This is a genomic window from Amycolatopsis sp. NPDC004368 (assembly GCF_053602515.1).
Genome location: NZ_JBSGDT010000003.1, coordinates 414,922 through 464,076, shown reverse-complemented (window position 1 = coordinate 464,076; position 49,155 = coordinate 414,922). Strand labels below are relative to the sequence as shown.

The 49,155-nt window shown below is 71.1% G+C and carries 46 protein-coding genes and 1 pseudogene; 23 read left to right on the top strand and 24 right to left on the bottom strand.

Annotation, left to right across the window (positions count from 1 at the left end):
• From ACWEOE_RS08250 to ACWEOE_RS08235, 4 genes are all read right to left on the bottom strand, one after another.
• Window positions 1-1,447 (bottom strand): N-acetylmuramoyl-L-alanine amidase (locus ACWEOE_RS08250; RefSeq protein ID WP_452005626.1); only part of this gene is annotated, 1,447 nt, incomplete at its 3' end.
• A 279-nt stretch (window positions 1,448-1,726) separates the two neighbouring features.
• On the bottom strand, window positions 1,727-2,122 hold the full coding sequence (locus tag ACWEOE_RS08245; protein WP_452005623.1) for an arsenate reductase ArsC: 396 nt from the start codon (window positions 2,120-2,122) through the stop codon (window positions 1,727-1,729).
• The gene (locus tag ACWEOE_RS08240; protein WP_452005620.1) at window positions 2,119-2,808 is read right to left on the bottom strand and encodes an aquaporin; all 690 of its coding nucleotides are present in this window, start codon (window positions 2,806-2,808) and stop codon (window positions 2,119-2,121) included. Before ACWEOE_RS08240 ends, ACWEOE_RS08245 begins: the two co-directional genes overlap by 4 nt.
• A complete protein-coding gene (locus ACWEOE_RS08235) occupies window positions 2,805-3,158 on the bottom strand; it encodes an ArsR/SmtB family transcription factor (protein WP_452005617.1) in 354 nt (117 codons plus the stop codon). Before ACWEOE_RS08235 ends, ACWEOE_RS08240 begins: the two co-directional genes overlap by 4 nt.
• A gap of 80 nt (window positions 3,159-3,238) precedes the next feature.
• Between ACWEOE_RS08235 and arsM the strand changes: the two genes are divergently transcribed.
• From arsM to groL, 3 genes are all read left to right on the top strand, one after another.
• On the top strand, window positions 3,239-4,015 hold the full coding sequence (arsM, locus tag ACWEOE_RS08230; RefSeq protein ID WP_452005615.1) for an arsenite methyltransferase: 777 nt from the start codon (window positions 3,239-3,241) through the stop codon (window positions 4,013-4,015).
• A 202-nt stretch (window positions 4,016-4,217) separates the two neighbouring features.
• Entirely contained in the window at window positions 4,218-4,511 is a 294-nt protein-coding gene (groES, locus tag ACWEOE_RS08225; protein WP_009072407.1) for a co-chaperone GroES, read from the top strand.
• Window positions 4,512-4,608: 97 nt separating this feature from the next.
• Window positions 4,609-6,228 (top strand): chaperonin GroEL, encoded by a 1,620-nt coding sequence (groL, locus tag ACWEOE_RS08220; RefSeq protein ID WP_452005612.1) that lies wholly within the window; start codon window positions 4,609-4,611, stop codon window positions 6,226-6,228.
• A gap of 159 nt (window positions 6,229-6,387) precedes the next feature.
• On the opposite strand, the pseudogene ACWEOE_RS08215 reads toward groL, so the two are convergent.
• Both ACWEOE_RS08215 and ACWEOE_RS08210 read right to left on the bottom strand, forming a co-directional pair.
• A pseudogene (locus ACWEOE_RS08215) lies at window positions 6,388-7,005 on the bottom strand (SDR family NAD(P)-dependent oxidoreductase); the annotation flags it as partial.
• 166 nt (window positions 7,006-7,171) lie between these two features.
• Window positions 7,172-7,912, bottom strand: coding sequence for an SDR family NAD(P)-dependent oxidoreductase (locus tag ACWEOE_RS08210; RefSeq protein WP_452005609.1), 741 nt, complete (start codon window positions 7,910-7,912; stop codon window positions 7,172-7,174).
• A gap of 92 nt (window positions 7,913-8,004) precedes the next feature.
• Between ACWEOE_RS08210 and ACWEOE_RS08205 the strand changes: the two genes are divergently transcribed.
• On the top strand, window positions 8,005-8,691 hold the full coding sequence (locus ACWEOE_RS08205; RefSeq protein ID WP_452005606.1) for a TetR/AcrR family transcriptional regulator: 687 nt from the start codon (window positions 8,005-8,007) through the stop codon (window positions 8,689-8,691).
• Window positions 8,692-8,697: 6 nt separating this feature from the next.
• Here ACWEOE_RS08205 and ACWEOE_RS08200 read toward each other — a convergent pair whose 3' ends face one another.
• Window positions 8,698-9,018, bottom strand: coding sequence for a WhiB family transcriptional regulator (locus ACWEOE_RS08200; protein WP_452005603.1), 321 nt, complete (start codon window positions 9,016-9,018; stop codon window positions 8,698-8,700).
• 190 nt (window positions 9,019-9,208) lie between these two features.
• On the opposite strand from ACWEOE_RS08200, the gene ACWEOE_RS08195 reads away from it, so the two are divergent.
• The 5 genes from ACWEOE_RS08195 (at window position 9,209) to ACWEOE_RS08175 (ending at window position 13,734) form a co-directional block, all read left to right on the top strand.
• Complete coding sequence (locus ACWEOE_RS08195; protein WP_452005600.1) at window positions 9,209-10,150, top strand: MerR family transcriptional regulator; 942 nt, start codon at window positions 9,209-9,211, stop codon at window positions 10,148-10,150.
• 9 nt (window positions 10,151-10,159) lie between these two features.
• The gene (locus tag ACWEOE_RS08190; protein WP_452005597.1) at window positions 10,160-11,017 is read left to right on the top strand and encodes a hypothetical protein; all 858 of its coding nucleotides are present in this window, start codon (window positions 10,160-10,162) and stop codon (window positions 11,015-11,017) included.
• Window positions 11,018-11,148: 131 nt separating this feature from the next.
• Window positions 11,149-11,745 carry a response regulator transcription factor gene (locus ACWEOE_RS08185; RefSeq protein WP_020662719.1) on the top strand — a complete coding sequence of 199 codons (597 nt, stop codon included), beginning with the start codon at window positions 11,149-11,151 and terminating at the stop codon, window positions 11,743-11,745.
• Between the two features lie 438 nt (window positions 11,746-12,183).
• On the top strand, window positions 12,184-12,756 hold the full coding sequence (locus ACWEOE_RS08180) for a sigma-70 family RNA polymerase sigma factor (protein ID WP_452005703.1): 573 nt from the start codon (window positions 12,184-12,186) through the stop codon (window positions 12,754-12,756).
• Window positions 12,757-13,734, top strand: coding sequence for an anti-sigma-D factor RsdA (locus tag ACWEOE_RS08175; RefSeq protein WP_452005594.1), 978 nt, complete (start codon window positions 12,757-12,759; stop codon window positions 13,732-13,734).
• 193 nt (window positions 13,735-13,927) lie between these two features.
• On the opposite strand, the gene ACWEOE_RS08170 is transcribed toward ACWEOE_RS08175, so the two are convergent.
• Window positions 13,928-14,323 (bottom strand): DUF5319 domain-containing protein, encoded by a 396-nt coding sequence (locus ACWEOE_RS08170; RefSeq protein WP_452005700.1) that lies wholly within the window; start codon window positions 14,321-14,323, stop codon window positions 13,928-13,930.
• A gap of 129 nt (window positions 14,324-14,452) precedes the next feature.
• Between ACWEOE_RS08170 and guaB the strand changes: the two genes are divergently transcribed.
• Both guaB and ACWEOE_RS08160 read left to right on the top strand, forming a co-directional pair.
• Window positions 14,453-15,964 (top strand): IMP dehydrogenase, encoded by a 1,512-nt coding sequence (gene guaB, locus ACWEOE_RS08165; RefSeq protein WP_452005591.1) that lies wholly within the window; start codon window positions 14,453-14,455, stop codon window positions 15,962-15,964.
• A 102-nt stretch (window positions 15,965-16,066) separates the two neighbouring features.
• Complete coding sequence (locus ACWEOE_RS08160) at window positions 16,067-16,564, top strand: hypothetical protein (RefSeq protein WP_452005588.1); 498 nt, start codon at window positions 16,067-16,069, stop codon at window positions 16,562-16,564.
• On the opposite strand, the gene ACWEOE_RS08155 is transcribed toward ACWEOE_RS08160, so the two are convergent.
• On the bottom strand, window positions 16,467-17,699 hold the full coding sequence (locus ACWEOE_RS08155; protein ID WP_452005697.1) for an MFS transporter: 1,233 nt from the start codon (window positions 17,697-17,699) through the stop codon (window positions 16,467-16,469). The genes ACWEOE_RS08160 and ACWEOE_RS08155 overlap by 98 nt on opposite strands.
• A gap of 225 nt (window positions 17,700-17,924) precedes the next feature.
• Here ACWEOE_RS08155 and ACWEOE_RS08150 point away from each other — a divergent pair, with 225 nt between their 5' ends.
• Window positions 17,925-19,064 (top strand): GuaB3 family IMP dehydrogenase-related protein, encoded by a 1,140-nt coding sequence (locus tag ACWEOE_RS08150; RefSeq protein WP_452005585.1) that lies wholly within the window; start codon window positions 17,925-17,927, stop codon window positions 19,062-19,064.
• Between the two features lie 70 nt (window positions 19,065-19,134).
• Here ACWEOE_RS08150 and ACWEOE_RS08145 read toward each other — a convergent pair whose 3' ends face one another.
• Window positions 19,135-19,776, bottom strand: coding sequence for a GNAT family N-acetyltransferase (locus ACWEOE_RS08145; protein WP_452005582.1), 642 nt, complete (start codon window positions 19,774-19,776; stop codon window positions 19,135-19,137).
• 90 nt (window positions 19,777-19,866) lie between these two features.
• On the opposite strand from ACWEOE_RS08145, the gene ACWEOE_RS08140 reads away from it, so the two are divergent.
• Genes ACWEOE_RS08140 through ACWEOE_RS08130 form a run of 3 tightly spaced genes read left to right on the top strand, consistent with a single transcriptional unit; the run spans window position 19,867 to window position 23,797 of the window.
• A complete protein-coding gene (locus tag ACWEOE_RS08140) occupies window positions 19,867-21,573 on the top strand; it encodes a GMC family oxidoreductase N-terminal domain-containing protein (protein ID WP_452005579.1) in 1,707 nt (568 codons plus the stop codon).
• Window positions 21,574-21,605: 32 nt separating this feature from the next.
• Window positions 21,606-22,298 (top strand): maleylpyruvate isomerase N-terminal domain-containing protein, encoded by a 693-nt coding sequence (locus ACWEOE_RS08135; RefSeq protein ID WP_452005576.1) that lies wholly within the window; start codon window positions 21,606-21,608, stop codon window positions 22,296-22,298.
• Window positions 22,299-22,342: 44 nt separating this feature from the next.
• Window positions 22,343-23,797 (top strand): FAD-dependent oxidoreductase, encoded by a 1,455-nt coding sequence (locus ACWEOE_RS08130; protein ID WP_452005573.1) that lies wholly within the window; start codon window positions 22,343-22,345, stop codon window positions 23,795-23,797.
• Window positions 23,798-23,801: 4 nt separating this feature from the next.
• On the opposite strand, the gene ACWEOE_RS08125 is transcribed toward ACWEOE_RS08130, so the two are convergent.
• Window positions 23,802-25,247: an aldehyde dehydrogenase family protein gene (locus ACWEOE_RS08125; protein ID WP_452005570.1), complete on the bottom strand. Its 1,446-nt coding sequence runs from the start codon at window positions 25,245-25,247 to the stop codon at window positions 23,802-23,804.
• Window positions 25,248-25,329: 82 nt separating this feature from the next.
• Window positions 25,330-26,364 carry a zinc-dependent alcohol dehydrogenase family protein gene (locus tag ACWEOE_RS08120; RefSeq protein WP_452005567.1) on the bottom strand — a complete coding sequence of 345 codons (1,035 nt, stop codon included), beginning with the start codon at window positions 26,362-26,364 and terminating at the stop codon, window positions 25,330-25,332.
• A 136-nt stretch (window positions 26,365-26,500) separates the two neighbouring features.
• Between ACWEOE_RS08120 and ACWEOE_RS08115 the strand changes: the two genes are divergently transcribed.
• A complete protein-coding gene (locus tag ACWEOE_RS08115) occupies window positions 26,501-27,112 on the top strand; it encodes a rhomboid family intramembrane serine protease (protein ID WP_452005564.1) in 612 nt (203 codons plus the stop codon).
• A gap of 72 nt (window positions 27,113-27,184) precedes the next feature.
• Here ACWEOE_RS08115 and ACWEOE_RS08110 read toward each other — a convergent pair whose 3' ends face one another.
• A complete protein-coding gene (locus ACWEOE_RS08110; RefSeq protein WP_452005561.1) occupies window positions 27,185-27,733 on the bottom strand; it encodes a DinB family protein in 549 nt (182 codons plus the stop codon).
• 119 nt (window positions 27,734-27,852) lie between these two features.
• On the opposite strand from ACWEOE_RS08110, the gene guaA reads away from it, so the two are divergent.
• Entirely contained in the window at window positions 27,853-29,409 is a 1,557-nt protein-coding gene (guaA, locus tag ACWEOE_RS08105; RefSeq protein ID WP_452005558.1) for a glutamine-hydrolyzing GMP synthase, read from the top strand.
• Window positions 29,410-29,476: 67 nt separating this feature from the next.
• On the opposite strand, the gene ACWEOE_RS08100 is transcribed toward guaA, so the two are convergent.
• On the bottom strand, window positions 29,477-30,673 hold the full coding sequence (locus ACWEOE_RS08100) for a helix-turn-helix domain-containing protein (protein WP_452005555.1): 1,197 nt from the start codon (window positions 30,671-30,673) through the stop codon (window positions 29,477-29,479).
• A gap of 117 nt (window positions 30,674-30,790) precedes the next feature.
• Here ACWEOE_RS08100 and ACWEOE_RS08095 point away from each other — a divergent pair, with 117 nt between their 5' ends.
• The gene (locus ACWEOE_RS08095) at window positions 30,791-31,063 is read left to right on the top strand and encodes a hypothetical protein (protein ID WP_452005552.1); all 273 of its coding nucleotides are present in this window, start codon (window positions 30,791-30,793) and stop codon (window positions 31,061-31,063) included.
• A 2-nt stretch (window positions 31,064-31,065) separates the two neighbouring features.
• Complete coding sequence (locus ACWEOE_RS08090; RefSeq protein ID WP_452005549.1) at window positions 31,066-31,299, top strand: hypothetical protein; 234 nt, start codon at window positions 31,066-31,068, stop codon at window positions 31,297-31,299.
• A 132-nt stretch (window positions 31,300-31,431) separates the two neighbouring features.
• Here the strand turns inward: ACWEOE_RS08090 and ACWEOE_RS08085 are convergent, their stop codons facing one another.
• Both ACWEOE_RS08085 and ACWEOE_RS08080 read right to left on the bottom strand, forming a co-directional pair.
• Window positions 31,432-31,626, bottom strand: a complete 195-nt coding sequence (locus ACWEOE_RS08085) for a hypothetical protein (RefSeq protein ID WP_452005694.1) — start codon at window positions 31,624-31,626, stop codon at window positions 31,432-31,434.
• Window positions 31,627-31,630: 4 nt separating this feature from the next.
• On the bottom strand, window positions 31,631-32,938 hold the full coding sequence (locus tag ACWEOE_RS08080; protein WP_452005547.1) for a PspC domain-containing protein: 1,308 nt from the start codon (window positions 32,936-32,938) through the stop codon (window positions 31,631-31,633).
• Between the two features lie 125 nt (window positions 32,939-33,063).
• On the opposite strand from ACWEOE_RS08080, the gene ACWEOE_RS08075 reads away from it, so the two are divergent.
• Both ACWEOE_RS08075 and ACWEOE_RS08070 read left to right on the top strand, forming a co-directional pair.
• Window positions 33,064-34,452, top strand: a complete 1,389-nt coding sequence (locus ACWEOE_RS08075; protein WP_452005544.1) for a PspC domain-containing protein — start codon at window positions 33,064-33,066, stop codon at window positions 34,450-34,452.
• Between the two features lie 7 nt (window positions 34,453-34,459).
• Entirely contained in the window at window positions 34,460-35,167 is a 708-nt protein-coding gene (locus ACWEOE_RS08070; protein ID WP_452005541.1) for a response regulator, read from the top strand.
• On the opposite strand, the gene ACWEOE_RS08065 is transcribed toward ACWEOE_RS08070, so the two are convergent.
• The gene (locus tag ACWEOE_RS08065) at window positions 35,164-36,084 is read right to left on the bottom strand and encodes a DMT family transporter (protein WP_452005538.1); all 921 of its coding nucleotides are present in this window, start codon (window positions 36,082-36,084) and stop codon (window positions 35,164-35,166) included. The genes ACWEOE_RS08070 and ACWEOE_RS08065 overlap by 4 nt on opposite strands.
• Window positions 36,085-36,189: 105 nt before the next feature.
• On the opposite strand from ACWEOE_RS08065, the gene ACWEOE_RS08060 reads away from it, so the two are divergent.
• Window positions 36,190-37,092 carry a LysR family transcriptional regulator gene (locus tag ACWEOE_RS08060; protein ID WP_452005535.1) on the top strand — a complete coding sequence of 301 codons (903 nt, stop codon included), beginning with the start codon at window positions 36,190-36,192 and terminating at the stop codon, window positions 37,090-37,092.
• 7 nt (window positions 37,093-37,099) lie between these two features.
• On the opposite strand, the gene ACWEOE_RS08055 is transcribed toward ACWEOE_RS08060, so the two are convergent.
• From ACWEOE_RS08055 to ACWEOE_RS08025, 7 genes are all read right to left on the bottom strand, one after another.
• A complete protein-coding gene (locus ACWEOE_RS08055) occupies window positions 37,100-38,269 on the bottom strand; it encodes a protein kinase domain-containing protein (protein ID WP_452005532.1) in 1,170 nt (389 codons plus the stop codon).
• Between the two features lie 17 nt (window positions 38,270-38,286).
• Window positions 38,287-39,927, bottom strand: a complete 1,641-nt coding sequence (locus ACWEOE_RS08050) for a serine/threonine-protein kinase (protein ID WP_452005529.1) — start codon at window positions 39,925-39,927, stop codon at window positions 38,287-38,289.
• A 314-nt stretch (window positions 39,928-40,241) separates the two neighbouring features.
• A complete protein-coding gene (locus ACWEOE_RS08045) occupies window positions 40,242-41,153 on the bottom strand; it encodes a hypothetical protein (protein ID WP_452005526.1) in 912 nt (303 codons plus the stop codon).
• Between the two features lie 290 nt (window positions 41,154-41,443).
• The gene (locus ACWEOE_RS08040; protein WP_452005524.1) at window positions 41,444-43,270 is read right to left on the bottom strand and encodes a hypothetical protein; all 1,827 of its coding nucleotides are present in this window, start codon (window positions 43,268-43,270) and stop codon (window positions 41,444-41,446) included.
• 605 nt (window positions 43,271-43,875) lie between these two features.
• Window positions 43,876-44,181, bottom strand: coding sequence for a hypothetical protein (locus ACWEOE_RS08035; protein ID WP_452005521.1), 306 nt, complete (start codon window positions 44,179-44,181; stop codon window positions 43,876-43,878).
• Window positions 44,182-44,244: 63 nt separating this feature from the next.
• On the bottom strand, window positions 44,245-44,541 hold the full coding sequence (locus tag ACWEOE_RS08030) for a chorismate mutase (RefSeq protein WP_452005518.1): 297 nt from the start codon (window positions 44,539-44,541) through the stop codon (window positions 44,245-44,247).
• A 155-nt stretch (window positions 44,542-44,696) separates the two neighbouring features.
• Window positions 44,697-45,131 (bottom strand): DUF1707 SHOCT-like domain-containing protein, encoded by a 435-nt coding sequence (locus ACWEOE_RS08025; RefSeq protein ID WP_452005515.1) that lies wholly within the window; start codon window positions 45,129-45,131, stop codon window positions 44,697-44,699.
• A gap of 126 nt (window positions 45,132-45,257) precedes the next feature.
• Here ACWEOE_RS08025 and pcrA point away from each other — a divergent pair, with 126 nt between their 5' ends.
• Window positions 45,258-47,669 (top strand): DNA helicase PcrA, encoded by a 2,412-nt coding sequence (gene pcrA, locus ACWEOE_RS08020; protein WP_452005512.1) that lies wholly within the window; start codon window positions 45,258-45,260, stop codon window positions 47,667-47,669.
• The last annotated feature ends 1,486 nt before the right edge of the window (window positions 47,670-49,155 follow it).

The following is a 49,155-nucleotide window of genomic DNA, read 5'->3' as shown; positions in this document are numbered from 1 at the left end:
GTCCCTCCTGTGGGGTCGCGGGGGGTTCGGTTGGGGTGTGCTCCGCGCCTCCCGGGGCGCCGCGCGCGGCGCACGGGTCGCCGGAGCCGATCTTGTCGCAGCCGGTGATGGCGGGCTTGTTGGTGGGGAAGCTCGGGGCCACCGTCACCATCGACGAGCCCGGCCGGCCCGTGGCCTTGATCGGCGCGCCCAGCAGGTCGAAGTAGTGCGACCAGTCCCAGTACGGCCCGGGGTCCCAGTGCATGCCCGCGATCGTGGCGGGAGTGGTGCCCGGCACGTTGTCGTGGCCGATGATGTGCGCGCGGTCGAGCGGCACGCCGTAGCGCTTCGCCAGGTAGCCCACGAGCTTCGCCGACGAGCGGTACATCGCTTCGGTGTACCAGGTGCCCTGCGCGGCGAATCCCTCGTGCTCGACACCGATGGACTTCGTGTTGACGTACCAGTTGCCCGCGTGCCAGCCGACGTCCTTCGTCGCCACGTGCTGGGCGATCAGGCCGTCCTGCGAGCGCACGGTGTAGTGCCACGCGAGGTACGTCGGGTCCTGCGCGAGCGTGAGCGCGTCGTCCCAGTAGCCCTCGGTGTCGTGGATGACGATCGTGTCGATCTTCTGGCTCTGCGGCCGGTCGGCGAGGTCGTGGTTGCCGTAGTCGCCGCCGGGCAGCTCCTGGTACGGTGCCGGCACCGACTCGCACGCCACCGTCTTCGGACACTCCGTGGCGGCGGGCGCGGCGGTTTTCAGGCCCAGGCGGTCAGCCTGCTTCGTGTCGGGCGTGACGTCGGAGTCCGGGGCGAGCGTCACGGCCTGACCGTCGTCGGTCGTGCGCGTGACGCCGGTTTTGATCGTGCTGTACACCTCGTCGGCGAACGTCCGGGCCGCGTTCGCGTCGTCCGACCCGCTGTACGCCGCGACGGCGCCGTACCAGTCCTTCGGGTCTTCGCTGCTGACGCCCAGCTTGCGCTGGTACTCGGCCAGCAGCGCCGCGCCACCCCGGATGTTCTGCCGGGGGTCGGTGCGCAGCGTCGCCGCGTCGGTGCGCAGCAGCGCCGCGGCCTGATCCACGGTCTGCAGACTCGGCGGCGCCTGCGTGGTCTTCCTCGCGGTCGCGGGCCTCAACGCCGGTCGGGCGTCATCGCCCCGCGGATCTTCACCGGTGTCGTATTCGCTGGTCATGACCCCGGCCGTCCGCAGGTCCGTGAGGTGCATCGGCCCGTACCCGGCCGCCGTACTGGGCGTCCCGGCGTGATAATCCCAGCGCGACTCGAGGTAGGACACCCCGAGCACCACGTCGAGCGGCACGCCGAACTCGCGCGCCGCACTCACGAAGTCCTGCTGACGCTGCTGGTTCTGCTCTTGGGCAAGGGCCGGGCTCCCGGCAGCCGCCAACGCGACCACCAGCACCCCCGCCCCACCCGCGACGGCCAACCGCCGCGAAACGGAGTTCGACATTCGGTGAGGACCCCCAGGTGTAGGTACCTTTCCGGCGAAACTTAACCAGAAACCCGCGCGCCCGGTAAGCCTTCAAGCAGGTGGTTTGCCCGCTTGTCCCCGGCTGACGACCACGACCAACGAGCCGTCGAACGTCGGCTGATTCGAGAGCGCACCGTACTTCGCGGCCCAGGTCCCGTCTGCGAGGTTGGTTGTGGATCGCTTCCGTGTCACTTCGTCGACACGCGTTTCCTCAACGCCTCACATGAAGAACTCAGTGATCCCCAGGACCCCGACTACTCAGGTGAGCTCGGCCAGGAGCGCCCGTACCCGGGCAAGGATCTCGTCGCGGATCGGGCGGACCTCGGCGAGTGGTTTGCCGGCCGGGTCGTCGAGTTGCCAGTCGAGGTAGGTCTTACCGGGGAAGACGGGGCAGGTGTCGCCGCAGCCCATGGTGATGACGACGTCGGAGGACTGGACCGCTTCGGTGGTCAGGACCTTCGGGGTTTCGGCCGAGAGGTCGATGCCGGCTTCGGCCATCGCCGCCACGACGGCCGGGTTGAGCGCGTCGGCGGGTTCGGACCCGGCGGAGCGGACCTCGACGCGGTCGCCGGCGAGGTGGCTCAGAAAGGCGGCGGCCATCTGGGAACGGCCGGCGTTGTGCACGCAGACGAACAGCGCAGTCGGGCGAGTCATGGGCGAGCCTCTTGAAGTGCGACAACATCCCTACGTCCGAACAACACCGCGACAAGACCCAGACCGACCACCGCACCCACGAACTGCGCGACGACAAACGGTGCGACCGACCCGGGAGCGATCCCGGCGAACGTGTCGGTGAACGCGCGGCCGATGGTCACCGCCGGGTTCGCGAACGCGGTGGACGACGTGAACCAATACGCGGCACCGATGAACGACGCGACCGCCACCGGCGCGTGGTGGGCGCGGCCCGCGCGGCCGAGCCCGAAGATCAGCAGGAGCAGCCCCGCCGTCGCCACGACCTCGCCGAGCCACAGCTGCGCGCCGGAGCGGTCGTGCCCGGACCACTGCACGAGAGGCTGCCCGAACATCGCGTTCGCCAGCACCGCGCCACCGACGCCCCCGGCGATCTGCGCCGGCACGTACGCGGCGACCTCTCGCAGGGCCAGGCCGCGCCCGAAGAACGCGAGTGAGACCACCGGGTTGAAGTGCGCCCCGGAGACCGGGCCGAGCAGGGTGATGAGCACGCCGAGGCCGAACACGGTGGCCAGGGAGTTCGCCAGCAGCTGCACGCCGACGTCGGGCGACAACCGCGCCGCCTGGGTTCCGGAGCCGACCACCACGGCCACCAGCGCCGCCGTGCCCACCGCCTCGGCGGCGGCCCGGCGCCGGAGCGAGGCGGTCACGCCTCGACCCGCAGCACGCCGGCCAGACGCTCCATTGTGGACGGAACAACCCAATAGTAGACCCACGTCCCCCGTCGCTCGCAGTCGATCAAACCCGCCTGCCGCAACAGCTTCAGGTGGTGCGAGATCGTCGGCTGGGCCAGGTCGAACGCCGGGGTCAGCTCGCACACGCACGTCTCGCCGCCCTTGCGCGACGCGATCATCGACAGCAGCCGCAGTCGCACCGGGTCACCGAGGGCCTTGAACACCTTCGCCAGCTCGGTCGCGCCGGCCGGGTCCAGCGGCGTGGACGACAGGGTGGCGCAGCAGGCAGCGGACTGGTCGGCCAGCTCCAGCTCTTGCATCGACATCCGTCTATCTTGACGTTTGTCGATCCAAGGCGCAAGGTTGCATCCACAATCATCGATACAGGCAGTTGGGGTGATGCGTGATGACCGATTCAGACTTGCGCGAGACGGTGCGGCAGCGCTACGCCGCGGCGGCGTTGAAGGCCTCGAACGGCGGCGCCGCGTGTTGCGGGCCGGAATCCGTCGAAGTGGGCGAGAAATTCGGCGAGACCCTCTATCCCGCCACCGACCGCGATGCGCTGCCCGCCGAAGCCCTCGCCGCCTCGCTCGGTTGCGGCAACCCCACCGCCGTCGCCGACCTGAACCCGGGGGAGCACGTCCTCGACCTCGGCTCGGGCGGAGGCATCGACGTCCTGCTGTCCGCCCGCCGCGTCGGTCCGGGCGGCAAGGCGTACGGGCTCGACATGACCGACGAGATGCTGGCTCTGGCCAAGGAAAACGCGGCCAAGGCGGGCGCCGGCAACGTCGAGTTCCTCAAAGGCACCATCGAAGCCATCCCGCTGCCCGCCGACACGATCGACGTCGTGATCTCCAACTGCGTGATCAACCTGTCCACCGACAAGGGCGCCGTCTTCGCCGAGACCTTTCGCGTCCTCAGGCCGGGCGGCCGGCTCGGCGTGTCCGACGTCGTCGCCGACGACACGTTGTCGCCCGCGCAGCGAGCCGAGCGCGGGGACTACGTCGGCTGTATCGCGGGCGCCCTGTCCTTCGCCGAGTACCGCGACGGCCTGGAAGCAGCGGGCTTCACCGACGTCGACATCACCCCGACCCACCCCGTCGCCGACGGCATGCACTCGGCGATCGTCCGCGCCGTCAAGCCCGCTGCCGGGCACCCCGACCACCGCGGAGAGGCCCGCTGAACCACCGCGGAACAAAACCGCCGGTCAGGCCCGGCGGAGCGAAGTTCCCCCACGTCGGATGGACCCTCCTTGCAAACCTGGCACTCCCGTGGCTAGAGTGCTAATCGAACGGCCCGAACACGCCCGGCACCCGCGACGGCGGGGGTGGTAGGAGCCGTAAGTCATCCTGCCGACGCTTTCGACGACCGTGGAGGTCAACCCGGTGAGCGTGAACATCAAGCCGCTCGAGGACAAGATCGTTGTCCAGACGAGTGAGGCCGAGGAGACGACCGCTTCCGGCCTCGTCATCCCCGACACCGCCAAGGAAAAGCCCCAGGAGGGCAAGGTTCTGGCCGTGGGCCCGGGCCGCATCGACGACAAGGGCAACCGTGTGCCGCTCGACGTGGCCGTGGGCGACGTCGTGATCTACTCCAAGTACGGCGGCACCGAGGTCAAGTACAACGGCGAGGACTACCTGATCCTCTCCGCCCGCGACGTGCTGGCCGTCATCAACTGACGTCCGCTCGCAGCGCATGACGCCCCGGGCCCCGCAGCAGCCGGGGGACGGGGCGTTCTTGCGTCTTAACCCACCTGAAAGGTAAGCGGAACACGCTATGCCCAAGCAGATCAGTTTCGACGAGGACGCTCGTCGCGCGCTCGAGCGCGGGGTGAACAAGCTCGCCGACGCCGTCAAGGTGACCCTCGGCCCGCGCGGTCGCCACGTCGTTCTGGACAAGAAGTTCGGCGGCCCGACCATCACCCTCGACGGTGTCACCGTCGCGCGTGAGGTCGAGCTCGACGACCCGTTCGAGAACCTCGGCGCGCAGCTGGCCAAGAACGTGGCCACCAAGACCAACGACGTCGCGGGTGACGGCACCACCACCGCCACCGTGCTGGCCCAGTCGCTGGTCCGCGTCGGCCTCCGCAACGTCGCCGCCGGTGCCAACCCGACCTCGGTCGGCAAGGGCATCGAGGCCGCGGCCGAGAAGGTCGTCGAGGTCCTCAAGTCCAAGGCCACCCCGGTCAAGGGCCGCGAGAACATCGCGCAGGTCGGCACCGTTACCTCCCGCGACGCCACGATCGGCCAGCTGCTCGGCGAGGCCGTCGAGCGCGTGGGCGAGGACGGCGTCATCACGATCGAGGAGTCGTCGACCCTGGCGACCGAGCTCGTGATCACCGAGGGCGTGCAGTTCGACAAGGGCTTCCTGTCGGCGCACTTCGCCACCAACCCCGAGGACCAGAAGGCGATCCTCGAGGACGCCTACATCCTCCTGTCCCGCGAGAAGATCTCGGCGCTGACCGACCTGCTCCCGGTGCTGGAGAAGGTCGTCGAGGCCAAGAAGCCGCTGCTGATCATCGCCGAGGACGTCGACGGCGAAGCGCTGTCCACGCTCGTGGTGAACTCGCTGCGCAAGACGATCACCGCCGTCGCGGTCAAGGCGCCGTTCTTCGGCGACCGCCGCAAGGCGTTCCTGGACGACCTCGCGTTCGTCACCGGCGGCGAGGTCGTGTCCGCTGAGATCGGCGTGAAGCTGTCGGAGATCGACCTCAGCTCGCTGGGTCGCGCCCGCCGCATCGTCGTCACCAAGGACGACACCACGATCGTCGATGGCGCGGGCTCCAAGGACGCCATCGCCGGCCGGATCGCGCAGATCCGCAAGGAGATCGAGACCACCGACTCCGACTGGGACCGCGAAAAGCTGCAGGAGCGGCTCGCGAAGCTCGGCGGCGGCGTGGCCGTGATCAAGGTCGGCGCGGCCACCGAGACCGAGCTCAACGAGCGCAAGCACCGCATCGAAGACGCCGTGGCGTCCACGAAGGCGGCCGTCGAAGAGGGCATCCTCCCCGGCGGCGGCTCGGCGCTCGTCCACGCGGTCAAGGAGCTCGAGGGCGACCTCGGCCTGACCGGCGACGAGGCCACGGGCGTCCGCATCGTCCGCGACGCGCTCACCGCGCCGCTCTTCTGGATCGCGACCAACGCGGGCCACGAAGGCGCGGTCATCGTGAACAAGGTGCAGGAGCAGAGCTGGGGTCAGGGCTTCAACGCCGCCACCGGCGAGCTCACCGACCTGATCGCGGCCGGCATCGTCGACCCGGTCAAGGTCACCCGCTCCGCGGTCGCCAACGCGGCCTCCATCGCCCGGCTCGTGCTCACCACGGAAAGCTCCGTGGTCGAGAAGCCGGTCGAGGAGGAGCCCGCCGCCGGTGGCCACGGCCACGGGCACGCGCACTGATCTCGACCAGCAACGCGAAGCGGGGCGGCACTCCTCTCGGGAGTACCGCCCCGCTTTTGTTTTCGGCCCGGTCAGGCCGCCCAGCCTCCGTCCACAGTGGTCGCCGTGCACTAACTCACCGTCGGGCCCCACGAGGTAGGCCACCGTGCCCGCGATCTCCGACGGCCGCGCGTACGACCCACGCGCGATGTGCGGCTTCTGCGCGGACGAGAACGGCGAGTCCTCGGGGTTCATGTCCGTGTCGGTCGAACCCACGTTGACCACGGTGACGTTGATCCCGCGCTCGGCCAGGTCCCGCGCAAGCCCTCGCGTGAGGCCGATCAGCGCGCTCTTCGACGCGGCGTAGAGGCTCATCCCCGGGAACGGCACGCGGTCGGCCAGCGCGCTGCCCATCGACACCACCCGGCCGCCGCGCGGCATGTGCCGGATCGCCGCCTGGGTCGTTACGATCACCGATCACAGGTTCACGTTCAGCAGGTAGTCGATGTCGTCGAGCACCAGCTGGTCGATCGGCGCGGTGACCAGCACGCCGGCGTTGTTGACCAGGATGTCCAGCCCGCCGAGCTCCGCCGCCACCCGGTCGACGGCGGCCGTCACGGCGGCGGCGTCCACAGCGTCGGCCTGCACGGCGAGGGCGCGCCGGCCCTGCTCCTGGATGGCGGCGACGAGCTTCTCTGCCCTCTCGCGCGACTGTTCATACGTGATCGCGATGTCGGCCCCTTCGGCCGCCAGCCGTGAGGCGATCGCTTCACCGATGCCGCGGCTGCCGCCCGTCACGAGCGCGACTTTGCCGTCCAGCGTTTCTCCGGGGCAAGGAACGCAGGGGCGAGCGGAGGCGAGGATCCTCCTGCGCGTGCCCAATACTCCCGGGATGTGGGAAAGTTTCCTTCACCATGGGCAACGTGAAGCTTGATCGCTTCCGGTTACCGCAAGGGGGTGGGGTTCACGCCGTGAACCCGCCGTCCACCGTGATCGAGCCGCCGGTCAGGTACCGGCCGTCCGGTCCGGCCACGTGTGCGACCGTCGCCGCGACGTCGGCGGCTTCCGCGTAGTGGCCCAGCGCGATGTGCGGCAGCTGCCCGGCCGCGCCGGGGCCGTCGGCGGGGTTCATGTCGGTGTCCGTCGAGCCCGGGTGGACGACGGTGGCGGTGACTCCGCGCGGCCCGAGGTCACGAGCGAGCCCGCGGGTCAGGCCGACCAAGGCGCTCTTGGTTGCCGAGTACAGGCTCACGCCCGGAAACGGCACGCGCTCGGCCAGGTCGCTGCCGATCGAGATCACGCGGCCACCGCGCGGGAGGTGGCGCAGTGCGGCCTGGGTGGCGACCACGACGGCCCGCACGTTGACCGCCAGCATGCGGTCCACCTCGTCCACCGAGAGCTCCTCGAAGGGCGTGCCCGTCATCACGCCGGCGTTGTTGACGAGGATGTCGAGCCCGCCGAGCTCATCTGCCGTGCGGTCGACGGCCGACTTCACGGCGTCGACGTCAGCTGCGTCGGCCTGCAGCGCGAGGCCGCGCCGGCCGAGGGACTCGACCTCCTTGACCACGGTCTCCGCCCGGTCCACGGCGCGTTCGTAGGTGATGGCGACGTCGGCGCCATCCTCGGCCAGTCGCTTCGCGATCGCGGCGCCGATGCCTCGGCTACCGCCCGTGACGAGTGCGACCTTGCCGTCGAGCTTGCCCATGAGGGTTCCTTTCTGTATCGATGACTACATAAAAGACGACGTACGATGGCGTCGTCAAGTTTTTCTGTATCGCTCACTAAAGAAGGTGGTCCATGTCACCGCGCGGCCGACCTCGCGCGTTCGATCGCGAACGCGCGCTCACCGAGGCCATGTTCGTGTTCTGGGAGCGCGGCTACGAAGGCGCTTCGCTGGCCGATCTGACCGGGGCGATGGGCATCAACCCGCCGAGCCTGTACGCGGCCTTCGGGGGGAAGGAGGCGCTGTTCCGCGAAGCGGTGGAGCGCTACGGCCAGACGTACGGCAGCCACACGCGGCGCGCGTTGAGCGAATCGCCGACCGCGCACGCGGCCATTGAAGCGATGCTTCGCGACAACGCCCGCACGTACGTGGACACGGACCACCCGACCGGCTGCATGGTCGTGCTCGCCGCCACGAACTGTTCACCCGCGAACGGGGCCGTGTGCGCGCACCTCAAGGCGCAGCGCGAGGAAGTCCGTGACCTGGTGCGCGAGCGGCTGCGCCGGGCGGTCGACGAGGGTGAGCTGGCCGAGACCGTCGACGTCGGAGCCCTCGGCACCTACTACACGACGGTCCTGTTCGGCCTGTCGACGCAGGCCCGCGACGGCGTCGGCCTGCCCGCGCTCACCGCGGTCATCGACGCGGCGATGCGGTCGTGGCCGGGCACTCCGGACACCGTGCCGGACGCAGTGCCGGACAACCCCGCCCAAGACAAAACAGGGGCGGCGTCCGAAAAGGACACCGCCCCGGTGAAGTCGTGATCGTGCTCAGCCGCCGGACATGCTCAGCACTCGCTTGTCCTGTTTGATCAGGTTCTCCCGCTCGGATTCCGAGAGCCCACCCCAGATCCCGTAGGGCTCGTGCACGGCGAGTGCGTGCCGCCGGCACATCTCCAGTACCGGGCAGGCCAGGCAGACCGCTTTCGCCCTGGCCTCACGGCGTGCCCTAGCCGGCCCCCGCTCGCCGTCCGGGTGAAAGAACGCCGCGCTGTCCATCCCCCGACACGACCCCTCCAGCTGCCAGTCCCACATGTCCGCGTTGGGACCGGGAAGCCTGCGCGTGTCTGCCATCCTGACCGCCTCCGTCATCCGGTCGATGCCATTAGCTGCTCTGCTGTGGTGCCGATACTCCATTCGGTGCAACGGCGGTAACGTTAGAAGCGCGCCAATAGTTGTTCAAGGGCTTCCGGATGATTCAGCCGTTAGGCATCCCCCGGAATGGTGAGCAGGGGTTTTGGCTCCGGTTGCCGTGACTCCCCCGGGCCCGCATATTGGCCGGGTGGGATCCGGAGCGCGTGAAGGAGAACCCACCCTGCCGGTGGCCTCGGTCGCACGCCGGCTCGGGGTCGCCCCGTCGACCCTCCGGACCTGGGACCGGCGCTACGGCCTGGGCCCCAGCCGCCACACCGACGGCCGCCACCGTCGCTACGGCAGCTCCGACATCGACCGCCTCGAGCTGATGCAGCGCGCCCTGCTCCGCGGCGCCTCGACCGCCGAGGCCGCCCGCTTCGCGCTGCAGCAGATGCCCCGCACCGAGCTCACCCCGCTCGTCGACGAACCCGCCACGCCCACGCAGCCCGCCCCCGCGGACGGCGAGGTGTCATCGCGGCTGGCCCGGCGCCTGAGCACGGCCGCGCTGGCCATGGACGTCGGCGCCGTGCAGCGCATGCTCGCCGAGGCCCTCGACGAGCTCGGCGTGCTGGCCGCGTGGTCCGGCGTGGTGGAACCGGTGCTCACGGCGCTGGGCGCGCGCTGGCGCGGAGTGAGCGCGGGCGCCGAGGTCGAGTACCTGCTGGCCGAATGCGTGTACGCGGCGCTCGTGCGCGCGACTCCCGTGCTCGACGCGCCGCGCAACCTGCGCCCGGTGCTGCTCGCCTGCGTGCCGGAAGAACGCGACACCATGCCCGTCTACGCGCTCGCGGCCGCGCTGGCCGGGCGGCGGATCGGCGCGCAGCTGTTCGGCGTGCCGCTGCCCGCCGAGGTCCTGGCGGTGGCCGTGCGGCGCAGCGCGCCGGCGGCCGTGGTGCTGTGGGCGCACCGGCGTGACGCGGCGGATCCGCGGCTGTTCGCGCGCGTGTCCCGCGGCCGGCAGCGCAGCCGCCTGTTCGCGTGCGGACCCGGCTGGGACGCCGGCGCGCTGCCGGACAAGGTCGAGCTGCTCGCCGACCTGCCCGCCGCCGCGGGCCGCGTCGAGCACGTTCTTGTCGGGGCCGGGCGCTAGAAAGGTCACGTGCAGCAAGACTCCCTCGCCGAGCTCGCGTTCGGTGATCTCCTGCCGCCGCCGGTGCCGGTCGCCGCGCCGCGCTCCGCCGCGCCCCGGCAGCGGCTGCTGGCCGCCGTCGTGCTCGGCGCGCAGGGCCGGTACGCCGCCGCGGCCACGGTGCTGGCCGACCTGCGCCGGGCCACCGACCCCGTGGTCGCGTCGCTGGCCGCGACCACGCTGGCGTCGCACCGCCGTCAGCTCGGAGGCCACGTCGCCGCGCGAGCGCTCGACGGACGGGCCCTGGCGGTCCTCGACGGCCGGGTGGGCACCACCGACCCGAACGGCCTCGACGCCACCGGCGCGCGGGCCGACGCCCTGCTCGGCCTGGCCGCCGACAACCTCGCCCTGGGCCGGCTCACCGCCGCCCGGCGCCTCGCGGCCCGCGCCGCCGCCACGGACGACCGCTGGCGCGCCACCGTGCGCGGCGGCTGGGTCGGCGCCGAGATCGAGCTCGCCGCCGGCCGTCCGCGGGAAGCGATCGCGCCCGCGCGCCGAGCGGCCGAAACGGCGCGGGTGCACGGCTCGCGCCGGCACATCGTCAAATCCGACATCGTGCTCGCGGTGGCACTCGCGACCGCGGGGGAAGTGGACGAACGCACTACTGCACTCGACGTCGTCACAAATGCCGCCAACGCCGCCGAGAAATACGAACTCTATTCACTTATTTGGGTGGCGGCGCGCGTGGCGGCGGATCTGGACCCCGGACACGCCGAGAAGTATCGATTCAGAAGCCGAGAAGTGTTGCACGCAGTGTTACGACGCGCCGATCCTTGCGTGATGCGGATCGCAGAGGATTCACCTTGGGTGCCCGAGGGGCCCGGTTGAGCCCTCTGGAAACGCCGTTCCGGCATCCGGGCTAAGAAACTTCAAAAAAAGCCACCGGATCGTGTCAAGGTTCGGGCTAAAGCGTCCGATAGGGGAAGTGGAATGTCACCCGGCTGCAGGAAGGAAACCCCGTGACGACGGTCTTGATCTGCGACGACCGACGCAGTGTCCGCGAAGGGCTCACCCGCGTGATGTCCGCGGTCCCAGGGGTCAGTCGCATCGACTGCGTAGCGCACGGTGACGAGCTGCTGGCCCGGTACACCCGTCAGCCGGTCGACGTCGTGCTGGTCGGGACGCAGCGCGCGGTCCCGACGGGCGTCGAAGCCACGCGGCGGCTCGTCTCCGCGAACCCCCAGGCGAACGTCATCGTCTTCGGTGCCCCCGACGACGCCGGCAGCATCGCCGCCGCCATCGCCGGCGGTGCCCGCGGCTACCTCCGCTGGGACGCCTCGCGCCCCGAGCTGGTCGCCGCGCTGGCCCACACGCTCGCCAGCACCTCGGTGCCGGCGCCGCGGCAGCCGTCGGACCCCGGCGTGCAGCTCACCGAGCGCGAGCTGCAGGTGCTGCGCGGCATGAGCCAGGGCAAGAGCAACGGCCAGATCGGCCGCGAGCTGTACCTGTCCGAGGACACGGTGAAGACGCACGCGCGGCGGCTGTTCCGCAAGCTCGGCGTCCGCGACCGCGCCCAGGCCGTGGCCCACGGCTTCCGCCGCGGCCTCGTTTCCTGACACTGCTGTACCACGCTCCGCGCGTGACAGGTTGAGTCCGTTCTGACGCCACGGTGACGACGGGCCAGGGTTAACGCCCTGGCCCGTACCTGTGTCTCCGTGCGTTGTCCTTTACGGACGCGGTGGATTTCCGCCCGGCAGATGTGGTCTGTGTCACCTGTCACGTTCGTCGCCTTCGTCCCCACCGCTCGGGCAGGCTGCCTTCCGGCAGCGCCCTCCCGGGCACTAAGCCGTACCCCGCTGGTCAGCCGCTCGTTGGACCTCTGGTCGACGAGTGCGGCACAGCCGCGGCCGCGCTCGCGGCGCGCCGGTGGGCACCTCTGGCGGTTGTCGGAGAGGTTGCCGACGGTACGGTAACTGTCACCGGCGGGCGGGGCACGATGACCACGCGCCGGATTCTTAGCACGCCTACACGTAACACTGGGACTGTTGTCTGCGATGGCCAATGTGGGGGATGGACTGGATGAGCCGGTCGCCGCTGCCGTAGAGGGAGATCCTCAGGCGGTGGACCGGCTGCTGGCTGCCATCCGCCCCCTGGTAGTGCGGTATTGCCGTGCTCGGGTTGGCAGGCAGGAGCGTTCGTTCGCTTCGGCAGACGATGTTGCGCAGGAGGTGTGTCTCGCGGTGCTCACGGCATTGCCTTCGTACCGTGAACAGGGCCGCCCGTTTCTGGCTTTCGTCTACGGGATCGCCCAGCACAAAGTGGCCGACGCGCACCGCGCGGCGGCCCGCAACCGGGCCGAACCGGTCGCCGAGGTCCCCGATGAGATCGAGGTCGGCGTCGGCCCGGAGCAGCGCGCGCTGCAGGGCGAGCTGAACGAACGGATGGCACAGCTGCTGCAGGTGCTGCCCGACAAACAGCGCGAGATCGTCGTGCTGCGGGTTGTGGTGGGTCTGTCGGCGGAAGAGACCGCGGAGGCCGTCGGGTCGACCCCGGGTGCCGTTCGAGTGGCCCAGCACCGAGCGCTTGCTCGCCTGCGTAAGGTGCTCGCCGCCGAGGAGGTGATCTGAGTGACCGATCACGACGACGATCGTGACCTGTCGCCGTCCGCGCATCTGAACGGCATGACGGCCTACGACCCGGAAGCCGACGGTGACCTCACGGCCATCCAGGCCGACGACGCGCTGCTCGACGCGCTCGGCGGCACGGACCCGGCCATCGCCGACGGACTCGGAGACCAGGAGCTCAACGCCCTGCTGCTCGCGTGGCGCCGCGACATCGACAGCGAGCCGCTGGCCGAGCTCGTCGACGTCGACACCGCCGTCACCACCGTGAAGACGGCTTCTCTGGCGCGCAAGCACTCCGGTCGTGGCCGTCGGCGCCGCTACCTGGTGCCGGTCGCCGCCGCGTGCGCCGCCGTCGCGATCGCGTTCGCCGGCACCGGCCTCGCGGCTCGTGATGCCCAGCCGGGCGACACGCTGTGGGGCCTGACCAAGGTCCTCTACACCGACCACGCCCACTCGGTCGAGGCCGCGGCCGCCGCGAAGCTCGACCTCGAGAAGGCCAACCTCGCCCTGGCCGACAACCGCCTCGCCGACGCCCGCAAGGCGCTCGACGACGCGCAGGCCGCGCTGAACCAGGTCACCGACGACGAGAACCGCGACCAGCTGATCGAGCAGCACCGGCAGCTCGCCGCCCAGCTCGGTGACCCCACGGCACCGCCCAGTGGCCAGAACCCGCCGAACAACCCGGCCACCACGCCGCCGGCGAACAACCCGGCCAACACGGCGTCGCAGCAGTCCAGCGGCCAGCCGACGTCCCTGCCCGGCACCGGGTCCGGCTCCACCAACCCGCCGGCCACCAGCAGCGTCACGCAGCCGCCGCCCCCGCCGCCGCCGGACACGACCACCAGCTCTCCGCCGCCCCCGACTACGCCCACCGACGCGACCGGCAACGGCACCGACCCGGGCAGCGGCGGCGGCAGCCCCCGCAACGAGTCCTCGGACAGCGGCGTCGGCGGGCAGAGCATCTCGACCGACAACCCGTAGGTCCCGCTTTTCGACGAACGCCCTGGCACCCGCCGGGGCGTTCGTCGTCTGCGCCCGAGTACACAGCGCCCGAGTACACAGCGCCCGAGTACACAGCGCCCGAGAACACAGCGTCCGAGTACACAGCGCCCGAGAACACAGCAGAACGGCCCCGGCGATCCGAAGATCACCGGGGCCGTTCGACTACCGAACCTCAGTACGCGCTCTCGTTCGCCGTGACACCGTCGGCGAAGCCGCGGCAGTAGTCCCAGCTCACGTAGTCGCCGGGGTTCGGGTCGAACGCGGGCTCGTGCGGGCGCATGCGGCCGTCCGCCAGGAGCTGTTCGAGGCTGGCGCGCAGGAGGTGCCAGTCGTGGTAGTGGGGTTCGTCGCATTCGCCGCAGTCGACGACGATGCCGCGGACACCGCGGGGCTCAAGAAGGGCCTGGTACACCGCCAGGTCGGAGAGGTCGGCCAGGAGCTCGGTGCGTTCGTCCGGGCTGATGGGCTCGTCCAGCTGGTCTTCGGAGTCGAGGAAGGCCCGGGCCGGATCGTCCGGGTCGTCCGCGAAGGGGTCGGGGGGCAACACGTCGTGCGGCACGGCGTGCACGGTACCCGCCGTGTGGCGCCCGTCCCCACCCACCCGGGTCAGGCGCAGCGCCCGGATATCATGAGGGGAAGGCTCAGCCAGCCCCTCGGCCAGATCGCTCACCCCCGCCAGGAAGGCCCTTCGCCCGCTATGACCAGCGAAAGCATCACCGCCCCCGTGCCCAGCAAGTTCGCGATGCTGGGTCTGACCTTCGACGACGTGCTGCTGCTGCCGGCCGAATCCGACGTGGTGCCCAGCGGGGTCGACACCAGTACCCGCCTCACGCGCAACATCACCCTCAACGTTCCCCTGGTCTCCGCCGCCATGGACACCGTCACCGAGGCCCGCATGGCGATCGCCATGGCGCGCCAGGGCGGCATCGGCGTGCTGCAGCGCAACCTGCCGATCGACGAGCAGGCCGCCGCCGTCGAGGTCGTGAAGCGGTCGGAGGCCGGCATGGTCACCGACCCGGTCACCTGCTCGCCCGACGACACGCTCGCGGAGGTCGACGCCCTCTGCGCCCGCTTCCGCATCTCCGGCGTCCCGGTCACCGACGCGTCCGGAGCGCTCGTGGGCATCATCACCAACCGCGACATGCGGTTCGAGGTCGACTTCACGCGCCTGGTGAGCGAAGTCATGACGAAGGCGCCGCTGATCACCGCACAGGTCGGTGTCACGGCCGACGCCGCGCTGGGCCTCCTGCGCCGGCACAAGATCGAGAAGCTGCCGATCGTCGACGGCGCGGGCAAGCTGCGCGGCCTGATCACGGTCAAGGACTTCGTGAAGACCGAGCAGTACCCCAACGCCACCAAGGACACCGACGGCCGCCTCATCGTGGGCGCCGCCGTGGGTGTCGGTGCCGACGGGCACAAGCGCGCCATGACGCTGGCCGAGGCCGGCGTCGACGTGCTGATGGTCGACACCGCCCACGGGCACTCACGCGCCGTCGTCGACACGGTGAAGCTGCTGAAGAAGGAGCTCGGTGACACCGTTGACATCGTCGGCGGCAACGTCGCCACGCGCGCGGGCGCGCAGGCCCTCGTCGACGCCGGTGTCGACGGCGTGAAGGTCGGCGTCGGCCCGGGCTCGATCTGCACGACCCGCATCGTCGCGGGCGTCGGTGTGCCGCAGATCTCCGCGATCTACGAGGCCGACCAGGCCTGCCGCCCGGCCGGCATCCCGGTGATCGGCGACGGCGGCATCCAGTACTCCGGCGACATCGCCAAGGCCATCGCGGCCGGCGCGTCCACCGTGATGCTCGGCAGCCTGCTCGCCGGCACCGCCGAGTCGCCCGGTGACCTGATCCTCGTGGGCGGCAAGCAGTTCAAGGTCTACCGCGGCATGGGCTCGCTGGGCGCCATGCAGTCGCGCGGCCAGGGCAAGTCGTACTCTAAGGACCGCTACGCGCAGGACGACGTGCTCAACGAGGACAAGCTCGTCCCCGAAGGCATCGAAGGCCGCATCCCGTTCCGCGGGCCGCTGGCCAACGTCGTGCACCAGCTCGTCGGCGGCCTGCGTGCGGGCATGGGCTACGCGGGCGCCGAGACGATCGCGCAGATGCAGGAGGCGCAGCTCGTCCGCATCACCGCGGCCGGCCTGAAGGAAAGCCACCCGCACGACATCACGATGACCGTCGAGGCCCCGAACTACTCGGCGCGGTAACTCTCCGAGCCGCACCCCTTCGAGGCGTTGATCTTCCCCGAACGGGGTGCGGCGGGCATTTGTCCCGTCGCGGGAAACCCCGGCGTACGGCTGAGTGGTGCGGTGAAAGCGGATCGTCTCGCCGAGTTGTTCGTGGTCGTCGTCGGCTTCGCCCTGCCGCCGGCGATCGGGGCCGGCGTTGTGGTGCAGTTCGCCGGGCCTTCGCACGTGGAGGCGGCCCGCGTCGTGCGCTGTGACGAGGTGCGCGACCCCGCGAACCCGCCGACCCGCTACGCCCTGCGGTTCACGACCGCCGCGGGCGAGGCCGTGGACGTGCTGAGCACGGATCCCGAGCTCGACACCGAGGTGGGCACGGCCGTGGAACTCACGCGTTCGGACCGGTCCGGCGCGGTGCGCGCGGTGCGCCACGCCGGCGAGACGACGATCGTGCGCACGTCGGCGTTGATCGGGCCCGTGTGGGGTGGCGTGGTCGGGGTGGTGGTGCTCGCCTACGCCGTGTGGCTCATGGTGCGGGGCGGGAAGCGGGCGCTGCCGCTGTCGCTCGGTGTGGGCCTGGTTTCCGCGGTCGCGGGGGGCGCGGCGGGCGCGACGTGGTTCTGACCCGCCACAGCAGCACGGGTGTGGCCAGCATCAGCAGCCCCGCCAAGCCGATCGCCTCGCGGGTGCCGAGCCACGCGCCGAGCGCGCCCCACACCAGCGTGAGCGCGGCCCGCGTCGCACCACCGGTGATGCTCCACGCGGACAGCACCCTGGCCGCGCGCGAGGTTTCCGTCTCCTGCAACCGGTAGGTGGCCGACACCGGGTTGAAGACGCCGATCGTCAGGATCAGCCCGAACTCCACGAGCATCACGAACCCCAACCCGGCGAGCCCGCGCGGGGTGAACGCGAGCGCCACCGGCCAGATCACGCGCAGCGTGCCGGTGACCAGCAGCACGCGGTCGGGGCCGAAGCGCGCGGTGATGCGCCGCGACAGCCGCGAACCGAGCAGTCCGCCCAGGCACGGCACGCCGAACGCCAGCCCGTACTGCCAAGCCGCGAACCCGAGCTCCCGCAAGAGCAGGATCGCGAGCAGCGGCGCGGTCGCCATGATCAGGCCGTTGACGAGCGTGGTGTTGAAGAACAGCGCACGCAACCGCGGGTGGCCGAGGATGTAGTGCCAGCCGTCGAGCACCTCGCGGGTCCGGACCTTCGCCGGACGCGCGGTGGGCGGCGGCTCGGGTGTGCGGACGGCACCGATCGCGAGCGCCGAGGCGAGGTAGCTCACGCTGTCGAGCACCACCGTGGTGAGTGGTCCGAACACGCCGATCAGCGCCCCACCGGACGGCGGCCCGACGGCCGTGGCGGTCCACTGTGTCGTTTCGAACCGGCCGTTGGCCACGAGCAGATCCTCGCCCGTGGCCAGGCCTTTGAGATACGCGCCACTGGCCGCGGTGAACACGATGTTCGCGGCCGCCACGACCACCGACACGGCCACGAGCTGCCCGAACGTGAGCCCGCCCAGCGCGTACCCGAGCGGCAGCGTGAGGAGCGCGACGAAGCGCACGACGTCCATCACCACCAGGACCGGCCGTTTGCGCCGGAACTCCACCCACGGCCCGAGCGGCACGGCGATCAGCGCGCCGACGGCCAGCCCCGCCGCGGCGAGCACCGAGACCTCGGTGGTGCTGCTGTGGAGCACCGTCACGGCGATGAACGGGAACGCGTCGAGCGCGAGCCACGTGCCCGCGGTGCTCATCGCGTAGGCCAGCCACAACCGTCGGAAGTCCTGTCCCAGCGCCACTCTCGCCCCCTGTTGTCGTCCGACGCATCCAACAGCGCGCGAAACGGCGGTGGCAAACAACCTCGTGGCGCGCCGCACAACCTGCGGTTGTCCGTCCGGCTTAAGGGCCCCGTGCGTTCGTCACCCACGCGGACTAGCGACAATGGACGACGTTGCCGTCGCTGCGAGAAGGGACATCACGTGCGGGATCTGGTCGAGATCGGGATGGGTCGCACCGCGCGACGGGCGTTTGACCTCGATGACGTGGAAATCGTGCCTTCGCGGCGCACGCGGTCGTCGGCGGTGGTGTCGACGGCCTGGCAGATCGACGCCTACCGCTTCGACCTGCCGCTGGTCACGCACCCGACCGACGCCATCGTGTCGCCGGGCACGGCCGTCGCGATCGGTGAGCTCGGCGGGCTGGGCGTGCTCAACGCCGAGGGCCTGTGGGCGCGCCACGCCAACGTCGAGGACGCGATCTTCCGCCTCGTGCGCGCCGCCGAGGACACCGAGGACCCGACGGCGGTCGTGCGCGAGCTGCAGGAGCTGCACTCCGCGCCGGTGCGGCTCGACCTGCTGAGCGAGGCGATCAAGACCGTCCGCGAGTCGGGGGTCACCGTGGCCGCGCGCGTGAGCCCGCAGCACGCCGCCGAGCTCACGCCCGACCTGCTGTCCGCGGGCGTCGAGATCCTCGTGGTGCAGGGCACGATCATCTCCGCCGAACACGTGCAGCGCGACGCGGAACCGCTCAACCTGAAGGAGTTCATCGGCCGTCTCGACGTGCCCGTGATCGCCGGCGGCGTGAGCGACTACCGCACGGCAATGCACCTCATGCGCACCGGCGCGGCCGGCGTGATCGTCGGCCACGGCTACACCCCGGGCGTCACCAGCACCGACCGCGTGCTCGGCATCGGCGTGCCCATGGCCACCGCCATCGTCGACGCCGCCGCGGCCCGCCGCGACTACCTCGACGAGACCGGCGGCCGCTACGTCCACGTCCTCGCCGACGGCGGCATGACCACCTCGGGCGACATCGCCAAGGCCATCGCCTGCGGCGCCGACGCCGTGATGCTGGGCGCGCCCCTGGCCACCGCGACGGACGCGCCCGGCCAGGGCCTGTACTGGACCGCCGCCGCGGCCCACCCGTCGCTGCCGCGCTCGCGCGTGGTCGCCGGCCCGGACTCCGACTACGCCGTGGACCTCAAGACGCTGCTGTTCGGCCCGTCGTCGGATGCCGAGGGCGTGGTGAACCTCTTCGGCGCCCTGCGGCGCGCGATGGCGAAGACGGGGTACTCGGACCTGAAGGAGTTCCAGCGGGTCGGGCTGACCGTCCGCCGCTGACCCCTCGCTTCGGAAAATCCCCCGTGTCCGGTGCGGACGCGGGGGATTTCTGTTCTACGAAGCCGCTCTGTCACGAAGCCGCCGTACGCGCGGCCCAATGCCGGCCACGCCGCGGCGTTCGCCAGTGGCGTCCCCGCGCCGGCCGCAACGGACGCGCGGCGAGGGCGGCCGCCTGGTGCGCGGCGAAGCGGTGCGCGGTCAGTCCCATGAGGACCGGGTAACGGATCTCCCCGTGCCGCAGCTCCGTGTCGCGCGGCCGGCCCTCCTCGCGGAAGCCCAGCTCGCCGTGCAACGCGAGCGACGCGAAGTTGCCGCCGTTCACGCTGACCACGCACTTGCGGTAGCGGCGCTGCTCGAACATCACGGCGAGCAGGATCTTCACGGCGTCGACCGCGTAGCCACACCGCCTGTGCTGCGCGCCGATGCCCACGCCGTAGCTGAACCGCCCCGTCGCCGGATCGGTCTGGACCCACAGCGACCCGACGAGGGTGCCCGTGCGCAGCGTCTCGATGGCGAAGTGGAAGTCGTCCCCGGACCCGGCCGTGCCGCGGTGCGCCGCCCAGTGCCGGTAACCCCCGGCGCGCGGCTCGTGGCCGCGCACGGCACTCCGGTCGAACCCGGCCAGCACCCGGTGATCGGCGGGACGCACGGCCCGCAGCCGCACCTGCCACCCGACCCAGCTCGGCTCGTCGACTTGGGATTTCGCGATCATCGAGGGTGATGATATCGGGATACGCAGCGTGGCAACCGGCGAGTAACTTACCTCTGGTCTGAAGGACTTCCCCGGGTTACCCTCGAACCTGTGACTGCCAGTAACACCACCACAGCGCAGGGCGGGCCCGACTACGACGTCGTCGTGGTGGGGTCCGGGTTCGGGGGCAGCGTGGCGGCGCTGCGGCTCACCGAGAAGGGCTACCGGGTCGCCGTGGTGGAGGCCGGGCGGCGGTTCGCGGACGACGAGTTCGCGAAGACGTCGTGGGACCTCAAGCGGTACCTGTGGGCGCCGCAGCTCGGGTGTTTCGGCATCCAGCGCATCCACATGCTCAACGACGTGATGGTGCTGGCCGGCGCGGGCGTCGGCGGCGGGTCGCTGGTCTACGCGAACACGTTGTACCGCCCGTTGAAGCCGTTCTACGCCGACCGGCAGTGGGCGCACATCACCGACTGGGAGGCGGAGCTCGCACCGCACTACGACCAGGCGAGCCGGATGCTCGGGGTGGTCACGAACCCGACGATGACGCCGTCCGACGTGGTGATGCGTGACGTCGCGAAGGACATGGGCGTGGGAGAATCGTTCCACCCGACTCCGGTGGGCGTGTACTTCGGCAAACCGGGCGAGACCGTGGGCGACCCGTTCTTCGGCGGCGCCGGGCCCGATCGCGTGGGCTGCACGGAGTGCGGCTCGTGCATGACGGGCTGCCGCGTCGGGGCGAAGAACACGCTGGTCAAGAACTACCTGTACCTCGCGGAGCAGGATGGCGCGAAGGTCATCCCGCTCACGACCGTCGCGTCGGTCGAGCCGGCGGGTGACGGATACCGCGTGACGCTGCAGAAGACCGGCACGCGCTCGAAGCGCTTCCGCACGACCGTGACCGCGGGGCAGGTGGTGTTCGCCGCGGGCACGTGGGGCACGCAGAACTTGTTGCACCGCATGAAGGACACGGGTGCGCTGCCGCGGCTGTCGCGCCGGCTGGGGGAGCTGACGCGCACGAACTCCGAGGCGATCATCGGCGCCGCGCGCACCGCGGTGGACTCGGGCCGGGACTTCAGCCGCGGGGTCGCGATCACGTCGTCGATCCACCCGGACGAGAACACGCACATCGAGCCCGTGCGCTACGGCAAGGGCAGCAATGCGATGAGCCTGCTGCAGACCGTCGCCACCGACGGCGCCTCGCCGGTGCCGCGGTGGCGCCAGGCGCTGATGTTCCTGGTCAAGCACCCGCTGCAGTCGGCGAAGCTGCTCAACGGCTACCGCTGGAGCGAGCGCACGGTGATCCTGCTGGTGATGCAGAGCCTCGACAACTCGATCACCACGTACACGCGGCGCGGCCTGTTCGGGCGGCGCAAGTACACGTCGAAGCAGGGCCACGGCGAACCCAACCCGAGCTTCATCCCGGCTGGGCACGAGGCCAACGTCCGCACGGCCGAACGCATCGGCGGCCTGCCCGGCGGCACGTGGGGCGAGATCTTCGACATCCCGCTGACCGCCCACTTCATCGGCGGCGTGCCCATCGGCGACACGGCGGACGCCGGCGTGATCGACCCGTACCACCGCGTCTACGATTATCCCGGATTGTCCGTTGTGGACGGTTCGGCGATCACGGCCAACCTGGGCGTGAACCCGTCGCTCACGATCACGGCGCAGGCCGAGCGCGCGTTCTCGTTCTGGCCCAACAAGGGCGAGGCCGACCAGCGCCCGGCACAGGGCGCGGCGTACACACGGCTCGAGCCCGTGGCGCCGAAGAACCCCGCCGTGCCCTTTCACGCCCCGGCAGCGCTGCGCCGATAGAACAGTGCGCCGTCAGCTCCTACGATCACGGGGTGACCACGACGGCGTTGACCCGCGTACAGGAACTGCAGGCCGAGTGGGCCCGGCTCGCCGGAACCCTCGACGACACGGCGGTGCGCGCGCCCAGCGCCCTGCCCGGCTGGACGCGCGGGCACCTGCTCACGCACCTCGCCCGCAACGCCGACGCCGTCGGCAACCTGCTGACCTGGGCCGCCACCGGCACCGAGCGCCCCATGTACGGCCCCGGCACCGCCCGCGACGACGACATCAACGCCGGCGCCTCCCGCACCACCGCCGAGCTGCGCGCCGACATGATCGCGTCGGGGGAGCGGCTCGTCGACCTCGCGGCGTCCCTGCCCGACGCCGCGTGGACCGCCCCCGTCCGCGGCCGCCTCGGCCAGCCCATCACCGGCGCCGACGCCCTCACGTTGCGCCTCGCGGAAACCACCATCCACCTCGTCGACCTCGACGCCGGCCACGACTTCGCCAGCGCGTGCTCCCGGCTGGGCGAGCGCCTCGACGACGTCATCGCCAACATGATCCGCATGTACACCGCCACGCTGCCGCCCATCCGCCTCACGGACGGCACCCACACCTGGACCATGTCCGACGGTTCGGGCGGCCTCGTGTCGGGCACCCCGGGCGCCGTCCTGGCGTGGGTCTCGGGGCGGGGTCCGGGCGACGCGCTGTCGGGGCCGGTCCCGGAACTGAAGTCTTTGATCTGACGCGGGCAGCGCAACCCACCCGATGCCCGTAACGTCTGATCATCATGACAGTCGGGAGAAGGACCTTCCTGCGCGCCGCCGGCCTCACGACCCTCGGCGCGGTGGCCGCTGCCTGCGCGCCGAACTCCGCGCCGCCGCAGGAGCCGCCCGGGAGCACGGCGGCGACGACCACGCCGCCGCCGTCGACGAAGCCGCAGGGGCCGCCCGACTGGGACGCCCTCAAGAGCAAGCTGAGCGGCGACCTCGTCCTGCCCGGTGACGGCGGGTTCGCCACCGCCGAACGCGGCTTCAACCCGCTCTTCGACGGCCACACCCCGGCCGCCGTGGTCAAAGCGCAGAAGCCTGAAGACGTGCAGGCCTGCTTCGAGGCCGCGGCACAACGGCTGCCCATCGCCGCGCGCAGCGGCGGTCACAGCTACGCCGGGTACTCCACTCCCGACGGTGGCCTCATCGTCGACGTCGGCGCGATGTCGCAGGTCCAGGTGCAGGGTGAGCAGGTCGTGATCGGCGCGGGTGCGCGGCTCGGCGACGTCTACGCGGCGCTCGCCAAGGCCGGCCGTTGCCTGCCCGCCGGGTCGTGCCCCACCGTGGGCATCGCCGGGCTCACGCTCGGCGGCGGCATCGGCGTGGTGGCGCGCAAGTACGGCCTCACCTGCGACCGGCTCGTCTCGGCGCAGATCGTGACGCCCGACGGCAAGCTGCGCACCGCGAGCGCCGACTCCGAGCCCGACCTGTTCTGGGCTCTGCGCGGCGGTGGGGGTGGCAACTTCGGCATCGTCACGTCGTTCACCTTCCGCACCGACCCCGCGCCCGACATCACGGTGTTCTCGCTGCACTTCCCCGGCGGCTCGGCCGGTGACGTGCTCGACGCGTGGCAGCAGTGGCTGCCCACGACCCCGCCCGAGCTGTGGTCGAACCTCGTCGTGTCGGGTGGTTCGCCGGTGGCGTGCCGGGTGGGCGGCGCGTTCGTGGGCAGCTCGAGCGACCTCACCGCGTTGCTGGGCAAGCTGAACGCCAGCCCGTCGAGCCGCACGATGAAGAGCCTCAGCTACGGCGGCGCCATGAACTACTTCTCCGGCAGCTCCGCGCGCCAGACGTTCGTGGCCTCGTCGCGGATCATCACCGACCCGGTCGAAGGCGCGAAGGTCAGCGACCTCGCCGCCGGGCACAAGGGCATGGACCTGCTCATCGACGGCCTCGGCGGCGCGGTCGCGGACCTGAAACCCACCGACACCGCGTTCCCGCACCGCAACGCCCTCGCCAGCATCCAGATCTACGCACCGGCCACCACGGGCAACCACACCAGCGTCGCCAAGAACGTGTCCACTGTGGTCAGCGGCCTCGCCGACGCGGGCGCGGGCGGCGGCTACGTCAACTACCTCGACCCGGCCATGCCCGACTGGAAAACCGCCTACTACGGCGACAACGCCGCCCGGCTCGACAAGGTCGCGAAGACCTACGACCCGGACGGCGTCCTCAAGTTCGCCCTGAGCGCCTGACAGCCTAGAGATCCACCCCGGTGAACACCGTCACCCGTTCCTCGGTCAGGTCGTTCATCGCCGAGAGCACGCCCTCACGCCCGACCCCCGAGCCCTTCACACCGCCGTAGGGCATCTGGTCCGCGCGGTACGACGGCACGTCACCGATGATCACGCCGCCCACCTCGAGCTCGGTCGACGCGTGGAACGCCAGCTGCACGTCGGAGGTGAACACGCCGGCCTGCAGACCGTAGGCGGAGTCGTTGACGGCCGCGAAGGCCTCGTCGACACCGTCCACCACGGACACCGCCAGCACCGGCCCGAAGACCTCCTCCGACCACACCTTCGTGCCCGGCGGCACGTCCGTGAGCAGCGTTGGCGCAACCTGTGTGCCCTCGCGCGTGCCGCCGGTGAGCACCTTCGCACCCGCCGCCACGGCTTCCTCGACCCACGTGGTGATCCGCGCGGCCGCGGCCTCGTCGACGACCGGGCCGACGTCGGTGTTGCGGTCGTACGGGTCGCCCGTCTGCAGCGCTTCCACGGCTTCCACCAGCGCCGGCACGAACTCCTCGGCCACCGCGGCGTCGACGATCACGCGCTGCACCGAGATGCACGACTGCCCGGCCTGGTAGTTGCCGAACGTCGCGATGCGCTGCGCCGCGCCCTCGGGGTCGGGCCAGTCGCGCAGCACCACGGCCGCCGCGTTGCCGCCGAGTTCCAGCACCACGTGCTTGCGCGGCGCGGCGTCGGCGATCGACCAGCCGACGGGGCCGGAGCCGGTGAACGACACCACCGGCAGCCGCGGGTCGGCGACCAGGGCCTGCGTTTCCGCGTTTCCCAGCGGCAGCACGGAAAACGCGCCTTCCGGAAGCCCCGCCGTCGCCAGGATCTCACCGAGGATCAACGCCGACAGCGGCGTCCGCGGCGCCGGCTTCACGATGATCGGCGCGCCGACCGCCAGCGCCGGCGCGACCTTGTGCGCCACCAGGTTCAGCGGGAAGTTGAACGGCGAGATCCCCAGCACCGGCCCGCGCGGCACGCGCCGCGTGAGCGCCAGCCGGGCGTCGCCCGACGGGTCGGCGTCGAGGCGCTGCACGTCGCCGCTGAACCGGCGCGCTTCTTCCGCCGCGATGCGGAACACCGAAACGGCCCGGCTCACCTCGGCTTCCGCCCACTTCAGCGGCTTGCCGTTCTCGGCGGTGATCACCTCGGCGATCTCCTCGGCCCGCAACCGCAGCTCGCGCGACACGTGCTCCAGCACCGCCGCGCGCTGGTGCGCGGGCGTGCGGCGGAACTCCCGCGCGACACCCGCGGCGGCCGCCACCGCGCGTTCGACCTGGTCTGCGCCGGGCACCGCCACGGTCGCGACTTCGCTGCCGTCGAGCGGGTGCCGCACGACGAGCGTTTCCGCACCCTGCTCCGCCCGGCCGGCGACCCACGCGGGCCGCGGCTCCGGGGTGATCATGTCCATGCGTACCAAGGTATGGGGGCGCGGTGCGCACCGCGTGAACCCCCACCCTTACGGGGGCCAACGCGGCGCGTCGTTCAGGCAGTCACGGTTTCACGAGCACCTTGAGCGCCTCGCGATCGGCCATCGCGCGGTAGCCGGCGGGCACGTCCTCCAGTCCGATCGTCCGGTCGAACACGCGGCCGGGCTGGTAGCGGCCCTCCAGCACGTCGGGCAGCAATTGCGGGATGTAGTGCCGCGCCGGCGCGACGCCACCGGTGATCGTGACGTTGCGCATGAACACCGGCCGCCCGATCGGGCCTTCCGGGTACTGCGGCACGCCGACGCGGCTGAGCGCCCCACCCGCGCGCACCACACCGAGGCCCATCTCGAACGCCGCCTTCGTGCCCACGCACTCCAACACGGTGTGCGTGCCGTGGCCGCCGGTCAGCTCCCGCACGCGGGTGATGCCTTCCTCGCCACGCTCGGCCACCACGTCGGTCGCGCCGAACTCGCGGCCGAGGTCGGTGCGGCTGCGGTGGCGGCCCATCAGCACGATGTGCTCGGCACCGAGCCGTCGAGCGGCCAGCACGGCGGACAGGCCCACCGCGCCGTCGCCGATCACGGTCACCGCTTTGCCCGGCGCGACCCCCGCGGTCACGGCGGCGTGGTGGCCGGTGGAGAACACGTCCGACAGCGTGAGCAGCGAGGCCAGAAGGCCGTCGTCGTCGGTGTGCGGGAGCTTCACGAGCGTGCCGTCGGCCTGCGGCACGCGCACGGCTTCACCCTGGCCGCCGTCGACGCCGTCGGCACCCCAGCCACCGCCGTGCAGGCACGAGGTCTGCAGGCCCTCACGGCAGAACTCGCAGGTGTTGTCCGAGTACACGAACGGCGCCACGACCAGGTCGCCCTTGCGCACGCTCGTCACATCGGCACCGGTTTCCTCGACCACGCCGAGGAACTCGTGGCCGATCGGCCGGCCGTGCTCCTGCGCGGGCATGCCGCCGTAGGGCCACAGGTCACTGCCACAGATGCAGGAGCGCACCACGCGGACCACGGCGTCCGTCGGCTGCGCCACCTTCGGGTCGGCCACCGTCTCCACGCGGACGTCGCCGGCGCCGTAGATGAGTGTTGCTCGCATCAAGATCCTTTCCGGGTTTCGCTCTTCCTCTGTTTCGAGTCGCTCGGGCCGGGATTCATTCCGCGTGACGCACAGCCGGGTGAGGACATGACAAATGTGTGGGGTGCCCACGTGGGTTGCCACCTAGGTTCGGATCATGAGCAACCCGACCTCGCAACGCCGGCACAGCAACCCGTTCGTGGCTGTCTTCGACCGGATCGGCCCTCGCCGCAAGCCGGTGCTCACGGGCGTGGTGTTCGTGGTCACCGCGGCCGCGCTCGTGGCGCAACTGGCGGTGCCGGGGCTGCTGGAGCACGTGCAGCGCAGCAAAGAGGCGATCGACGCCGGGCAGTGGTGGCGCCTGATCACCGGCATGTTCTTCCAGGACGGCGGACTGCTCGGTGGCGTCTTCAACCTGGTCATCCTGGCGATCTTCGGCACGCTCGCCGAAAGGTACTTCGGCCGCGCGCGCACGTTCGTCCTCTACTTCGGCTGCGGGTTGTTCGGCCAGGTCATGAGCTACGTCTGGCTGCAGCCGATCGGCGCGGGCAACTCGATGTGCGTCGCGGGCCTCATCGGCGCGCTGGCCGTGGCGCTGTTGCGGGCGCCCGCGCGCCACGGCGTGCAGCTGCCCACGCAGGCCTTCGTGGTGCCGGTGCTCGTGGCGCCGCTCGCGGTCGTCGACACGCTCCTGCACGACAACCACGGCCTGCCCGCGCTGCTGGGCATGGCGCTCGGATTCGCGCTCCTGCCGAAGGTGCGCGGCTGACCCGGGGGCACTGGGTACTCGGGGGCGCTGGGGGTACGACGGCCCGGTCGGGGGACCGGGCCGTCGTCGCGGTCACTTGCTCCGGTAGAGATCCCGCAACAGCAGCACTTCCGCGCAGTGGTGGATGGTCTCGCGGTTGATGTGCAGCACGAGTGCGGCCATCGGGTACTCGGCGAACGGCCCCTCGGCCTTGCCCACCGGCCGCGCGAGCGCCTCGGCGTCGAGCGCCTTCACACCGCCGATCCAGCTGGCATACGCGGAGTCGAGCTGGTCGAGCGCCTCGGCCGCGGTGCCGGCGTAGGGGAAGGTGTCGTAGCTCATCGCCGGCCCGCCGAAGTGCGAGGCGGCCCGCATGCCGAGGACGCCGACGATGACGTGCGCCAGCCGCCACGCGATCGTGGTCACCGGCGCCGGCACGGGCTCCGGATAGGCGAAGTCGACCGTGAAGTCGCCGGCGCCGGGCCCGTCCGGGTTCTCCGCACGCGGGCGCACGGTCCAGCAGTCGGCGACCGGCTGCCAGAAGTACTCGTTGTCGGTGAGTCCCTCCAGGCGCGAGCGCACGTGGTGCTGCCAGTGCCAGTCGAGCTGGTCGTGGAGTTCTGTGGTCCATGCGACAGTCATGGGAGCACCGTAAGACGGTTCGCGGACAGGGGCGGTCCTCGTTGCGGAGGCAGGTGCGGCGTGACGCAGCCCACCTGGGACGATGGAGGCAAAAGCGCTCATTCGCCTGGAGGTCGTAGGTGGCCAATCCCACCGGTCCGGTACTCGTCGTCGACTTCGGGGCGCAGTACGCGCAGCTGATCGCCCGCCGGGTTCGCGAGGCGCAGGTCTTCTCCGAGGTCGTGCCGTCGAGCTCGACCGCCGAGGACCTGCTGGCCAAGAACCCGTCCGCGATCATCCTCTCCGGCGGCCCGTCGAGCGTGTACGCCGAGGGCGCCCCGGGCATGGACCCGAAGCTGGTCGAGGCCGGCGTGCCGATCTTCGGCATCTGCTACGGCCACCAGCTGCTCGCCCGCGCGCTCGGCGGTGTCGTCGAGCCCACCGGCGTGCGCGAGTTCGGCCGCACCGACGTGCGCGTGGTCGGCGAAGGCGGGCGGCTGCACGCCGGCCTGCCCGGCCACCAGACGGCGTGGATGAGCCACAACGACAGCGTCACCAAGGCGCCCGAGGGCGCAGTCGTCACCGCGAGCTCCGACGGCGCGGCGGTGGCCGGCTTCGAGGACGTCGACCGCGGCTTCGCCGGCGTGCAGTACCACCCGGAGGTGGCGCACTCGCCCCACGGGCAGGAGGTGCTGCGCCGGTTCCTGTCGGACATCGCGGGCATCAAGCCGCAGTGGACCACGTCGTCCATTGTGGACGAACAGGTCGCGCGCATCGCCGAGCAGATCGGTGAGGGACGGGCGATCTGCGGGCTGTCGGGCGGCGTCGACTCGGCCGTCGCGGCGGCGCTCGTGCAGCGCGCGATCGGTGAGCGGCTCACGTGTGTGTTCGTGGACCACGGGCTGCTGCGCGCGGGTGAGCGCACGCAGGTGGAGCAGGACTTCGTGGCGGCCACGGGTGTGAAGCTGGTGACCATCGACGCGCGGGAGCGCTTCCTCTCCGCGCTCGCCGGCGTGACCGACCCGGAGGAGAAGCGCAAGATCATCGGGCGCGAGTTCATCCGCGTGTTCGAGCAGGCCGAGCGCGACCTCAAGGCGCAGGGCGACTACAAGTTCCTCGTGCAGGGCACGCTCTACCCCGACGTCGTCGAGTCCGGCGGCGGCGAGGGCACCGCGAACATCAAGAGCCACCACAACGTCGGCGGCCTGCCCGACGACCTGCAGTTCGAGCTCGTGGAGCCGCTGCGGCTGCTGTTCAAGGACGAGGTGCGCCGCGTGGGCCTCGAGCTGGGGCTGCCGGAGACCATCGTGCAGCGCCAGCCGTTCCCCGGCCCGGGCCTGGGCATCCGCATCATCGGCGAGGTCACGGCCGACCGCCTGGAAACGCTGCGCGCGGCCGACGCCATCGCACGCGAGGAGCTCACGGCGGCGGGCCTGGACCGTGAGATCTGGCAGTGCCCGGTGGTGCTGCTGGCCGACGTCCGCAGCGTCGGCGTGCAGGGCGACGGCCGCACCTACGGCCACCCGATCGTGCTGCGTCCGGTGTCGTCGGAGGACGCGATGACCGCCGACTGGACGCGCCTGCCGTACGAGGTGCTGGAGCGCATCTCCACGCGCATCACCAACGAGGTGCCGGAGGTCAACCGCGTGGTCCTCGACGTGACGAGCAAGCCGCCGGGCACCATCGAGTGGGAATGAGCTGACGGCGAAGGGCCCCTCGGAATGCCGAGGGGCCCTTCGCCGTTCGAGTGGTCTCCACCTTGGCTCAGAGGCGGACGCCCGCCCACTGCGCGAAGCCGGCCAGCGAATCGGTCGCGCGGCGCTCCGCGGCAGCCAGCGCCCGCACGGTCTCGGCGACCGACGGGTGATGTCGAGTGGCGTTGGGCGCGACTCGCCGCGCAGCGTTCAGCTCTGCGAGGGTCTTTTCCCTGTCGCCGTTCAGCATCCAGGCGCGCGCCATGTCGATGTGGTGGTGCCCGACGCGCTCGGGACGGCGCGGGTCCACCACGGCCACGGTGGCCGCGCGGCGCACGGCCTCAGCGGCGTTGTAGTTCTCGACGGGAACCGCACACCAGTGCACGACGATGTTCGTGGCACTGGCGTCCACGTTGTAGTACGGCGTCTCGGGCGGGGCGAACTGGTCGACGAACGCGCGCGCTTCGGACAGGTACCCGTCGGCTTCGTTCGGGTCGCCGGCTCGCGCAGCCAGGACGGCTGAACGCAGGTCGAGCTGGATCGCGACCGATCGGTCGTCCGGTCCGGCAGCAACGTTCTGCCGCGCACGGTCGAGCAATCGCAGCCCGCTGCGGTAGTCACCGTGCTGGAGGTAGCGCGTGCTGCGGTGGTACGCGCTGATCGCGATTCGCAGCGGGTCGCCCGTGGCCGGCGCGAGCTGGATGTGCCGCTCGGACGAGATGGCCGCGAGGTCGGCTTGCCGGAACCGCCCGGCCACGGTCGCCGACATGCGGTAGCCGTCGTGCAGGGCCGCGCGCGCCAGCTCGCCGGCGTGACCCGGCTCCTCGATGAGCACGTACAGGTGGTGCAGCAGGTGCGGCAGCTCGGCGAGCACGTCCGCGTTGCGCAGCGTCTGCAACCGAGCCGACATCGAGGCGAGCCGCGCCCTGATGGTGCCAAGAGTGAGTGGGTCTCCTTCTGGCCGCGGGTCGTCGTAGGCGTCCAACGCGCTTCGGAGCTCGGCGACGCCGGCCGACTCCGGGCTCGGCTCGTCGAGCACTTCGTTTTCGCGGGTGCCGTACAGCGTGCCCACCTTGATCCCCAGCACGCGGGCGGCGCCGGCCACGAAGGCGGCACTCGGTGGCTTGGTGCCTTGCTCCACTTTCTTGACCAGTGACTGGGAGAAGTTGGCACGCTGCGCGAGCTGGAGCTGGCTCAGCCCCTTGAGCTTTCGCGCTGCTTTGAGCCGGTCGGCAACGCCGTCTCCCGGAAGGTCGGGCACGTGCATGCGCGGTGCTCCCTGCCGTCGGCCAGGTGTCCCTTCGGTGTCCCTTCAGCCTACCAATCACTTTTAGCCTCACGATCGTAACTATCGGCAACGATGTGGGCGGGGACGGTGCGCACCATGGCGACCAGGATTACGGGCGAGTTCACCGCCAACGAGGTCGATGCGGCGCTGTTCGCCGTTCACTTCTGGGCCGGCGACACCCGCAACCACAGGTACCTGCGCACCCAGCTCGAAGACGACGAACGCGACACCTTCCAGCCCGACTGCACCTTGAAGAGGTTCGTCATCCCCGCGCGCTGGGCGTTCCGGTCCGAGCTGTCGGCGGACGAACTCGGCGATGACCGCGACAAGGCCCGCGACTGCCACACCTGCTTCCGGACGAGGCGATGACTGTGGGCGTCTGGATTCAAGACGACGGCACCGAGATCCTGACTGACCCGGATACGGGCGACGTGTTCGAAGACGAAGCCAAGAGCGCCGTGCGGGACTTCGCCGAGGGTGTCCTGGCCAAGCACGAACAGGGCCGCACAGTGGAGGACCTGGCCGGCTGGCTTGTGGTCGATATCCCCCTCGTGCGGATCACCATCGCGATCGGCCGCCGAAACCGCCGCGCGGGACTCCGCTGATCTCCCGGCCGCGGAACCGGTGCCCCGACCTGGCGCGGCGGCCGGGTTCCGCCTTTGGGAATGAGCTGACGGCGAAGGGCCCCTCGGAATCCCGAGAGGCCCTTCGCCGTTCGAGCGGTACCGAAGCAGGTCTCAATTCCGCCGTCGGCGCAGGGAAGCCGCCAGCAGCAGCACCCCGACGAACACCGCCGCGCCCGCGACGACCCAGCGGAAGTCGAAGGTGGGCAGCCAGCTCGCGCCGTCGGAGAGCACGTAACCCGAGACGAGCAGGGTCGCGATGCCGATGATCAGGGTGATCGCGTCCACGCCGCGCCGGCGGGTGGGCATGTGGTCAGCCACGGAGCACCTCCACCTGTCCGGCACCGTTGGTCACGGTGAGGGTGATCTTCTGCCCGCCGGGCCCGTCGTCGCCGTAGTCGGTGCCGGTGAGCGGGGCCTGGCCGACGCCGCTGGTCGAGCGGTTGAGGCAGTCGACGTCTCCGGCGGAGTTCTTGCAGGTGAACGTGACATCGGCCGTGGCGGGCACGGTGACGCGGGTGTCGCCGGCGCCGTTGCTGACCGTGGTGACGACCGGGTCGCCGGTGGGCAGCTGCGTCAGGTCGAGGTCGATGTCGCCGGCGGCGTGCCGGTACACCGGCTGCAGCTCGGCCACCGAGCGCGGGGTCGCGTCGAGGTCGCCGACGCCGCCGCGCAGGTCGATGTCGGTGAACGCGCTCGTGGTCATCACCATGCCGGCGATCGCGAGCGGGATCGCGAACCCGATCAGCCCCCGCGAACCGCGAACGAACGAGCCCGCCACCAGACCGACACCGAGCACACCCAGCACCAGGCCGATGATGTGGCGGATCGAGAACCAGTCGACCCCGCTCAGGTTCAGGGCCACGCCCACGCCGGCCACGACCACGGCCGCCGCCATCGTGATGCCGCCGATCTTCGAGCGCGGCCGGCGTGGCTGCGGGGCCGGCTCGCCGGAGTCGTACCGGTAGGGGTCTTCGGGCGGCGTCGGCCCGGCCGGGTCCGGCAGGTCCCAGCCCGCCGGGTCGGCGGCCAGCGGGTCCCAGCCGGGAGCGGTGGCACCCATCGGTTCCGTCGTGGTGTCCGTCATCGTGAAGGCTCCGGTTCCGGGCACGGCCTGGGCCGTCTCATACGCGGGGTACGCGACGACCGGCGCCGGGCGGTTGTCCTGCCCGCGGCTGCGGTGCAGGAGGTAGAGGCTGGCCGAGAGCAGCGCGAACCCGATCAGGCCACCGCCGTCGAACCAGCCGTTGCCGAAGGTCCAGCCGAGCACCGGGATCAACGCGATGCTCAGCACCACGGCGAACGCCTTCGACATCGTCGAGCGGCCGCGGCCGATCATGGCCTCGAAGCCCGAGACCTCGTCGCCCTCGCTCGGCAGGAACAGCCAGCCGAGCAGGTAGAACACCAGCCCGAACCCGCCGAACACCATCGCCGCGACCAGCGCCACCCGGATCACGACCGGGTCGATGCCGTAGCGGTTCCCCAGCCCCGCCGCGACCCCCGCGACCTTGCGCCCCACGTGCGGCCGGCGGGGCCGGCTCACCCAGAAATCCTTCACCGTCTCCTCGAAGCCGTTGAAAGGATTCGACTTCGGGCTCGGCGCCTCGTTCGCACCACTCATACGGCAAAGCATGCGGCAGCGCCGCCCCCGCCACATCGGGGACGTTCCCTGAGGTTTTCCCTGAGTGGTGCCCGCTCTCGGGGCTTGATCAGGGGATTCCCCGATGCCGGAACGCCGCTCGTCGTGTGACGATGGACGACGTGCAGGACTTTCTCGACCTCGGCGCGGCCGGGCAGGTGACGGGATCGGCCACGGGGCCGGTACCGGCTGCCGTCGTGCCCGCGCAACCGGCGGGCGCCGGCCTGGACGAGCAGCCCTCGCGGCCGAAGATGCACCGGCGCCGCAGCGGGCGCGCCGTGGCGGGCGTCGCGGGCGGGCTCGCGGACCACCTCGGGGTGCAGGTGGTGTGGGTGCGCGCGGCGTTCGCGCTGCTCGCGGCCCTCAACGGCGCCGGTTTGCTCGCGTATGGCCTGCTCTGGGTCTTCGTGCCGCAGCAGGCCGAGGACACAGCCGAGATCGACAGCAAGAAGGCCGCGAAGGAGCGGCAGCAGGCGTTCGGCCTGATCGCCCTGGGCATCGGCCTCGCCATCGCGAGCGGCACGCTGTCCGGCACCATCCGCGGCTGGGTCGCCGTGCCGCTGGCCATCGCCATGCTCGGTGCGGCCGTGGTCTGGCGCGAGGCCGACGAATCGCAACGCCGGCGTTGGCGCACAGGGGCGCGCGACGGCGTCACCGGCGCGTTCGTGGGCGTGGGCGGCCGCAGCGCCGCGATCATCCGGATCCTCGCCGGGGTGGCGCTGGTCGCCACCGGTATCGGGGTCGTGGTCTTCCGCAGCGGCAGCTTCGACCAGGTCAAGTTCGCGCTCATCGCCGTGCTCGCCACGCTGGTGGGCGTGGCCGTGCTGACGGTGCCGTTCTGGCTGCGCCTGGTCCGCGACCTCGGCGACGAGCGCCGCGCCCGCATCCGCACCGACGAGCGCGCCGAGATCGCCGCGCACCTGCACGACTCCGTGCTGCAGACCCTGGCCTTGATCCAGCGCCAGTCCGACCAGCCGCACGAGGTCGCGCGGCTGGCCCGCGGCCAGGAGCGCGAGCTGCGCGGCTGGCTCTACGGCGCCGGCGGCTACGGCAAGCCGAGCGAGAAGAAGTCGAAGGAGCAGGAAGAGGGCGCGGTGCCGCTGTCCGAGGCACTGGCCACCGCGTGCGGCGAGGTCGAGGACACGTTCGCGATCTCCGTGAGCCAGGTCGTGGTCGGTGACGTCGAGATCGACGAACCGCTCACCGCCCTCGTGCAGGCGGCCCGCGAGGCGCTGGTCAACGCGGCCAAGCACGCCGGTGTCGACGAGGTCAGCGTGTACGCCGAAGTCGAACCCACCGAGGTCACCGTCTTCATCCGCGACCGCGGCAAGGGCTTCGACCCCGACGTGGTCCCGGCCGACCGCCACGGCCTCGCCGACTCGATCCGTGGCCGCATGGAACGCCACGGTGGCACGTGCAAGCTGCGCACCGCGCCGGGCGAGGGGACCGAAGTGCAGCTGGCCATGCCGCTCAAAGCGGTCAAGGGGGCGGCGTGACGTCGCTATGCTCAGCCTGGGCGACGACGAGCGAGGGAGCAGCACGGTGACGGAGACCCAGCGCGAGCCGGTCAAGGTGTTCCTCGTGGACGACCACGCGCTCTTCCGCGCCGGCGTCCGCACGGAGCTCGACTCCATCACCGACGAGGTGCAGGTGGTCGGCGAGGCCGGTTCCGTGGCCGACGCCGTCACGGGCATCGCACGCACGAAGCCGCAGGTCGTGCTGCTCGACGTGCACATGCCCGACGGCGGTGGCGCCGAGGTGCTGCGCCGCGTGCGCCCGGAGCTGCCCGACGTGGTGTTCCTGGCGCTGTCGGTGTCCGACGCCGCCGAGGACGTGATCGCCGTGATTCGCGGCGGCGCGCGCGGCTACGTCACCAAGACGATCTCGTCGAAGGAGCTCGTGCGCGCGATCGTCCGCGTGGCCGACGGTGACGCCGTGTTCTCGCCGCGGCTGGCCGGGTTCGTGCTCGACGCCTTCGCCGACCGGCCCGGCTCGGCGCCCATCAACGACCCCGAGCTCGACCTGCTCACCCCCCGCGAGCGCGACGTGCTGCGCCTGCTCGCGCGGGGCTACGCGTACAAGGAGATCGCGTCGGAGCTGTTCATCTCGGTCAAGACCGTCGAGACCCACGTGTCGAGCGTCCTGCGCAAGACCCAGCTGTCCAACCGCTACGAGCTGTCCCGTTGGGCCTCGGACCGCCGGCTCGTCTAGACGTGTTCGGTGGCCACGGCTTCGACCGGCTGTGGCGCTTCGGTCTTCTTCCGCTGCACGCGCGTGAGCGCGACGCCGCCCAGCACCACGACCATGCCCGCGATCACGCGGAAGCTCAGCTGCTCGTGCAGGAAGATCGCGCCCAGCGCCACCGAAACGATCGGCAGCAGGTAACCGACCACCGAGGCCGCCACGGCGCCTTCGCTGGCCAGCAGCTGGTAGTTGAGCGCGAACGCGATCCCGGTCCCGCCGATGCCGAGAATCACCACGGCGAACGCGGCCAGCGGCGTCAGGTGCACCGGCGAAAGCCCGCCGAACGGCATGACCAGCACGAGGAACCCGGCGGCGATCACCATCTGCCCGCCCGAGAGCGCGTACGGCGAGTCGCCCGTGTCCGCGAGGTAGCGGCCCTCGTAGACGAACGCGAAGCCGTAGCTCGCCGCCGCCGCGAGGCAGGCCAGGGCGCCCCAGCTCAGCAGCCCGGACGCTTCCCAGGGCGCGAAGATCAGCAGGATCCCGGCGAGCCCCACCACGAGCCCGGCCGCGCGCGTCGCCGTCGTCCGGTGGCGGACCCCGAGGAACGGCGCGACCACGAGCACCCACAGCGGTGTCGTCGAGTTCAGCACGCCCGTGATACCGGAGTCCACAGTGGTCTCACCGATCGCGAACAGCAGGAACGGCAAGGCATTGTGGAAAAACGCGGCCACGGTGAGGTGGCGCCACGTGCGCTTGTCCGTCGGCAGGCGGCGCCGCCCGAGCTTGCACAGCGCCACGAGCACCACGGCGCCGAGCACCAGGCGTGCGAGCACGAGCTGCACCGGCGAGAACGCCGCGAGCCCCAGCTTGATCCAGAAGAAGCTCGAACCCCACATCAGTGCCAGCGCGGCAATTCTGAGCAGGGTTTTCGTCTCGCCCACCCCAGGTCCTTCCTTTTTGGCCGAACTCCAGAGTGACCCCGGCCAGACGTAAGAACAAGCGAAAATAACTGCAGGAACGCTTAAGCTCAGCTGTAGAATCGGCCCATGCTCGACGTGCGGCGCATGCAGGTGCTGCGTGCGGTGATCACCAGCGGGTCGATCACCGCCGCGGCACGGAACCTCGGGTACACCCCGTCGGCGATCAGCCAGCAGCTCTCGGTTCTCGAACGCGAGGCGGGCACCGAGCTGCTCGAACGCGTCGGCCGCGGCGTCCGGGCGACGCCGGCGGGCCTGCTGCTGTCGGAGTTCGCCCAGACGCTGAGCGCGGAGCTGGCACGCGCCGAAGCGGCGCTGACCGAGCTCAAGGAGGGCCGCACCGGCAAGCTTGCTGTCCGGTACTTCGCCACAGCCGGCGCGTCGATGATCCCGCACGCCGTGGCCGCCGTGCGCCGTGAGCACCCCGGTGTGTGGCTCGACCTCAAGCTCACCGAGCCGCACGACCCGATGCCCGAGGTCGAGGAGGGCCGGGCCGACGTCGCGATCGTCGTGGCGCCGCGGCTCAGCCCGCCCGCGAAGGGCATCGAGATGGTGCACCTGCTCGACGACCCGTACCGCGCGGTGCTGCCGCGCCACCACCCGCTGGCGCGCAAACGCGTGCTCGACCTGGCCGACCTCGCCGACGAGTCGTGGGTCGGGGTGGACCCGCTGCCGGGGGCGTGCCGCGCGATCCTCGACGGCGCCTGCGCTTCGGCGGGCTTCACGCCCAACGCGGTGGTGGAGGCGGAGGACTACCAGACGGCGCAGGGTTTCGTCGCGGCCGGCCTGGGCGTCTGCCTGATCCCGGAGCTGGGCGTCGGCACGCCGCACCCGGGAGTGATCGTGCGGCGCATCCGCAACCCCGAGCCGTGCCGGGTCATCCACGCCGCCATCGCGGCGCAGGCCGTGGGAAACCCGGCCGTGCTCACCCTCATCGACGCCATGCGCCAGGCGATCGTGAAGGCCGCGTGAGCCGCGCTCAGACGAACAACAGCTCCGAGACGCCGATGCCGATCAGCACCGCGCACAGGATCGCGCCGATCATGAGGATCAGCTTCCGGCGAGCCGCGGCCTTGAGGCGCACCTGCTCGGCGGTGGCCGCCTGCTGAGCGGCCGAGGGCACGAACCGGGCGGTCGGCGGGGCTGTCATTGCTTGGTGCGGGGGCTGGGGCTGCTGCTGCGGCGGGATGTGCTGCGTCTGCTGGGCGGCCATCGGCTGGTGCAGGGGCTGGGGTTGCAGGGGCTGGGGGGCGGCCGGTGCGTAGGGCACCTGCTGCACCGGCATCTGCATCAACGGCCCCGGCTGACTCTGCTGCTGGAGCGGCGGCATCGGTCGCGACGCGGGCATGGTCGGCATCGCGGGCGCGGTCGGCGGGATGAACGCCGTCTGCTCGCGCCCTTCGGTGATCGCGCTGAGCGCGGCGACCGTGTCGGCCATCGTCGGGCGGGTGGTCGGGTCCATCCGCAGCATCTTGCGCAGCGCGCCGGCGAGCACCCCGGCGTTCTGCGGCGGCCGCTCGGACGATTCACCGTCATCACCGAACGGCGGCACGCCCTCCACCGCCGTGTACAGCGTGGCGCCGAGCGAGAACACGTCGGCGGCCGGCGAGGCCGGGGCTCCGCGGGTGACCTCGGGCGCGCGGTAGGCGGCGTGCGGTCCGCCGCCGGTGATGCCGATGTCGGTGAGCTTCACGCCGCCGTCGTCGGCCAGCAGCACCGTGCCGGGTTCGAGCGTGCGGTGCACGATGCCGGCCGCGTGGATCGCCGCCATCGCGTCGCCCAGCATGATCCCGAGCGACGCCGCCTGCTCGGGCGTGAGCCGCCCGTGCTCGGCGAGGAAGGACGCCATCCCGCGCGACGGGATGTACTCCATCACGAGCCACACGTCGGGGCCGTCGGGCAGCACGTCGTACACGGTGATCGCGCTCGCGTGGTCGACGCGCGCCGCGTCCTTGCCCTCCTGCATCACCGCGGCGCGCGCCTGCTCGGCGCGGTCCGGGGGCAGGCCGACGGGCAGGTACATGCGCTTCATCGCGACCGTGCGGAACAGCCGCGTGTCGAACGCCTGCCACACGATGCCCGCGCGGCCGCGGCCGATCGGCTGGTCGAGCCGGTACCGGCCGCCGACGATGGTGCCTTCTGAGCTCAAATCTGTTTCCTGGATCATCAACCGCCGGCAGGCGGTGCACTCGAGGTAGTGCCCGACTCCTCCGTGGGGGGAGTGGTCGTGGTCGACCTCGGAGTGGTGGTCTTGGACGGCTCCTCCTGCTGAGACGAAGTCTCCCTGCTCGGAGTGTTCCGCTCGGTCGTCCGGCGAGACGGCGTCGTCTCGCGTGAAGAAGTCTGCTCCTGGGAAGACGTCTCTTCTTCGCTCGTGGTTGCTTCTTCACTCGAAGGAGCCGTGGTTGTGGTCGGAACCACAGCCGACGACGTCGCCGGGGGAGCGGGTTGCTGCGACGCGTCCGGCGGATTGTTCGAGCTCAGGAGCCACACGCCGAGCGCCACGAGACCGGCCACGACGATGGCGCCGATGATCGCCGGCTTCTTCCACGCGCCGGGCTTCTCGTCCTCGTCGTCGGTGGGGCTGGTCTGACCGCGCGCCGGGGGCGGCGGCTCGTCGTAGCCGTCGTCGTACCCGTCGTCATAACTGTTGTCGTACTGGTCGTCGGCGTACGCGGCGGGCGTCGGCACCGCGCGGGTGGCGGCCAGGCCGTTGCGGCCCGGGTCGCCGTAGAGCGGGGGCTCGGCCTCGTACCGGTCGTAGTCGTTCTGCGGGTACGCGGCGGCCGCGGGGTAGTCGTCCTCGTCGTAGTACTGCTGCGCCGGGCCGGGCTGGTCGAGCAGCGTGCCCGAGTGCGCGGCGTCGTCCATGTCCTCTTCGGGGAACAGCTGCGTGGCGGCGGCTCCGGCCACGGCGGCGGCCCCCAGCGTGCCGGCCGACGGCGCCATCACGGTCTCGCCGGCCGGGCCGCCCAGCGGCGTCTCGCCGCGCGCGACGGCCGCGAGCAGCTCTTCGCACTCTTCGGCCGTGGGCCGGTGGTGGATGTCCGGGTGCAGCAGCACGGCGAGCACGCTCGCGAGCGGGCCCGACTGGCGCGGCGGGTTGATCTGCCCCGCGGCGACGGCGTGCAGCAGGCTCAGCGTGTTCTCCGACAACCCGAAGGGCGGCTGCCCTTCGCACGCGGCGTACAGCGTGGAGCCGAGGGAGAACACGTCGGACTCGGGGCCGGGGTCGCCGCCGATCGCGACCTCGGGCGCGAGGTACGCGGGCGTGCCGGCGATCATCCCGGTCTTGGTGACCGTGACGTCGTCCTTGGCGCGTGAGATGCCGAAGTCCGTGATCTTCACGGTGCCGTTGCCGGCCAGCAGAATGTTGCCCGGCTTGATGTCGCGGTGGACGATGCCGACCGCGTGGGCCTCGCGCAGCGCGGCGGCGATCTGGGCGCCGATCCGCGCGACCTCCAGCGGCGGCAACGTGCCGCGCTCCTGCAGGACCTGGGCGAGGCTCGTGGAGTTGAGGTACTCCATGATCAGGCACGGCTGGCCGTTGTCGTCGGTGACGACGTCGAACACCGAGATCGCGTTGGGGTGGTGCAGGCGCGCGGCGATGCGGCCCTCGCGCATGGTGCGCTGCCGGGCGTCTTCGGCATCGTGCTCGTCGAGGCCCGGCTGCATCAGCAGCTGCTTGACGGCCACCGTGCGGCCCAGTACCTCGTCGTGCGCCTGCCAGACGGCACCCATCGCGCCCGTGCCGATCCGGCCGATGATCCGGTACCGGCCGGCGACCAGACGACCCTCGTCGCTCACGCGACCTCCCTCTGGGGCTCCGAATTCCCGGAGCGGGACGTGCCCACCCCGAAGATGCGGCGACCAACCGGCCGCAGCACCGGAGCGTAGGCACCTGTCGTGGGCCATGTGCCGGTTTTCCCGAGACCGGCCCGTGACAAGGCTAGGCGTTCACTCTGTGCACACACACTCGGCACGGTCTGATCGCTACTGTGCCGACCGTTGCCAATCCGACCACAGTCACGGCCGAATGGCTTCGCAGCAACGGTTACGTGCCGCGAGGCAGCCGGCCTACTTTTGGTCGGATTGGTAACCAGGAACCAGGTATTCGCAGGTCACGAGAATGCGACGGCGGAAAGCAGTCGCGCTTCGGAGATGACGTCGTGCTCCACGACGTCGAACAGCTGCGTGACGCGCAGCAGAGTACCGTCGGCCTGGTGCAGCACCGCGACGGCCACCACCGAGCCGTCGCTCTGCACGCGGGTCTCCTGGACCTCGATCGACCGCGCCGCGCTCCACGCGCGGACCAGGCCGCCGACTTCGCCCTGGGCGAGGCCGGGAGCCAGCAGTGCCAGTGCGCTCTCGGGGTTCTTGTCGATCGAGGAGTAGAACGCCTTCACGGCCTGGAGCTTGTCGGCGTCGGACGTGGTCGACCCGCCGGTGGGCTCCCCGAGCCCGGACGGCGGCGTGGTGCTCGGCACCGACGTGCTCGGGGCGCCGGTCTGCTGCGGGGTCGAGCCGATGTCCTGCGTGGGCTGCCGGGTGCCGTCGCCGGACTCGGCCGGCGTGCCCTCGCGGTGCCCGGACGTGGTGCCGCCGGCGCCGTGTTCCTGCGGGCCGGGCACGGCCTGGCCGCCCAGCGCGGCGGCGCCGCTGAAGCCGGTGGGGAAGCTGTCCTCGGCGACCGGTGTGGTCGGCCGGGGACCGCCGCTGAGCAGGGCCGCGGTGACCACGGCGCCCGCGACGAGCGCACCGGCGCCGACGAGGCCCACCTGCTTGGCGCGGCGGGCGAACCGGCTTTCGGGCTCTTCGGCGGGCTCGGCGGCTCGCGTGGCCTCCACTCGGTGCGCCGAGTCCAGGCGGTGCGACCGCGGCGGCAGGTAGTTCTGCGGCTCGCGGAAGACCTGCTCGAGGTAGTCGCGGTCCGCGACGCCGACGCCGTCGAGCAGCTCGGGCGGGATCACATCCTCGACGCGGACGGCGGTGAGCTCGCGAGCCTCACGCCGTGTGCGCTGCCGATCAAGCACGAAAGTCCTCGCTCTGGGGGTTCGGGGACGACGGTACGGCCGTTCGGTCGTACGCCGCTGCTCCTGACGGCCGATTCGTGGTCGGTGCCAGGAGCTGTTGTCGCCAGGTAACCCTGTCGCGGCGGGCACCCGCCAGGCTCAGTCGCCGGAATGCCGCCGTCATACGACGAGCGGCAGCTTATGTCACCCAACCGGAGCAGGTTCAACCGCTTACCGCACCGCACGTGCATCGGAACGGGCAGTCTGCACTTGCACGAAACATTCGGCGCGAGTTCGACGATCGTGCCTGGTCAGGCCCCGTCGTCGGCAATTTTGTCGTCATCGCCGAAGGTCAAGGTGCGCTGCTCCATCGTCTTGGTGCCGTCGGTGTGGGTCACTTCGAGCGTGTTTACGGTGGTGTTGTTGTCCGGGTCGATCTCCACCTTCTTGACCTCGAAGTAGGCGACGTTCGCGTAGCGCTGGCGCAGGCCCTGCGGGCCCTCCTGCTCGAGGTCCCCGGTGGTCACTGCGGCCGCCTCGTTGGGGTCGGTGGTCACCGTGTTGAAGAACTTCTCGGAGTTGTCGCCCATCTTCTCGGGATTTTTGGCGGTGTCGTACCACACGTTGGTCGGCGCGGTCTGCCGCGGCGCCGGCGTGATGGGCGGCTTGACGGGCGGCCCGGCGGGCGTCGAAGCCGCTCCGGTCGTGACGGGCGCCGACGACGAGTCGCTGCTCGACGGATCGGTCGGCGTGCGGGCCGAGCTGGTCTCGGAGCCACCCGCGTTCTGCGGGTGCGTGTTCGGGTCTTCGCTGTCGGAGGTGTCGCCCGTGCCGTGGCGAGAGCTGCCCGAGCTGCTGTCCCGCGGGCCGCCGCCCGTGCTGCCCTGCTGCCCGAGCGACGGGTCGGGCAGGATCAGCGGGTTCCCGCCGTTCTGCCGGCCCGGCCAGCCGCCACCCAGCGCGTCGGTGGTCGTGGTCGGCCCGCCGACCAGGAACGTGCCCGCGAACAACAGCCCGACCACCACCGCGCCCGACGCGCCGGTCGCGAACCACGCCGCCTTCCGCCACGTCTTCGGCGGGGTGACCGACGCCGGCACGGACCCCAGGTCGAACTTCCCGAGCCCGTCGAGCAGCGGCGCGGCGTACACCCGCACCTCGCTGTCTTCGAGGTCCTGCCCACCCTGCGCCCGGGCACCCAGGGGCTTCACGGCCGGCGCGCGCAAGGTGACCCGCTGCCGCTTCGGCGGCTCCGGCTGCGCGGCCCCGGTCGTCTCCTCAGCGGGAGCGGCACTCAGCTCCACGCGCTCCCGCGCGACCTCGGCTTCCTCAGTCCCGTGTTCAACCACGGCTTCCTCGGCGACGGGCGGTTGCGCCAGCGTGGCCGCGGTCGCCGCCACCCGCTCCCGCCTGCTCCGCCGCACCGGCGCCTGCCCGAGCCCGCCGTGCGGCGGCACATCCGCCAACGACCGCGTGGTCCCCGGCGCCGCCCAGGCCCGATCCACCTCACTCACCGGCCGCCGATCCGGCACGACGGCCTGACCGGTGGTCACCCGCCGCTCGACGGGCGCGAACCGCGCCCCGCTCGGCTGTGAGGCTTGTGGCCAGGAACCCGTGTCGGTGACGTGGGCGCCGGGCACCCGCGCTTCGGACTGCTCGAACCGTGGCCCGGTCGCCTGCGGCCAGGCCCGCGCCTCGGTGGGTTGCCCGCCGGGCACCGGCCCGTCGAACTGCCCGAACTGCCCGAACTGCGGCCCTGCGGCCTCGGTCCGGGGAGCCGTCACGCCCGTCTGCCTGCCAGGAATCCGCCGTTCGATCCGGAGCGCGGCTGTCCCGGCCAAGTCAGCGTCCGCGAGGTCACCGGACTGTGCTCCGGCCCCGAGCGGCGCCGGCTCGGCCTGGCTGCCGACCGGCCTGGCTTCGTCGAGGCGGCCCGTGGCGGAACCCCGGCCGCCGGGCCCGGGCTGCGACAGCTCGGTGAGCCCGCGAGCGGCAAGGCCTCGCCCCTGATCAGCGGTGTAGTCCTCGTGCACCCGGTGTTCGTCGCGCGGCTCGTCGGCCCGCCGCGTCGGCTGTGGGAGCGCGATCGGCCGGCGCACCGGCTGCTGAGGTTGCGGCAACGGCGCACCCGCAGCCGGCACGGGCAGATTCCCGTGCGTCGGTGCGAAGGTGCTGCGGCGTGGCGGCGGCAACGGCAGACCGGCACCCGGCGCCGCACCCTGCTCGCCACCGGCCCGGTGGCGGCGGTGACCCCCACTGTGACCCCCACTGTGATTCCCACCGTGCGGCGGCACCACGGGCGTCCACGTGTCCGTGTCCTGAAGACCGCGAGCGCGGTGCCTGCCCGGCACCGTGACCTCGGCGGCCGTCACCGTGTCCGGGTGGTTCGAGCGTTTCGACCCACCCATCGCGTTTCCCGTCATGCCCGTCCGACCCCTCCCCGGTGTGGGCGTGACGGCGAAGGCACCTCGATCAACCCGATCGGAGCAGAGTCACTTGCGTCCACACTTGCGGACTCCCGCGCATCTGCACGCGCATACGCCAGTGGGCGCGCGGAGCCGCAGCTCCCGCGCGTCCTCGGGGCGTCGCCCGACCCAGACGCAGGGGTCCTCACGAACCCAAGACTAGGAAACCGCCCCGCGAAAGTCTCGGGGCAAAGTGCAACTTGCACAGGTTTCACTCTGTCGGGCGCGACCGAACGGGCTTGAGGTCACGCTACGCAGTGCAATCGCCGTAGGTGGGGCCGTCACCCTCCGCTGCGATACCTCTCCCGGGTCGACTGGAGAGCCTTCGTCGCCACAGCACCGCTACCGACAGCAATCAGGATGGCGATGATGTCGGCCGTAGGCCCCCCTAAAGTGAGCAGCCAGGCGAAGAGTGATGCCGCCGTGGTACCACCGGCGACCACCCATCGGCTGCGCACGTACTGCGCGACGGGCGCACCGCCGGCCCGCTTACCCGCTGCATTGTTGAGCAGCGCCAGGTAACCGACATGGCCCAGTGCCGCCAGCACGCTCGCGATCGCGATGATGACGGCGATGACGTTAATCATGGGTCCAGTCTGCCCGTTTTCGCGGACCGGCGGATCGGGGAAGTCCCCGATGTGGCCGTATGTTCACCGGCCGAGGCGGCCGCGGCCCAGGTTGAGCAGCGCCATGGCGAGCTGCCGGCCTTCCGGACCCAGCTCGCGGTAGCGCTCGAGCACGTCCATCTCGCGGTTGTAGACGATCCGCGTGCCGCCGGCGGCCATGCGGGCGGCGCCGATGGTCTGCGACACCTCCACGCGGCGTTTCACCAGCCGCAGGATTTCGGCGTCGAGGAAGTCGATCTCCTTGCGCAGCGAGGAAATGTCCTCGCCCGCGGCGGTGTTCTCGGCGGGCTGTCCGTCGGCGTTCTGCGTCTGCGCGTTCATCGGGACCTCTCTGAAGTCCGGAACCTGGGACGGCGAAAGCCCCGGGTCCGTCGGACTCCGGGGCTGCGGGTGATGGCGGGCTGGGGCACTACGCGATCACGGGAGCCGGAGGCCGGGTCCCGTGAAAAAATCGCTCGCTGCTGTGCCGCACGGGATCAGTATGGCACAGGAGAATCCCCGCGCTGCCGGAAACTCCACACGCGCGCGTGCACCACGAGGGTGACGAACAGCCAGAACAACGGCATCGCCGGCCAGAAGAACCCGACGCCCAGCACCGCCCACCGCACGATCAGCAGCACCGCGAGCACCGCCACGACCGCGGCGTGGATCCGCAGCGCGGGGTGCTCGCGCAGCGCGGCGCGGGTGAGCGGCCAGCCGGCGCCCGGCCGGCGCGCGGCGACGGGGCGGGGCAGGTCGGTGGTGAGCGTGCCGAGCTCGTCGACGTAGCGCGTGGCGTACACCGCACCGAGCCGTTCTTCGACTTCTTCGAGGGTGAGCCGGCCTTCGGAACCGGCGGACTGGATGGTCGCGGCGACGCGCTCGCGGTCGCCGTCGGAGGCCCTCAACCGGGCGGGGATCTTGTCGTCCATACCGTTCGATGCTCCGCGCGCGGGCGCCTCCGCGCGTCGGACGGGAGGCGACACCGCGGCGTACGTCGGCGGACGCAGTTGCCTGCCAGAGGAGTTGTCGTACCCCAGGGGTAGCGTGGATGGGCGATGGACACCCTCTTCGATCTCCCCGCAGAAAAGCCCGCGCCCGCCCGCAAGGCCGCCGCCGAGCTGCTCGAGGACCTCAATCCCGCGCAGCGCGAAGCGGTCATGCACGCCGGCGGGCCGCTGCTCGTCGTCGCCGGTGCGGGGTCGGGCAAGACCCGCGTGCTCACGCGTCGCATCGCATACCTGTTGGCGGAGCGGGGGGTGCACCCCGGCGAGATCATGGCGATCACGTTCACGAACAAGGCCGCGGCCGAGATGCGCGAGCGCGTCGCGTCGCTCGTCGGCCGCCGCGGCAACGCGATGTGGGTGTCCACGTTCCACTCCATGTGCGTGCGGATCCTGCGCCGTGAAGCCAAGACGCTCGACATGTCGTCGAGCTTTTCCATCTACGACTCGGACGACACGAAGCGGCTCATCACGCTCGTGGCGCGCGATCTCGACATCGACCCGAAGAAGTACGCCGCGCGCACGCTCGCGGTGCACATCTCGAACCTCAAGAACGAGCTGACGGACCCCGATGCCGCGGTGGCCAACGCCGCCAACGATCTGGAGCGCCGCGTCGCCGAGGTCTACGTCGAGTACCAGCGGCGCCTCGAAGCGGCCAACGCGTTCGACTTCGACGACCTGATCATGCGCACGGTCTCGTTGCTGCAGGCGTTTCCCGACGTCGCGGAGTACTACCGGCGCCGCTTCCGCCACATCCTCGTCGACGAGTACCAGGACACGAACCACGCGCAGTACACGTTGGTGCGCGTGCTGGCCGGCACCGAGGCGACGGACACGGGAATCGACCCCGCCGAGCTGGTCGTGGTGGGTGACGCGGACCAGTCGATCTACGCCTTCCGCGGCGCCACGATCCGCAACATCGAAGAGTTCGAGCGCGACTTCCCCAACGCGCACACCATCCTGCTGGAGCAGAACTACCGCTCCACGCAGACGATCCTGTCGGCGGCCAACGCCGTGATCGAGCGCAATCCCAACCGCCGGGCGAAGCGGCTGTGGACCGATTCGGGCGATGGCGAGAAGATCGTCGGCTACGTGTCGGACAACGACCACGACGAGGCCGCGTTCGTCGCCGGCGAGATCGACGCGTTGGCGGAGAAGGGCGAGGCGGACTACTCCGACGTCGCCGTCTTCTACCGCACCAACAACCAGTCGCGCGTGTTCGAGGAAATCTTCATCCGGCTCGGCCTGCCGTACAAGGTCGTCGGCGGTGTGCGGTTCTACGAGCGGCGCGAGGTGCGCGACATGCTCGCGTACCTGCGCGTGCTGTCGAACCCGGACGACACGGTGTCGTTGCGCCGCATCCTCAACGTGCCCAAGCGGGGGATCGGCGACCGCGCCGAGGCCGTGGTCGCGACCCACGCGGAGCGCGAGCGGATCACGTTCGCGGCCGCGCTGCGTGATGCCGTCGAGGGCAAGGTGGCGCTGCTGAACCCGCGCTCGGCCAAGGCGATCACGGGGTTCGTCACGTTGCTCGACGAGCTGGGGGACCTGGCGGCGTCCGGTTCCGAGGTGCACGACCTGCTTGAGGCCGTGCTGGAGCGCACGGGCTACCGCGCGGAGCTCGAGGAGTCCGACGACCCGCAGGACGCGTCGCGCGTCGAGAACCTCACGGAGCTCGTCACGGTGGCGCGCGAGTTCGCGGAGTTCACCGCCGAGGTGCAGCAGGACGAGAACGCCGAGCTGGTGCTCGACGACGGCGTACCCGCGCCCGGCTCGCTCGCCGCGTTCCTGGAACGCGTGTCCCTGGTCGCCGACGCCGACTCGATCCCGTCCCCGGACGGCGGCGACGAGGGCGACGGCGGTGCCGGTGTCGTCACGCTGATGACGGTGCACACGGCCAAGGGGCTGGAGTACCCGGTGGTGTTCTGCACGGGCTGGGAAGACGGCGTCTTCCCGCACATGCGCGCACTGGGCGACCCGACGGAGCTCGCGGAGGAGCGGCGTCTCGCGTACGTGGCGATCACGCGTGCGCGCCAGCGGTTGTACGTCTCGAGGGCGCTGGTGCGCTCGGCGTGGGGCCAGCCGCAGATGAACCCGGCTTCGCGTTTCCTCGACGAGCTGCCCCCGGACCTCGTCGACTGGCGCCGGCTGGAGCCTTCTTCGCCGGGCTTCGGCAACTTCGGGTCTTCGTCGGGCTCGTCGTCCTCGGGTCCGCGCGCGGCCACCACGTGGGGCCGGCGATCGCCGTCCACCACGACTTCCTCCTCGCCCTTCGGCAAGGGCTGGAAGGACACGGTGGCCCTCAAACTCGACGTCGGCGACCGCGTCAGCCACGACAAGTACGGCCTCGGCACGGTCATCTCCTGCGACGGCGTAGGCCCCCGCGCCACGGCCACCATCGACTTCGGCGCGTCCGGCAAGGTGCGCCTCATGCTGATCGGCAGCGTGCCGATGGTGAAGCTCTGAATTTTGTCGGACCCCCCAATTAAGCTCCCTTCCATCGAACACAAGTTCGAACATGTGAGGTAGGCTGGCGTTCGTCCGCCGGCCGCCTCGGGAGGGAGCACGAGGGTGTGGACACGATCTTGTTCGGAGTCCTGGCCGCGGGGGTACAGGACTACCTACGGGGAGTTCTGGGGCCGGTTACGGCGGATGCCGCGCGCAGTGGCTGCGCTTCGGGGGAAGCGCGGCGTCTGGCTGCCGCTTGGCGCGCTCTTCTTCGCGATCACGACTTGGGCCCGGACGGCCGCTGTCGCGCGTGCGGAGCGGGGCGTTGGGGCGTTCGGTGGGGCTGGTGGCCGGTCCGCCGCCACCCGACGGGGCTTTGCACGGTGTGGCAGGTGGCTGTCGCGTACTTCATCCGGCGGTTGCCCACCGGGGAGCGTTAGGGGTGTGCCTGCCTTTTGTGGGTCGTTGGGGGCGCGCTGGTGATGGAGCGGTGGTGATGGTGCCGTGAACGCACGCGGCTCACGGCCAGTGCGGGGGCCTGATCCGTGGCCGCAGGCAGCTCGGTGAAGCAGGAGATCGGCGGTGGCAAACGAAAGGACGTCCGCCTGGGCGCTCGAACCAGACAACTGAATCGGGGCGGCTGACTCGGCACTGTTCGGTCGAGGCGACGGGCTCGGGTGGCTGGATCAGGAGGCTGACCCGACGTGGCTGGCCTGAGGAACCCGATTCAGGTGGCTGACGCGGTGCGGCTGGCTCGGGGCATCTGGTTCGGGTGCCTGGCCCGTTGTTGGCTGGACCGAGGCGCCTTGCTGGGGTGGCTGGCTCAGGTGGCTGGCCCGACGTAGCCGGGCCAAGGAACCTGGCTCAGGCGGCCGACGCGGTGCGGCTGACCCGAGGAAGCTGGCTCAGGTGGCCGGCTCAGTGGCTGGCGCAGTGCGGCTGGCCCGAGGCGCCTGACACGTGTGACTTAGCAGGGCGGCTGCGTCGACGCGCCTGGCTGGGGTCAGCGCTCCAGACTCAGGCAACTGAATCAGGATGGCTGACCCAGCGCGGCTGGATCGAGGCACCTGACCCGGGTGGTTGGGTCGGCGTGGCTGGTTCGGGCCTGCTGAATTGAGCGCGGTTGTATCAGCGCGCCCGGCTCGGGGCGGGCTGGATCAGGGCGAGTGACTCAGCGCGGCTGAATCAAGGCGCCTGCCCCCGGGCTGGATCAGGCGCGACTGGATCGAGCCGGCTGAGCTCAGCGCAGCCGAATTCTCGCGCCCGGTTCGGGCGGGCTGGATCAGGGCGAGTGACTCAGCGCAGCTGGATCAGGCCTGATTCTGGCGGGCTGGAGCAGGCGCGACTGGATTGAGCCTGCTGAGCTCAGCGCAGCCGAATTCTCGCGCCCGGTTCGGGCGGGCTGGACCAGGGCGAGTGACTCAGCGCAGCTGGATCAGGCCTGATTCTGGCGGGCTGGAGCAGGCGCGACTGGATTGAGCCTGCTGAATTCAGCGCAGCCGAA

Bases quoted from the DNA above. Each gene is read 5' to 3' on its own strand.
- ACWEOE_RS08100 (WP_452005555.1), bottom strand. From the start codon at position 30,673: ATGCACGTGCCCGACCTTCCGGGAGACGGCGTTGCCGACCGGCTCAAA.
- ACWEOE_RS08120 (WP_452005567.1), bottom strand. From the start codon at position 26,364: ATGCGAGCAACACTCATCTACGGCGCCGGCGACGTCCGCGTGGAGACG.
- ACWEOE_RS08095 (WP_452005552.1), top strand. From the start codon at position 30,791: ATGGCGACCAGGATTACGGGCGAGTTCACCGCCAACGAGGTCGATGCG.
- ACWEOE_RS08030 (WP_452005518.1), bottom strand. From the start codon at position 44,541: ATGAACGCGCAGACGCAGAACGCCGACGGACAGCCCGCCGAGAACACC.
- ACWEOE_RS08200 (WP_452005603.1), bottom strand. From the start codon at position 9,018: ATGACGGAGGCGGTCAGGATGGCAGACACGCGCAGGCTTCCCGGTCCC.
- ACWEOE_RS08205 (WP_452005606.1), top strand. From the start codon at position 8,005: ATGTCACCGCGCGGCCGACCTCGCGCGTTCGATCGCGAACGCGCGCTC.
- ACWEOE_RS08110 (WP_452005561.1), bottom strand. From the start codon at position 27,733: ATGACTGTCGCATGGACCACAGAACTCCACGACCAGCTCGACTGGCAC.
- ACWEOE_RS08085 (WP_452005694.1), bottom strand. From the start codon at position 31,626: ATGCCCACCCGCCGGCGCGGCGTGGACGCGATCACCCTGATCATCGGC.
- arsM (WP_452005615.1), top strand. From the start codon at position 3,239: ATGACCGATTCAGACTTGCGCGAGACGGTGCGGCAGCGCTACGCCGCG.
- ACWEOE_RS08245 (WP_452005623.1), bottom strand. From the start codon at position 2,122: ATGACTCGCCCGACTGCGCTGTTCGTCTGCGTGCACAACGCCGGCCGT.
- ACWEOE_RS08210 (WP_452005609.1), bottom strand. From the start codon at position 7,912: ATGGGCAAGCTCGACGGCAAGGTCGCACTCGTCACGGGCGGTAGCCGA.
- ACWEOE_RS08125 (WP_452005570.1), bottom strand. From the start codon at position 25,247: ATGGACATGATCACCCCGGAGCCGCGGCCCGCGTGGGTCGCCGGCCGG.
- ACWEOE_RS08025 (WP_452005515.1), bottom strand. From the start codon at position 45,131: ATGGACGACAAGATCCCCGCCCGGTTGAGGGCCTCCGACGGCGACCGC.
- ACWEOE_RS08115 (WP_452005564.1), top strand. From the start codon at position 26,501: ATGAGCAACCCGACCTCGCAACGCCGGCACAGCAACCCGTTCGTGGCT.
- ACWEOE_RS08070 (WP_452005541.1), top strand. From the start codon at position 34,460: ATGCTCAGCCTGGGCGACGACGAGCGAGGGAGCAGCACGGTGACGGAG.
- guaB (WP_452005591.1), top strand. From the start codon at position 14,453: ATGACCAGCGAAAGCATCACCGCCCCCGTGCCCAGCAAGTTCGCGATG.
- ACWEOE_RS08130 (WP_452005573.1), top strand. From the start codon at position 22,343: ATGACAGTCGGGAGAAGGACCTTCCTGCGCGCCGCCGGCCTCACGACC.
- ACWEOE_RS08235 (WP_452005617.1), bottom strand. From the start codon at position 3,158: ATGTCGATGCAAGAGCTGGAGCTGGCCGACCAGTCCGCTGCCTGCTGC.
- ACWEOE_RS08180 (WP_452005703.1), top strand. From the start codon at position 12,184: ATGGCCAATGTGGGGGATGGACTGGATGAGCCGGTCGCCGCTGCCGTA.
- ACWEOE_RS08155 (WP_452005697.1), bottom strand. From the start codon at position 17,699: ATGAGCACCGCGGGCACGTGGCTCGCGCTCGACGCGTTCCCGTTCATC.
- ACWEOE_RS08035 (WP_452005521.1), bottom strand. From the start codon at position 44,181: ATGATTAACGTCATCGCCGTCATCATCGCGATCGCGAGCGTGCTGGCG.
- ACWEOE_RS08145 (WP_452005582.1), bottom strand. From the start codon at position 19,776: ATGATCGCGAAATCCCAAGTCGACGAGCCGAGCTGGGTCGGGTGGCAG.
- groL (WP_452005612.1), top strand. From the start codon at position 4,609: ATGCCCAAGCAGATCAGTTTCGACGAGGACGCTCGTCGCGCGCTCGAG.
- ACWEOE_RS08080 (WP_452005547.1), bottom strand. From the start codon at position 32,938: ATGAGTGGTGCGAACGAGGCGCCGAGCCCGAAGTCGAATCCTTTCAAC.
- pcrA (WP_452005512.1), top strand. From the start codon at position 45,258: ATGGACACCCTCTTCGATCTCCCCGCAGAAAAGCCCGCGCCCGCCCGC.
- ACWEOE_RS08060 (WP_452005535.1), top strand. From the start codon at position 36,190: ATGCTCGACGTGCGGCGCATGCAGGTGCTGCGTGCGGTGATCACCAGC.